At 41.8% G+C, this 57,671-nt stretch carries 53 protein-coding genes (1 of these 53 running past the window's edge); 23 read left to right on the top strand and 30 right to left on the bottom strand.

Going from position 1 to position 57,671, the window contains the following annotated elements; all coding sequences use genetic code 11:
* From sucD to sdhC, 8 genes are all read right to left on the bottom strand, one after another.
* Positions 1–823 carry the 5' portion of a succinate--CoA ligase subunit alpha gene (gene sucD, locus L4C39_RS08020; RefSeq protein ID WP_017051342.1) on the bottom strand. Its footprint begins 50 nt before the window's first position, so 823 of the gene's 873 nt are visible here — the first part of the coding sequence; the start codon lies at positions 821–823; its stop codon lies off the left edge, out of view.
* The gene (gene sucC, locus L4C39_RS08015) at positions 823–1,989 is read right to left on the bottom strand and encodes an ADP-forming succinate--CoA ligase subunit beta (protein ID WP_113795843.1); all 1,167 of its coding nucleotides are present in this window, start codon (positions 1,987–1,989) and stop codon (positions 823–825) included. Before sucC ends, sucD begins: the two co-directional genes overlap by 1 nt.
* 229 nt (positions 1,990–2,218) lie before the next feature.
* Positions 2,219–3,424, bottom strand: a complete 1,206-nt coding sequence (gene odhB, locus L4C39_RS08010) for a 2-oxoglutarate dehydrogenase complex dihydrolipoyllysine-residue succinyltransferase (RefSeq protein ID WP_017051344.1) — start codon at positions 3,422–3,424, stop codon at positions 2,219–2,221.
* Between the two features lie 28 nt (positions 3,425–3,452).
* Positions 3,453–6,266, bottom strand: a complete 2,814-nt coding sequence (sucA, locus tag L4C39_RS08005) for a 2-oxoglutarate dehydrogenase E1 component (RefSeq protein ID WP_113795842.1) — start codon at positions 6,264–6,266, stop codon at positions 3,453–3,455.
* A 90-nt stretch (positions 6,267–6,356) separates the two neighbouring features.
* A complete protein-coding gene (locus L4C39_RS08000) occupies positions 6,357–7,070 on the bottom strand; it encodes a succinate dehydrogenase iron-sulfur subunit (protein WP_017051346.1) in 714 nt (237 codons plus the stop codon).
* A gap of 15 nt (positions 7,071–7,085) precedes the next feature.
* Positions 7,086–8,852 carry a succinate dehydrogenase flavoprotein subunit gene (sdhA, locus tag L4C39_RS07995; RefSeq protein ID WP_017051347.1) on the bottom strand — a complete coding sequence of 589 codons (1,767 nt, stop codon included), beginning with the start codon at positions 8,850–8,852 and terminating at the stop codon, positions 7,086–7,088.
* A complete protein-coding gene (sdhD, locus tag L4C39_RS07990; protein ID WP_017051348.1) occupies positions 8,853–9,200 on the bottom strand; it encodes a succinate dehydrogenase, hydrophobic membrane anchor protein in 348 nt (115 codons plus the stop codon).
* Positions 9,194–9,586 carry a succinate dehydrogenase cytochrome b556 subunit gene (gene sdhC, locus L4C39_RS07985; protein WP_017051349.1) on the bottom strand — a complete coding sequence of 131 codons (393 nt, stop codon included), beginning with the start codon at positions 9,584–9,586 and terminating at the stop codon, positions 9,194–9,196. The genes sdhD and sdhC overlap by 7 nt, the downstream gene beginning before the upstream one ends.
* A 394-nt stretch (positions 9,587–9,980) precedes the next feature.
* Here sdhC and L4C39_RS07980 point away from each other — a divergent pair, with 394 nt between their 5' ends.
* Entirely contained in the window at positions 9,981–11,270 is a 1,290-nt protein-coding gene (locus L4C39_RS07980; RefSeq protein WP_017051350.1) for a citrate synthase, read from the top strand.
* A gap of 102 nt (positions 11,271–11,372) precedes the next feature.
* Here L4C39_RS07980 and L4C39_RS07975 read toward each other — a convergent pair whose 3' ends face one another.
* A complete protein-coding gene (locus tag L4C39_RS07975; RefSeq protein ID WP_429745295.1) occupies positions 11,373–12,131 on the bottom strand; it encodes a Nif3-like dinuclear metal center hexameric protein in 759 nt (252 codons plus the stop codon).
* 99 nt (positions 12,132–12,230) lie between these two features.
* Here L4C39_RS07975 and L4C39_RS07970 point away from each other — a divergent pair, with 99 nt between their 5' ends.
* A complete protein-coding gene (locus L4C39_RS07970; protein ID WP_017053252.1) occupies positions 12,231–12,986 on the top strand; it encodes a DUF1853 family protein in 756 nt (251 codons plus the stop codon).
* Positions 12,987–13,158: 172 nt separating this feature from the next.
* On the opposite strand, the gene pgm is transcribed toward L4C39_RS07970, so the two are convergent.
* Entirely contained in the window at positions 13,159–14,805 is a 1,647-nt protein-coding gene (gene pgm / locus L4C39_RS07965) for a phosphoglucomutase (alpha-D-glucose-1,6-bisphosphate-dependent) (protein ID WP_261889047.1), read from the bottom strand.
* Between the two features lie 93 nt (positions 14,806–14,898).
* Positions 14,899–15,435: a replication initiation negative regulator SeqA gene (gene seqA / locus L4C39_RS07960; RefSeq protein ID WP_017053254.1), complete on the bottom strand. Its 537-nt coding sequence runs from the start codon at positions 15,433–15,435 to the stop codon at positions 14,899–14,901.
* Positions 15,436–15,527: 92 nt separating this feature from the next.
* On the opposite strand from seqA, the gene L4C39_RS07955 reads away from it, so the two are divergent.
* The 3 genes from L4C39_RS07955 (at position 15,528) to fldA (ending at position 17,213) form a co-directional block, all read left to right on the top strand.
* Positions 15,528–16,289 carry an alpha/beta fold hydrolase gene (locus tag L4C39_RS07955; protein WP_171756154.1) on the top strand — a complete coding sequence of 254 codons (762 nt, stop codon included), beginning with the start codon at positions 15,528–15,530 and terminating at the stop codon, positions 16,287–16,289.
* A 116-nt stretch (positions 16,290–16,405) separates the two neighbouring features.
* A complete protein-coding gene (locus L4C39_RS07950) occupies positions 16,406–16,627 on the top strand; it encodes a DUF2788 domain-containing protein (RefSeq protein WP_017053256.1) in 222 nt (73 codons plus the stop codon).
* Positions 16,628–16,679: 52 nt separating this feature from the next.
* The gene (gene fldA, locus L4C39_RS07945; RefSeq protein ID WP_029203441.1) at positions 16,680–17,213 is read left to right on the top strand and encodes a flavodoxin FldA; all 534 of its coding nucleotides are present in this window, start codon (positions 16,680–16,682) and stop codon (positions 17,211–17,213) included.
* A 49-nt stretch (positions 17,214–17,262) separates the two neighbouring features.
* On the opposite strand, the gene L4C39_RS07940 is transcribed toward fldA, so the two are convergent.
* Entirely contained in the window at positions 17,263–17,760 is a 498-nt protein-coding gene (locus L4C39_RS07940; RefSeq protein WP_429745291.1) for a DUF4442 domain-containing protein, read from the bottom strand.
* Positions 17,761–17,954: 194 nt separating this feature from the next.
* Here L4C39_RS07940 and fcrX point away from each other — a divergent pair, with 194 nt between their 5' ends.
* Positions 17,955–18,401 (top strand): ferric iron uptake transcriptional regulator FcrX, encoded by a 447-nt coding sequence (fcrX, locus tag L4C39_RS07935; RefSeq protein WP_017053259.1) that lies wholly within the window; start codon positions 17,955–17,957, stop codon positions 18,399–18,401.
* Positions 18,402–18,563: 162 nt separating this feature from the next.
* On the opposite strand, the gene glnS is transcribed toward fcrX, so the two are convergent.
* A complete protein-coding gene (glnS, locus tag L4C39_RS07930) occupies positions 18,564–20,231 on the bottom strand; it encodes a glutamine--tRNA ligase (RefSeq protein WP_429745289.1) in 1,668 nt (555 codons plus the stop codon).
* A gap of 199 nt (positions 20,232–20,430) precedes the next feature.
* Complete coding sequence (gene nagE, locus L4C39_RS07925) at positions 20,431–21,987, bottom strand: N-acetylglucosamine-specific PTS transporter subunit IIBC (RefSeq protein WP_017053261.1); 1,557 nt, start codon at positions 21,985–21,987, stop codon at positions 20,431–20,433.
* 486 nt (positions 21,988–22,473) lie between these two features.
* Here nagE and nagA point away from each other — a divergent pair, with 486 nt between their 5' ends.
* From nagA to asnB, 4 genes are all read left to right on the top strand, one after another.
* Positions 22,474–23,610, top strand: a complete 1,137-nt coding sequence (gene nagA, locus L4C39_RS07920) for an N-acetylglucosamine-6-phosphate deacetylase (RefSeq protein ID WP_113795837.1) — start codon at positions 22,474–22,476, stop codon at positions 23,608–23,610.
* Between the two features lie 2 nt (positions 23,611–23,612).
* Entirely contained in the window at positions 23,613–24,827 is a 1,215-nt protein-coding gene (gene nagC / locus L4C39_RS07915) for a DNA-binding transcriptional regulator NagC (protein WP_017053263.1), read from the top strand.
* Between the two features lie 82 nt (positions 24,828–24,909).
* Positions 24,910–26,496: a cation:proton antiporter family protein gene (locus tag L4C39_RS07910; RefSeq protein ID WP_113795836.1), complete on the top strand. Its 1,587-nt coding sequence runs from the start codon at positions 24,910–24,912 to the stop codon at positions 26,494–26,496.
* Positions 26,497–26,710: 214 nt separating this feature from the next.
* Complete coding sequence (gene asnB / locus L4C39_RS07905) at positions 26,711–28,381, top strand: asparagine synthase B (protein WP_429745286.1); 1,671 nt, start codon at positions 26,711–26,713, stop codon at positions 28,379–28,381.
* A 127-nt stretch (positions 28,382–28,508) separates the two neighbouring features.
* Here the strand turns inward: asnB and rfaH are convergent, their stop codons facing one another.
* On the bottom strand, positions 28,509–29,009 hold the full coding sequence (gene rfaH / locus L4C39_RS07900) for a transcription/translation regulatory transformer protein RfaH (RefSeq protein ID WP_429745520.1): 501 nt from the start codon (positions 29,007–29,009) through the stop codon (positions 28,509–28,511).
* Between the two features lie 321 nt (positions 29,010–29,330).
* Here rfaH and L4C39_RS07895 point away from each other — a divergent pair, with 321 nt between their 5' ends.
* Positions 29,331–30,719, top strand: coding sequence for a peptide MFS transporter (locus L4C39_RS07895; protein ID WP_113795834.1), 1,389 nt, complete (start codon positions 29,331–29,333; stop codon positions 30,717–30,719).
* A gap of 140 nt (positions 30,720–30,859) precedes the next feature.
* Here L4C39_RS07895 and hemH read toward each other — a convergent pair whose 3' ends face one another.
* The 3 genes from hemH to htpG all read right to left on the bottom strand — a co-directional run bounded on the left by hemH (position 30,860) and on the right by htpG (position 34,904).
* On the bottom strand, positions 30,860–31,813 hold the full coding sequence (gene hemH / locus L4C39_RS07890; protein WP_017053268.1) for a ferrochelatase: 954 nt from the start codon (positions 31,811–31,813) through the stop codon (positions 30,860–30,862).
* Positions 31,814–31,980: 167 nt separating this feature from the next.
* Entirely contained in the window at positions 31,981–32,625 is a 645-nt protein-coding gene (adk, locus tag L4C39_RS07885) for an adenylate kinase (protein WP_017053269.1), read from the bottom strand.
* Between the two features lie 374 nt (positions 32,626–32,999).
* Positions 33,000–34,904, bottom strand: a complete 1,905-nt coding sequence (htpG, locus tag L4C39_RS07880; RefSeq protein ID WP_429745283.1) for a molecular chaperone HtpG — start codon at positions 34,902–34,904, stop codon at positions 33,000–33,002.
* 256 nt (positions 34,905–35,160) lie between these two features.
* Here htpG and L4C39_RS07875 point away from each other — a divergent pair, with 256 nt between their 5' ends.
* Together L4C39_RS07875 and L4C39_RS07870 are read left to right on the top strand one after the other, a co-directional pair.
* Positions 35,161–36,030: a winged helix-turn-helix domain-containing protein gene (locus L4C39_RS07875; protein ID WP_261889034.1), complete on the top strand. Its 870-nt coding sequence runs from the start codon at positions 35,161–35,163 to the stop codon at positions 36,028–36,030.
* A gap of 9 nt (positions 36,031–36,039) precedes the next feature.
* Entirely contained in the window at positions 36,040–36,555 is a 516-nt protein-coding gene (locus L4C39_RS07870; RefSeq protein ID WP_113795830.1) for a regulatory protein ToxS, read from the top strand.
* Positions 36,556–36,590: 35 nt separating this feature from the next.
* Here the strand turns inward: L4C39_RS07870 and yfcE are convergent, their stop codons facing one another.
* From yfcE to L4C39_RS07845, 5 genes are read right to left on the bottom strand one after another with little or no spacing between them, the layout of a single operon-like run.
* Positions 36,591–37,136, bottom strand: a complete 546-nt coding sequence (yfcE, locus tag L4C39_RS07865; RefSeq protein WP_136993979.1) for a phosphodiesterase — start codon at positions 37,134–37,136, stop codon at positions 36,591–36,593.
* Between the two features lie 49 nt (positions 37,137–37,185).
* On the bottom strand, positions 37,186–37,593 hold the full coding sequence (locus L4C39_RS07860; RefSeq protein WP_429745280.1) for a CBS domain-containing protein: 408 nt from the start codon (positions 37,591–37,593) through the stop codon (positions 37,186–37,188).
* Positions 37,590–37,940 carry a P-II family nitrogen regulator gene (locus tag L4C39_RS07855; RefSeq protein ID WP_017053275.1) on the bottom strand — a complete coding sequence of 117 codons (351 nt, stop codon included), beginning with the start codon at positions 37,938–37,940 and terminating at the stop codon, positions 37,590–37,592. Before L4C39_RS07855 ends, L4C39_RS07860 begins: the two co-directional genes overlap by 4 nt.
* Positions 37,930–38,724 carry a DUF1538 domain-containing protein gene (locus tag L4C39_RS07850; RefSeq protein ID WP_017053276.1) on the bottom strand — a complete coding sequence of 265 codons (795 nt, stop codon included), beginning with the start codon at positions 38,722–38,724 and terminating at the stop codon, positions 37,930–37,932. Before L4C39_RS07850 ends, L4C39_RS07855 begins: the two co-directional genes overlap by 11 nt.
* The gene (locus L4C39_RS07845) at positions 38,721–39,455 is read right to left on the bottom strand and encodes a DUF1538 domain-containing protein (protein WP_017053277.1); all 735 of its coding nucleotides are present in this window, start codon (positions 39,453–39,455) and stop codon (positions 38,721–38,723) included. The genes L4C39_RS07850 and L4C39_RS07845 overlap by 4 nt, the downstream gene beginning before the upstream one ends.
* Positions 39,456–39,772: 317 nt before the next feature.
* Here L4C39_RS07845 and L4C39_RS07840 point away from each other — a divergent pair, with 317 nt between their 5' ends.
* The 5 genes from L4C39_RS07840 (at position 39,773) to L4C39_RS07820 (ending at position 44,404) form a co-directional block, all read left to right on the top strand.
* Positions 39,773–40,687, top strand: coding sequence for a TIGR01777 family oxidoreductase (locus L4C39_RS07840; RefSeq protein WP_429745277.1), 915 nt, complete (start codon positions 39,773–39,775; stop codon positions 40,685–40,687).
* A gap of 30 nt (positions 40,688–40,717) precedes the next feature.
* Entirely contained in the window at positions 40,718–41,545 is an 828-nt protein-coding gene (locus L4C39_RS07835) for an SDR family oxidoreductase (RefSeq protein ID WP_429745275.1), read from the top strand.
* A 413-nt stretch (positions 41,546–41,958) separates the two neighbouring features.
* A complete protein-coding gene (locus L4C39_RS07830; RefSeq protein WP_429745273.1) occupies positions 41,959–42,813 on the top strand; it encodes a co-chaperone YbbN in 855 nt (284 codons plus the stop codon).
* A gap of 209 nt (positions 42,814–43,022) precedes the next feature.
* A complete protein-coding gene (locus L4C39_RS07825; protein ID WP_113795826.1) occupies positions 43,023–43,943 on the top strand; it encodes an SPFH domain-containing protein in 921 nt (306 codons plus the stop codon).
* Positions 43,944–43,954: 11 nt separating this feature from the next.
* Entirely contained in the window at positions 43,955–44,404 is a 450-nt protein-coding gene (locus L4C39_RS07820; protein WP_371729543.1) for an NfeD family protein, read from the top strand.
* Between the two features lie 545 nt (positions 44,405–44,949).
* Here the strand turns inward: L4C39_RS07820 and cueR are convergent.
* The 5 genes from cueR to zipA all read right to left on the bottom strand — a co-directional run bounded on the left by cueR (position 44,950) and on the right by zipA (position 50,733).
* On the bottom strand, positions 44,950–45,345 hold the full coding sequence (gene cueR / locus L4C39_RS07815; RefSeq protein WP_171756163.1) for a Cu(I)-responsive transcriptional regulator: 396 nt from the start codon (positions 45,343–45,345) through the stop codon (positions 44,950–44,952).
* A gap of 14 nt (positions 45,346–45,359) precedes the next feature.
* The gene (locus tag L4C39_RS07810) at positions 45,360–45,722 is read right to left on the bottom strand and encodes a DUF2799 domain-containing protein (protein WP_113795823.1); all 363 of its coding nucleotides are present in this window, start codon (positions 45,720–45,722) and stop codon (positions 45,360–45,362) included.
* 64 nt (positions 45,723–45,786) lie between these two features.
* Positions 45,787–47,136 (bottom strand): multidrug transporter, encoded by a 1,350-nt coding sequence (locus tag L4C39_RS07805; RefSeq protein ID WP_113795822.1) that lies wholly within the window; start codon positions 47,134–47,136, stop codon positions 45,787–45,789.
* Positions 47,137–47,660: 524 nt separating this feature from the next.
* Positions 47,661–49,670, bottom strand: coding sequence for an NAD-dependent DNA ligase LigA (ligA, locus tag L4C39_RS07800; RefSeq protein ID WP_429745517.1), 2,010 nt, complete (start codon positions 49,668–49,670; stop codon positions 47,661–47,663).
* A 127-nt stretch (positions 49,671–49,797) separates the two neighbouring features.
* A complete protein-coding gene (gene zipA / locus L4C39_RS07795) occupies positions 49,798–50,733 on the bottom strand; it encodes a cell division protein ZipA (RefSeq protein ID WP_429745270.1) in 936 nt (311 codons plus the stop codon).
* Positions 50,734–50,983: 250 nt separating this feature from the next.
* On the opposite strand from zipA, the gene cysZ reads away from it, so the two are divergent.
* From cysZ to crr, 5 genes are all read left to right on the top strand, one after another.
* Complete coding sequence (cysZ, locus tag L4C39_RS07790; protein WP_429745268.1) at positions 50,984–51,730, top strand: sulfate transporter CysZ; 747 nt, start codon at positions 50,984–50,986, stop codon at positions 51,728–51,730.
* A gap of 202 nt (positions 51,731–51,932) precedes the next feature.
* Positions 51,933–52,901, top strand: a complete 969-nt coding sequence (cysK, locus tag L4C39_RS07785) for a cysteine synthase A (RefSeq protein WP_017053289.1) — start codon at positions 51,933–51,935, stop codon at positions 52,899–52,901.
* Between the two features lie 298 nt (positions 52,902–53,199).
* Positions 53,200–53,457 carry an HPr family phosphocarrier protein gene (locus L4C39_RS07780; RefSeq protein ID WP_113795818.1) on the top strand — a complete coding sequence of 86 codons (258 nt, stop codon included), beginning with the start codon at positions 53,200–53,202 and terminating at the stop codon, positions 53,455–53,457.
* Positions 53,458–53,594: 137 nt separating this feature from the next.
* Positions 53,595–55,322 (top strand): phosphoenolpyruvate-protein phosphotransferase PtsI, encoded by a 1,728-nt coding sequence (gene ptsI, locus L4C39_RS07775; RefSeq protein WP_113795817.1) that lies wholly within the window; start codon positions 53,595–53,597, stop codon positions 55,320–55,322.
* 40 nt (positions 55,323–55,362) lie between these two features.
* Entirely contained in the window at positions 55,363–55,872 is a 510-nt protein-coding gene (gene crr / locus L4C39_RS07770) for a PTS glucose transporter subunit IIA (RefSeq protein ID WP_017053292.1), read from the top strand.
* A gap of 87 nt (positions 55,873–55,959) precedes the next feature.
* On the opposite strand, the gene L4C39_RS07765 is transcribed toward crr, so the two are convergent.
* Together L4C39_RS07765 and L4C39_RS07760 are read right to left on the bottom strand one after the other, a co-directional pair.
* Positions 55,960–57,087, bottom strand: coding sequence for a flagellin (locus tag L4C39_RS07765; protein WP_429745265.1), 1,128 nt, complete (start codon positions 57,085–57,087; stop codon positions 55,960–55,962).
* A 184-nt stretch (positions 57,088–57,271) separates the two neighbouring features.
* The coding region (locus L4C39_RS07760) for a flagellin (protein WP_429745263.1) at positions 57,272–57,671 on the bottom strand (400 nt) is incomplete at its 5' end.

The raw sequence follows: 57,671 nt of genomic DNA, 5'->3' as shown, positions 1-57,671 counted from the left end.
TCACTGTTTTCACGCCCGCTTCTTCTAGTGCTGCAAATTTATCTTCAGCCGTACCTTTACCACCAGAGATAATCGCACCAGCATGACCCATACGCTTACCAGGAGGCGCGGTAACACCTGCAATGTATGAGACAACAGGTTTAGTGACGTTCGCTTTGATATAAGCAGCGGCTTCTTCTTCCGCTGTACCACCGATTTCGCCGATCATCACAATCGCTTCAGTTTCAGGGTCTTCTTGGAAAAGCTTAAGAATATCGATGAAGTTAGAGCCAGGGATAGGATCACCACCAATACCAACACATGTTGATTGGCCAAAGCCTTCATCAGTCGTTTGCTTAACCGCTTCGTAAGTTAATGTACCTGAACGAGATACGATGCCGACTTTACCTTTCTTATGAATGTGACCAGGCATAATGCCAATCTTACACTCATCAGGAGTTATGACGCCTGGGCAGTTAGGGCCGATCATCACCACACCAGCTTCATCTAAACGTACTTTAACGTCCAGCAAGTCAAGCGTAGGAATGCCTTCAGTGATCGTTACAATCAGCTTAATGCCTGCGTCGATCGCTTCAAGAATCGCATCTTTACAGAAAGGAGCCGGTACGTAGATAACTGAAGCCGTAGCGCCCGTTTCTTCAACCGCTTGGCGAACCGTATTAAACACAGGCAAACCTAAGTGAGTTTGACCACCTTTACCAGGCGACACACCACCAACCATTTGCGTACCGTATGCGATAGCTTGCTCAGAGTGGAATGTACCTTGACCGCCAGTAAAGCCTTGGCAGATAACTTTTGTATCTTTATTAATTAATACAGACATTATTTGCCCTCCGCTGCAGCAACGACTTTTTCAGCTGCTTCTGTTAGAGACGTTGCAGCGATGATATTTAGACCACTTTCCGCAAGTTTTTGAGAACCTAAAGGTGCATTGTTACCTTCAAGACGAACAACAACTGGCACTTTCACACCAACCTCTTCTACTGCACCGATGATGCCATCAGCGATGAGATCACAACGAACAATACCACCGAAGATATTAACAAGAACGGCTTTAACATTGGTGTCAGATAGGATTATCTTGAATGCTTCTGTTACACGTTCTTTGGTTGCGCCGCCACCTACATCTAGGAAGTTAGCAGGTTGGCCACCATGTAGGTTTACAATATCCATCGTACCCATAGCAAGGCCTGCGCCGTTAACCATACAACCAATGCTACCGTCTAGTGCAACATAGTTAAGTTCCCATTGTGCTGCATGTGCTTCGCGCTCATCTTCTTGAGATGGATCGTGCATTTCACGCAGTTTAGGTTGACGGTACATCGCATTTGAATCGATATTGATTTTACCATCAAGACATAGAAGATTACCTTCTGCCGTCACAACCAATGGGTTAATTTCAAGTAGAGCTAAGTCATACTGAGCAAACATATTGCCAAGACCCATAAAGATCTTAACGAATTGTTTGATTTGATCGCCAACTAGGCCAAGTTTAAATGCCAGTTCACGACCTTGATAAGCTTGAGGGCCGACAAGAGGATCAATTGCTGCTTGGTGAATCAACTCTGGAGTCTCTTCAGCAATCTTCTCAATGTCCACACCACCTTCAGTTGATGCCATGAATACGATACGACGAGTCGCACGATCTACCACTGCGCCAAGGTAAAGTTCATTGGCAATATTTGATGCTTCTTCAACCAGAATTTTAGTCACCGGTTGTCCATTTGCATCAGTTTGGAAAGTCACTAGGTTTTTACCAAGCCACTTTTGTGCAAACTCTTTCACGCCATCTTTAGTGTCATGCAGTTCTACGCCGCCCGCTTTACCACGACCACCTGCGTGAACTTGACATTTTACGACTTTCTTTTCAGTGCTAATTCGGCCAGCCGCTTCGAAAGCTTCTTGAGGTGTATCACACGCAAAACCTTCTGGTACTGGTAAACCGAATTCTGCAAACAGCTGTTTGGCTTGATATTCATGCAAATTCATTGTGTTATTCCATTTGTTTATCCCTTAAGGGATTTATTATTTCCATTAGACAATCAGCATAATACTGAGTCAGGCGTCTGTAGGGTTACTCTTGAGCGAGTGCCAAGTAATGTCGACTCATTACCCGACTTTTAAAAGGCTAGGTGTTGAGCTGCCTAGCCTGAATTCATTGGGAGCTTAATCATTAAGCCCCCTCTTTTACGTTTGGTTATACTAAACGCTTGTTGTACTAAACGTTGAGTAGTAAGCGAGCAGGATCTTCTAGCAACTCTTTAATTGTTACTAGGAAGCCAACCGACTCACGACCATCAATTAAACGGTGATCGTATGACAATGCCAAATACATCATTGGTAAGATTTCAACTTTACCATCTACCGCCATTGGGCGTTCTTGGATTTTATGCATACCAAGAATGGCTGCTTGTGGTGGGTTGATGATTGGCGTTGACATTAATGAACCGAACACACCACCATTGGTGATAGTGAAGTTTCCGCCCATAATTTCGTCAACGGTCAGTTTGCCGTCTCGACCTTTAATCGCAAGCTCTTTAATGCCTTTTTCAATATCAGCAAAATCGAGTGTATCGCAGTCTTTTAGAACTGGAGTCACAAGACCGCGCGGCGTTGATACCGCCATACTGATGTCGAAGTAGTTGTGATAAACAATGTCATCACCATCAATAGACGCATTCACTTCAGGGTAACGCTTCAATGCTTCAGTTACTGCTTTCACGTAGAAAGACATGAAACCTAGGCGAGTACCATGACGCTCTTCGAATTGGTCTTTGTACTGTTTACGAAGATCCATAATCGGCTTCATGTTCACTTCGTTAAACGTCGTCAACATTGCCGTGCTGTTTTTCGCTTCAAGCAGACGGTTAGCGACGGTTTTACGTAAGCGAGTCATCGGTACACGTTTTTGAGTACGTGCCGCCGCTGGCGCTTCAACTTCAGGTGCAGCAACAACTGGTGCCGATTTTGCTGCGGCTAAGTGCGCATCAATATCTTCGCGAGTGATACGGCCACCAACACCAGTGCCTTTCACTTGACTTGCTTCCAAGCCATGTTCACCAAGTAAACGGCGAACGGCTGGGCTTAGAGCGTCATTAGATTCTTCCGTTAATGTCGCTTTATGGCGCTTATCCGGAGAGGATTCAGTATCTTCAGCAGTGTCCGTTGTCGGTTCACCCGCAACAGCTCCTGGCTTGATTCGAGCGATAAGCTGCTTCGAAAGAACCGTTGCACCTTCTTCTTCGATAATTGCTTCCAGAACACCCGCTTCAGGAGCTGGTACTTCTAGTACAACTTTATCAGTTTCAATATCAACAATAACTTCGTCACGAGCAACCGCTTCACCTGGTTTCTTGTGCCAAGTTGCTACTGTCGCATCTGCAACTGATTCAGGTAAATCTGGAACCAGAATTTCAATTGTCATATCTGTTTCGTCCTTATTCTTCTAGTTCTTAAGCTAGGGTCAAAGCGTCGTCAACTAACGCTTTCTGCTGTTTCAAGTGTACTGACATATAACCAACCGCTGGAGATGCAGAAGCTGCACGTCCCGCGTATTTAAGATCAGCGCCTGCAGGAATTGCGGCTCTGAAGTTATGCTGGCTAGAGTACCAAGCGCCTTGGTTTTGCGGCTCTTCTTGGCACCATACGAAATCCACTACATTGGTATATTGTGCAATTGCCGCTTCCACTTCCTCTTTAGGGAATGGGTAAATCTGCTCGATTCGGACAATCGCTACGTCTTCTTGCTCGTTTTTACGGCGCTGCTCTAACAAGTCGTAATAAACTTTACCAGAACAGAACACAACACGTTTCACACCTGACGCATCTAAATCATCCACTTCTGCAATGGCAGGTTGGAATGTGCCTTCAGCTAGGTCTTCTAAAGAAGAAGTACATAACGGATGGCGCAACAATGATTTAGGAGACATCACGATAAGTGGACGACGCATAGGACGCACAACTTGACGGCGCAACATGTGATAAACCTGAGCAGGTGTTGACGGAACAACCACTTGCATATTCTGTTCAGCACACAGCTGTAAGTAACGCTCTAAACGTGCTGACGAGTGCTCGGGACCTTGACCTTCATAACCATGAGGAAGCAACATCGTTAAGCCACATAGTCGTGCCCACTTCTGCTCACCTGATGAAATAAATTGGTCAATAACCACTTGAGCACCATTGGCGAAATCACCAAATTGAGCTTCCCAAAGGGTTAGTCCACCCGGTTCAGCGGTCGCGTAACCGTATTCAAATGCTAATACCGCTTCTTCAGAAAGAACCGAATCAAACACTTGGAAAGGACCTTGGCTATCGTGGATATTCGCAAGAGGAACGTAAGTACTCGCATCATCTTGGTTATGCAAAACAGAGTGTCGATGGAAGAAAGTACCACGACCAGAATCTTGGCCTGAGATACGAATACGCTTACCATCATCAACTAATGTTGCATATGCTAATGTTTCTGCCATACCCCAATCGAGTTGTTTTTCACCCAACATCATTGCGGTACGATCGTTATAAAGCTTATTAACACGGCTTTGCAGTTTATGGCTTTCTGGGTATTGGCATAATCGATTACCAAGCTCTTTTAAGCGCTCAATATCAATTTTGTGATCCCATTCCATATTCCACTCATGGCCTAAATATGGAGACCAATCCACAGAGTGTAATGTCATAGGACGCCACTCTTTAACCACCACTTCACCATGATCAAGCGCATCACGGTATTCGTTAACTAACTGCGTTGCCGTTTCAATATCAAATTCACCGCGATCAATCAGCACATCAGCATAAAGCTTACGTGGTGTTGGGTGTTTTTTGATTTTTTGATACATCAGTGGCTGAGTTGCATTCGGCTCATCGGCTTCGTTATGGCCATGACGGCGATAACAAACCAAATCAATCACGACATCACGCTTAAATGTATTACGGTAATCAAGCGCTAATCGTGCAATAAATGCTACCGCTTCTGGGTCATCGGCATTCACGTGGAAAATTGGGGCCTGAACCATCTTCGCGATATCAGTACAATACATAGTAGAGCGTGTGTCACGAGGGTTAGATGTAGTGAAACCAACTTGGTTATTCACCACGATGCGAACCGTACCACCCACACAGAAACCACGCGCTTGAGACATATTAAACGTCTCTTGTACTACACCTTGACCAGCAATCGCAGAGTCACCATGAATTGTAATTGGTAGAACACGGCTACCATCACAATCGCCTAAACGATCTTGACGAGCACGAACGGAACCAATAACTACAGGGTTTACGATTTCTAAGTGAGAAGGGTTAAACGCAAGAACTAGATGGACATCACCGCCAGGAGCAGCAAAGTCAGCAGAGAAACCTTGGTGATATTTAACATCGCCGGTTCCCCATGTGTCATCGTGCTTTTTACCCGCGAATTCATCAAACAGATCTTGTGGCTTTTTACCCAGTACGTTAACCAGCATGTTTAAACGACCACGGTGGGCCATTCCAACAACCACTTCACGCATACCTTGACCACCAGCATGACGAATGATCTCTTTCGTCATTGGAATCAACGCGTCACCACCTTCTAAAGAGAATCGTTTTGCACCGGGGAATTTAGCGCCAAGATAGCGTTCTAGACCTTCAGCTGCTGTCAGCTCATCTAGAAATGCTCTCTTCTCTTCTTTATTAAATGATGGTTGACCAGAAACAGACTCTAAACGTTGTTGGATCCAACGTTTCTGTTCTGTATTAGTCATATGCATGTATTCTGCACCGATTGAACCACAATACGTTTGCTTCAACGCTTTATGCAGATCTTTCAATACCATGGTCTCTTGACCAATAGCGAAAGAACCTACGTTGAATGTTTCATTGAGGTCTTCATCAGTGAGTGTATGAAATGATGGATCCAGTTCAGCGACTGCATCTCTTTTCCATAACCCAAGCGGGTCTAGGTTTGCAGCTTGATGCCCACGGAAACGGTAAGCATTGATAAGTTGCAGTACTTTTACTTGTTTTGCATCGACATCGGGATCACTAACTTGGACATTGTAATGCTTTGTTTCTTGCGCGAGTCGACGGAAGTAATCACGGACACGTGAATGCGGTTGTTCAACCACTTCTGATGCTTGCGTAGGCAACTCATCAAATACACGTTTCCACTCCTCACTTACCAGATCAGGATCGCTAAGATACAGTTCGTAGAGTTCTTCTACATAAGTTGCATTGGCGCCAGCCAAGTGTGAAGACTCGAGCCATGCCTTCATCACGCCGTTCTGCATATTTTCCCTTAACCAGTAGTTTCACATTCGCTGCGGTCTATGCCGAGCTATAAACGCTGGCTCAACATGAGCCAGCAATTTTATTGTTTATTAAACCGAACGATTTACCAACATTGACTTGATATGGCCAATTGCTTTCGTCGGATTAAGTCCCTTAGGACAAACACTTACACAGTTCATGATGCCATGGCAACGAAAAACACTAAATGCGTCGTCAAGATTAGATAAACGTTCATCTGTAGCGGTATCACGGCTATCAATTAGCCAACGATACGCCGCAAGAAGACCCGCTGGTCCGATGAATTTATCAGGGTTCCACCAAAACGACGGGCATGAAGTGGTACAACATGCACACATGATACATTCATACAGACCATCTAAATGAGCACGTTCATCTGGACTTTGTAGGTTTTCGCGCGCTGGTGGTACGTTACCATCAGACACCAAGAATGGTTTCACTTTTTCATAGTTGTCATAGAATTGAGTCATATCGACAATCAAGTCACGAACCACTGGAAGACCCGGTAAAGGTCTAATCACGATAGTATCTTGTGTCATCAATGCAGACAACGATGTGATACACGCTAAGCCATTCTTACCGTTCATATTCAAACCATCTGAACCACACACACCTTCACGGCATGAACGACGGAATGAAATACTCGCATCTTGCTCTTTCAGTAAAATAAGCGCATCCAACAACATCATGTCAGAGCCTTCTTCTACTTCTAAAGTATAATCCTTCATGTACGGCTTTTGATCGACGTCCGGATTATATCGGTACAAAGAGAATTTCAATTTCATAATAGTGTCCTCTCCTTAGTACGTACGAGCTTTCGGTGGGAATGCTTCACGGTGAACCGGTTCCATATTCACATTACGCTTAGACATAGACTCTGTCTCAGGGTTGTAAACGGAGTGGCATAGCCAATTTGCATCGTCACGCTCAGGGAAGTCAAAGCGAGCATGAGCGCCACGACTTTCAGTTCGGTAGTTCGCAGCAACGGCAGTTGCAAATGCGGTTTCCATTAAGTTTTCTAACTCTAAACATTCGATACGTTGAGTGTTGAATTCTGTCGACTTATCAGAAAGGTGGGCATTTTTCAGACGTTCACGGATAACTTTAAGCTCTTCCAAGCCTTTCGCCATTGCATCGCCTTCACGGAATACCGAAAAATTATTCTGCATACACTGTTGTAGGTCTTTACGAATTTGAGCTGGGTCTTCGCCATCGGTACTATTTTCCCAACGGTTATAACGCTCAAGAGATTTCTCAATATCCGCTTCAGTCGCAGGTTTAGCTTCCGCTTGTTTATCGAGTGTTTCACCCAAATGAAGACCAGTCGCACGTCCAAATACAACCAAATCAAGCAGTGAGTTGCCACCTAAGCGGTTCGCGCCATGCACCGATACTGATGCAATTTCACCACATGCGAATAAGCCTTGGATTTCGACATCCGCACCCGATTCGTCTTGCTTAATTGCCTGACCAGAAACTTGAGTCGGAACGCCGCCCATCATGTAGTGACACGTTGGGATAACTGGAATCGGCTCTTTCACTGGATCAACGTGAGCAAACGTACGAGAGAGCTCACAAACACCAGGAAGACGCGACTCAAGCGTATCTTTGCCTAAGTGATCCAGTTTCAGCTTAATGTGTGGACCCCAAGGACCATCACAACCGCGTCCTTCACGGATCTCGATCATCATTGAACGAGCAACCACATCACGACCCGCTAAGTCTTTCGCATTCGGAGCATAACGCTCCATGAAACGTTCGCCATCTTTATTCAGAAGGTAACCACCTTCACCACGACAGCCTTCCGTAACAAGAACGCCTGCGCCAGCAATACCCGTTGGGTGGAACTGCCACATTTCGATGTCTTGCATTGGTACGCCTGCACGAATCGCCATACCAACACCATCGCCCGTATTGATATGGGCGTTAGTTGTTGAAGCGTAAATACGGCCAGCACCACCAGTCGCTAGGATCGTTGCTTTAGATTTAAAGTAACAAACTTCGCCAGTTTCCATGCATAACGCCGTTGTTCCAAGAATGGCACCATCTTCATTTTTAACAAGATCAAGTGCATACCACTCAGAAAACACTGTCGTTTTATGCTTAATGTTTTGCTGGTAAAGCGTATGCAGCAATGCGTGACCCGTACGGTCTGCCGCTGCTGCAGTACGAGCGGCTTGCTCGCCACCAAAATTCTTAGATTGGCCACCAAACGGACGTTGGTAAATAGTGCCATTATCAAAGCGAGAGAATGGAAGCCCCATTTTCTCTAGTTCAATAACGGACTCAGGACCATTTTTACACATGTACTCAATCGCATCTTGGTCTCCAATATAATCAGAGCCCTTTACCGTATCGTACATATGTTGTTCCCAGTGATCTTCATGCGCATTACCAAGAGCAACGGTAATACCGCCTTGTGCAGATACAGTATGAGAACGAGTAGGAAAAACTTTTGAAAGCAATGCACAAGATAGGCCTTGCTCTGAAATTTGTAGCGCGGCACGCATGCCAGCACCACCAGCGCCAATTACTACGGCATCAAACTCACGAACAGGAATAGTCACTTACGCACCCCACAAAATAAATAGGCCAGAGAAAAAGTATCCAAGCAATACGGCAACAATACCAAGCTGTAAACCGCCACGCAGTTTTGTGCACTTGATATAATCCGTAAGAACCTGCCATAGACCGATCCATGCATGAATCAGTACAGACAGAAGCGCAAGCATGGTGAAGACTTTAGTAAAAGTACCACCAAAGAATTGCGTCCAAGATACGTAAGAGATATCACCTGAGAAAGCACAGAAGCTCACTAGGTAAATAGTGTAAAGCGTCATAATAATTGCAGATGCACGAATTAATAGGAAATCATGCACGCCATTACGGCCAAACGATGAAACGTTGCTTACCATACTAAAACCCCCGCAAGTAATGACAATACAGCTGTCGCACCAAAGGCTACCTTCGCACTCATTGCGCCAGATTCGAGCTCTTCAAAATGTCCAAGATCCATAAGAAGATGACGAATACCACCAGCAATATGATAAGCCAAAGCAGTTAGGATGCCCCAAAGAATAAATTTCACGAAAAAGCCATCGACAATGTCGCTTGCTTCCATGAAACCAACAGGGGAAGAGAGGGAAATAGATAGCAACCAAAGCAGGATACCAATCGCCACAAACATAATCACACCAGAAACACGGTGCAAGATTGATGCAATTGCAGTAATTGGGAATTGGATGGTCTGTAAATCTAAATTAACAGGTCTTGATTTTCTTTCTTTCACAGGCTTGCTCACTCAGCTCCATTGAGCATTTATAGTTATATACAAATTTTGGTGGCAAACCCACAAAAGTTAACATTTACTTAACATCAATCCGCCTTTAACGCCGAGTTAAATGTAACAAAAATGTTAACAACAAGACTAAAAATCCAACCTCACAATTCATTTCAGCCTTGAATTTATAAGGATTTCACCAAAATTTTCAGCATCACTATACGACTGGCAACATCTTAATACAATTGATGTAACAAATTATGCTACGTAGAACAGATTTTTAACGATTTTAATATGAAAAATCATAACAAGTGCACACAAAAAAATAGAAAAATTGACTTTAGGACCTAAGAGCAGTAAAAAATTGTCACATAAACATCCTGGACGGATTAAATAATAAACAAAGGAGATTGTTATGGCGGATAAGAAAGCTACCCTTCACGTTGAAGGTAAAGCGCCAATTGAATTGCCAATCATGGAGGGTGCATTAGGTACTCCCGTTATTGACGTTCGTACTCTAGGTTCAAATGGTTTCTTTACTTTTGACCCTGGTTTTCTTGCCACTGCGTCTTGTGAATCATCAATCACATTCATCGATGGTGATAAAGGCATTCTTTTACACCGCGGCTACCCGATTGATCAATTAGCCAATAATTCAGACTATCTAGAAGTTTGTTATATTCTACTTTATGGCGAAGCCCCTACTCGTGAACAATATGATGAATTTAAACGTATTGTTACACGTCACACCATGGTTCATGAGCAAATTGCTAGTTTCTTCCACGGCTTCCGTCGTGATGCTCACCCAATGGCAGTAATGTGTGGTGTGGTTGGAGCACTTGCGGCTTTCTATCACGATTCACTTGATATCAACAATGATACACACCGAGAAATAGCGGCATACCGTCTTATTTCTAAAATGCCGACACTGGCAGCAATGTGTTACAAATATTCAATAGGTCAACCGTTTATCTACCCACGCAATGACCTAGGCTATGCGGAAAACTTCTTACACATGATGTTTGCTAATCCATGTGAAGACTATGATGTGAATCCAATTGTCGCTCGTGCGATGGACAAAATTTTCACTCTGCATGCCGACCACGAACAAAATGCCTCAACGTCTACCGTTCGTTTAGCAGGTTCATCTGGTGCTAACCCATTTGCTTGTATCGCGGCAGGTATTGCTTCTCTATGGGGACCAGCTCACGGTGGTGCTAACGAAGCATGTCTACGTATGCTAGAAGAGATTGGTTCAGTTGATAACATCGAAGAGTATGTTGCACGAGCAAAAGACAAAGATGACCCATTCCGCTTAATGGGCTTTGGTCACCGTGTCTACAAAAACTATGATCCACGCGCAACAGTAATGCGCGAAGCTTGTCATGAAGTATTGAAAGAGTTGGATATTAAAGATCCACTACTTGATGTGGCAATGGAACTTGAACGTATTGCTCTATCTGATGAGTACTTTGTTTCGAAGAAACTTTACCCGAATGTCGATTTCTACTCAGGTATCATTCTGAAAGCGATTGGTATCCCAGTATCAATGTTCACTGTAATCTTTGCTCTGTCTCGTACAGTGGGTTGGATAGCACACTGGAATGAAATGCATGCCGACCCAACTAACCGTATTGGTCGTCCTCGCCAGCTTTATACTGGTGAAGAGCAACGTGATTTCAAACCATTGCATGAACGTGAATAGCTTTTCTAAGTTCTAAGTTCTAAGTTCTAACAACGCATAAAGGCTTGATCAATTGATCAAGCCTTTTCATTTTTGTTTGTATGTGTAGCTGCTGAAATGACTTTAAACTGGATTATTGATATCAATAAATGTCACATCAAGATCGTGTTCTGCCGCTAACCACTCACCCAATGCTTTAATACCATAACGCTCCGTTGCATGATGACCAGCAGAGAAGTAATGAATATCTTGTTCACGGGCAGTGTAAGTCGTGCGTTCAGACACTTCACCGGACATAAAAGCATCTAACCCATGCTGTGCAGCCAACTCGATATAATCTTGCCCGCCACCACTACACCAACCAATAGTCTCAATCAGCTTATCTTGATTTTCTGGTGCAATATGAAGAGGGGTACGATCAAGAACTTGGTCCATTTTTTCCGCTAATTCACTGCCTGTCATGGCTTGCTTAAAACGGCCAAACATCGCTACAGACTGCGGGTGACCTTCTAGTCCACCTTCCACATCAATATCAAGTAAACGAGCCAACTCCGCATTGTTACCGAGCTCTGGGTGGATATCTAGCGGCAGGTGATAAGCATAAAGATTAATATCGCTTTTGATGAGGGTGCGAATTCGCTTGCCTTTCATCCCACGAATAGGTTCCGCTTCACCTTTCCAAAAATAGCCGTGATGGACGATCAGCGCATCGGCATTTAACTCGACCGCTTTGTCGATGAGAGCTTGCGAAGCCGTCACGCCCGTAACCACTCGTTTGATCTCTGTTGCACCTTCAACCTGCATTCCATTAGGGCTGTAATCTTTAATAAGCTGAGGTGACAATTTTTCGTTTAAAATCTTTTCCAGCTGAATATTGTTCATTGCTTTGTCCATGTTTCTATTTATCGTAAGATTTTATACTCAAGTTACTCTACTATCCACGCTACAATGTTGAAAGGTCGCTATCTTCTAAGGAAAGAGATGAATTCGTTACAGCGTTTTTACCAATGGATAATCAACACCCCTGCTCTTTTTCAGTTACAAGCACCGTTTGAAGATTTTTCCAAACTATCGATTCCGCCTTTGGCTGACGATAAGCATTATTGCGGAAATCCTCGGCTCGGTTTTCTCTATCAATATCTCTGCACTCACGCTCTACAGCAATCACAACATTACGACCTTTCTTTAGAAGAGGTACAGATCAACGCACCTAGCGGACAAACACTTGGGGCGATCGATTTGATATTGGAAACTCCACACCAAGAGTATGAGCATTGGGAGATCGCGATTAAATTCTACCTTTTGCACCAAGGCACTTGGTTTGGCCCTAATGCCCATGATCAACTGGATAAAAAGCTATCCCGAATGTTGAATCACCAGCTGAAAATGAGCCAATCTGATCCTTTTATCCAGCAATACCCCCAATATGAGAACCGATCTGAACATCTTCTAATGCAAGGTCGGCTTTATGTAAATCCATTTGATCACGAACCGATTCCAGGACATTGCCTTGGTTACACACTCAACACGAGCCAAATATCAGGATTTTGGTGCTACCAGCATCAATGGGATCGTATTGGTCAGCCGCTTTATCACCTACCAAAAGAGTGTTGGGCTGCTGGAATTGATGTGTTTGGTCTGCCGGTTGAACGGCCAGAAGATCGCTTTATTCATGGACAGACTAAAGAGGGAGAATTTTGGTTTGTTGTACCAGACGACTGGCCAAACAATGTGTAAATGGCACGACTATCTTACAAAAAGCCACAATGAATTACTCAATGATGCTCGAGAAGTTAACCGCTTCTGAATAGAAGAACCCAGTGAGTACTGGGTTCCTAGATAGACTAAAGAGTTCGATATTTACTATTAATAGCTCTTAGTTCATACCGCACAGCTTCATCATTTCGCTTTAAAGACCTGCGGCTGCAAAGACCTGATTTACAATCTCTTGAGCTTCGGCTTCAATGGCTTTTAGATGCTCTTCACCTTTAAAGCTTTCGCAGTAAATTTTGTAGATGTCTTCCGTTCCTGATGGTCGCGCCGCGAACCAACCATTTTCAGTCGTCACTTTAAGACCACCAATGGCTGCACCGTTACCCGGAGCGTGAGTCAATCGAGCAGTAATCGCGTCACCCGCCAGTGTTTCTGCAGATACCATCTCAGGAGAGAGTTTCTTAAGTACGTCTTTTTGCGCACCATTAGCCACAGCTTGGATACGGTTGTACTTAGACTCACCATGTTTTGCTGCAAGCTCTTCGTAGTACTGTTGTGGGTTCTTACCCGTTACCGCGGTAATTTCAGCCGCAAGCAGACAAAGAATGATGCCATCTTTATCAGTAGACCAAGGCGTACCATCTTTACGTAAGAAAGAGGCTCCAGCACTCTCTTCACCACCGAAGCCAAACTTACCTTCGTATAAGCCATCAACAAACCATTTGAAGCCAACTGGAACTTCGCAAAGTTCACGGCCTAAATCCGCAACCACGCGGTCAATCAATGCACTTGATACTAGAGTTTTACCAACAGCAACTTCTTTACCCCACCCTTCGCGGTGACGGTATAGGTAATCAATACAAACCGCTAGGAAATGGTTAGGATTCATCAAACCTTTAGAAGTCACAATGCCATGACGGTCGTAATCTGGGTCATTACCAAAAGCAAGATCGTAGTCATCTTTAAGCGCTAACAAACCTGCCATTGCATATGGCGATGAGCAGTCCATACGAACAACGCCATCTTTATCAAGTGACATAAATTGGAATGAAGGATCAATCGCTTCACTTACCAATGTAAGATCTAGGTTGTACGCTTGGCCGATTTGACGCCAGTAATCAATACCAGAACCGCCAAGTGGGTCAACGCCTAGTTTCAAACCTGATTTTTGAATCGCATCCATATCAACAACATTCACTAAATCGTCGATATATGGTTTTACCAAATCTAGCTCAACAAATAGCTCTGATGCTTTTGCATCCGCTAGAGGCATACGTTTAACGCCTTGTAAGCCTTCAGTAATCAAAGCATTTGCGCGATCTTCAATCGCCTGTGTGAGTTCGCCTTCAGCAGGGCCACCGTGAACAGGGTTATATTTGATCCCGCCATCTTGAGGTGGATTATGCGATGGCGTAATAACGATACCGTCCGCTTTATCATCGTGCGTTAAGTTATAAGTTAAAATCGCATGTGATACGCCAGGCGTTGGCGTATAGCCATTATCCGCTTGAGTGATAACTTTCACACCATTGGCAATCAGTACTTCTACAACCGTTGAAAACGCAGGTTCAGACAATGCATGCGTATCTTTACCAACAAATAGAGGGCCCGTTGTGCCTTTCTCTGCACGTACTTCAGCTACGGCTTGGGCAATCGCTAAAATGTGGTTCTCATTGAATGTTGATTTGTCTGCTGTGCCACGGTGGCCAGAGGTACCGAATAACACTTTATGATCAGAGTGACCAGGGATAGGTTGAAGTAAGAAGTAATTTGCAACTAAAGCCGGAATATTATGTAAATCTTCTTGCTGAGCTTTCTGCCCAGCACGAGGGTGCATAGCCATTTATTGACATCCTTTTAATATAAAAACCAAAAAATAAAAAAACCTCATAATATCGACTCTTAGCGTGACATTATGAGGTTTAAATCAGACTTTTTAAATTGAAGCTGATACTTTTTCGATTAAGTCAGCCTGATAATTCATCCTGCTCATCAGCTGTTCTACCATCTGCCTTTTACGGCTAGTGTTATTATTGGTAATAACCCAGAAAGGCGAATTAGGGATTGCCTTTGGCTTGGTCGTATTACCATTTGCCAGTAATGTTGCTTCGTTGTCTGCAAAATAGACTCGTTTACGCCCTTTCACCTGAGTCGCTTCTGAAAAGCTCTCTGGGTTAATCGTGTGCAGAGTCGACAGTACTAACATAAATCGATCAATTGCCTTTTTCAGTGAGGCAAATTCATCTGAAATAAGTAAAGAGCGCATCTCTTTAACGCTGTCGATGTGGTTTACTTTACCCGCATCCTTACTTACAACAATACCCTGTGGCTTATCAGCTACGGGCTGTGGTTTCACAGCTTGCCCATCAACATTCAATAAACGGCGTAAAATATCCGACGCACTTTCACCGATATGTTGGGTTTGGCCAGCAATAAAACGGTATAGATCCTCATCAACCTCAATTGTTTTCATTCGCTTTTCACAATCTCAATGTTTAAACTCTGATGGATTATAGCGAGATCTTTACCGATACTCTACGTTAAACCCATCATGAATAAGATAAAATGTCAGCACTTCTTAACTACAAACTCGAAGGCCAAGGTCAAACGGTCGTTTTGATCCACGGATTATTTGGAAATTTGGACAACTTAGGCCTGCTTTCACGAGACCTTAAGGAAGATCATCAAGTACTTAGCATTGATCTTCGTAATCACGGCCTCTCTTTTCACTCCGATGTTCACAATTACCAGGTAATGGCTGAAGATATTATCTCGCTGCTTGATCACTTAGATCTCGCGTCGGTAATCTTAATCGGACACTCGATGGGGGGGAAAGTCGCAATGAAAGTCACTGATCTCGCGCCACACCTTGTGATGAAACAGATCATTTTGGACATGGCTCCTGTCGCCTATCATCAACGTAAGCACGACAATGTCTTCGCTGGTCTGACTGCCGTATCAGCCGCGAATCTCTCGTCACGATCTGAGGTGATGACAACATTGGCTGAACATATTGAAATCGATGGTGTCAGGCAGTTTTTGTCTAAGTCCATAATAAAAGTCGAAAACACAATGCGTTGGCGCTTTAATGTAGATTCGATCATGAACAACTACTTATCGATTTTAGATTGGGAACCAATAACTAAATCAATGACACCTACCCTATTCGTTAAAGGGGGAGACTCTGACTATTTGACCGCCGATCACCAGGCCGATGTTCAATCACAGTTTTCGAATGCGAAGGCTCATGTCATTGCGAATACAGGGCATTGGTTACATGCTGAAAAACCAGTTGAAGTACTAAGAGCAATCCGCAAATTCTTATAGTTCTGCTGCGATTAATAAATACAAATTAATGAGAAGCAGACGGTGACACCATGATTAACTTTGTGTCACAACAGTGGTATAGTGCGCGCAAGTAAAATTGGCATAAAAGGACACTCATGCTTTACGACTACATGAATCAATTGGAATCTTTTGGATTGGATCTATTGTTTGCTGGTATCTTTTTCTTAATAGGTATGGCGATCAAAGATGTCTTGAAACAAGGTAATGTTCCAGTTTTCGGGCGTCGAATTGTATGGATGGTTCTATTTCTTGGTTGTGCTGGATTTGTTGCTAAAGGGCTCATTCAGCTTAGCTGGGAAGGAACTGGATTAGGCTAATCCTTCACGTAACTTTGTGTTAAAACAGACAAATATTAAAGGTAACGATTCTATGGCAAGTGTAGGTCTCTTCTTTGGTAGCGATACAGGTAATACCGAAGCTATTGCAAAGACGATCCAAAAGCAACTGAGCAAAAAGCTCGTTCACGTTCAAGACATTGCAAAAAGCAGCAAAGAAGATATTGATAACTTTGATCTGCTATTGCTTGGCATTCCAACGTGGTACTACGGTGAAGCACAATGTGATTGGGACGATTTCTTCCCAGAACTAGAAGCGATTGATTTCTCAACTAAGCTTGTTGCTATTTTCGGCTGTGGTGATCAAGAAGATTACGCTGAGTACTTCTGTGACGCGATGGGCACTATCCGCGATATCGTTGAAGCTAAAGGCGGTACTATCATTGGTTACACACCAACTGAAGGCTACGAATTTGAAGCATCAAAAGCACTAGTTGATGGCGATGAAAATAGCTTCGTTGGTCTATGTATTGATGAAGATCGTCAACCAGAACTCACGGATGAGCGTGTTTCTAAATGGGTTCAACAGATCCATGAAGAGATGTGCCTAGCTGAATTAGAAGACTAATCTAACCCAGCAATCCAAAATTTAAGAGCCTCCGCCACTGGAGGCTTTTTTATTGTTCTAATAACTCTTCTTCTCTAAATTGCGGCTTCTTACGCACATAGAGTTTTCTTTGTACTTCCGCGACAACATTCCCTTTCTTATCCTTAATATGGATAATAAATTCAGGAAAACACTTATCCCCATCAACCGTTGAGTGGTAAATATCATCTAATTGATTTTGTGAGATCTCAAAGTCGGCATAAAGGTCTGATTGCCCAGGCTTCATAAAGTTAATGCTTGCCTCTTTATCCCATACATAATATCGCTCGCCTAAAATACCCATTAACATCAAAGAGTAAACAGGATCTGTTAATGAGAAAATGCTGCCTCCATATTGGGTTCTATTGGCATTTTTGTTCCACCAGCGTAACTTTAACTTCATGTTCACGGTTCTAAAATCGCCACTGATTCGCTCAATGTGAATACCCGCTCCCCAAAATGGAGGCCATATATTCAGTGCAAATTTAACCACCCCTGGTTTATATATCTTTGCTAAATTCTTATTCATAACTTCCTGTCCGAACGTTCCCTATGTTATCAAATTGTAACTGGTCAGATGTCCACTATAAGTGACAATTCACAACTTTACAAAAGTAAACTAGTAACCCTTTGAAGTTCGTGGTTTATTGTTATCTCTGAGTAACCTATAATACTTGTAATAATGACTTCTGTTAATTGCTGCAAATCACCACAGGAAAGTATATGTCGGACAATAACCAAGCGCTAAAGGATGCTGGGCTTAAAGTTACCCTTCCAAGGCTCAAAATTTTAGAAGTATTACAGCAACCAGAATGCCAACATATCAGTGCTGAAGAACTCTATAAAAAGCTGATAGACCTAGGTGAAGAAATTGGTCTTGCTACTGTTTATCGCGTTCTTAACCAGTTTGATGATGCAGGAATTGTGACTCGTCATCACTTTGAAGGTGGTAAATCGGTTTTTGAACTTTCAACACAGCACCATCATGACCATCTTGTGTGTCTTGACTGTGGTGAAGTTATCGAATTTTCGGACGATATCATTGAACAACGCCAAAGTGAGATTGCTGAGAAATACAACGTTCGCCTAACAAACCATAGCTTATATCTATACGGCAAATGTGGTGATGGGACATGTAAAGATAACCCAGATGCGCATAAAGCGAAGTAGATTCATATAAACATCTAAATACCAGTAACTTAGCTGGTATTTTTTTACTTACAGCACAAGCGTAATCAATCTTTTAGATTCAATAGGTTGAACAGAAACTAAAAAGCCAGTGACTCACATCACTGGCTTTTTTATTTAACCCGTTATCTCACTATACAGAGATTAACCGTCAATTTTCGCCCACGTATCACGCAAACCAACAGTTCGGTTAAAGACTAGAGCATCTGCAGTTGAATCTTTTGAATCAACACAGAAGTAGCCTGTACGCTCAAACTGAATACCCGATTCAGCTTTAGCCGTTTCAAGACTTGGCTCGACAAAACCTTGCAGTACGACTAATGACTCAGGGTTTAACGTATCTGAGAAGTTTTCCGCTGCTGCTGGGTTAGGTACCGTAAACAAACGATCGTACAAGCGAATTTCAGCAGGTAGGCCTTTGTCAGCCGATACCCAGTGAATAACACCTTTTACTTTACGGCCGTCTGCTGGGTTCTTACCTAGAGTTTCATTATCGTATGAACAGAAAATCGTAGTGATATTACCTGCATCATCTTTCTCGATACGTTCAGCTTTAATCACATAAGCGCCACGTAGACGAACTTCTTTACCAAGCACTAAACGCTTGTATTTCTTGTTCGCTTCTTCGCGGAAGTCATCACGCTCAATCCAAATCTCACGCGTGAATGGTACCTCACGAGAGCCCATTTCAGGCTTGTTTGGATGATTTGAAACGTTCAGAACTTCGACACTATCCGCATTAAAGTCTTCGATAACCACTTTAATAGGATCAAGAACAGCCATGGCGCGAGGTGCGTTTTCATTCAGATCATCACGAATGCAAGATTCTAATGAACCAAATTCAATCATGTTCTCTTGCTTCGTTACACCGATACGTTTACAGAATTCACGAATAGACGCCGATGTAAAGCCACGACGGCGCAAGCCCGAAATCGTAGGCATGCGTGGGTCATCCCAGCCATTGACTAGATTCTCTGTAACCAGTTGGCTCAGTTTACGTTTAGACATCACCGTGTATTCTAAATTTAGGCGACTAAATTCATACTGACGTGGTTGGCAATCAATCGTAATGTTCTCTAATACCCAATCGTACAAACGACGGTTATCTTGGAATTCAAGAGTACAGATAGAGTGAGTGATCCCTTCTAACGCATCAGAAATGCAGTGAGTAAAATCGTACATTGGGTAAATGCACCATTTATCACCGGTTTGATGGTGATGCGCAAAACGTACACGATAAATAACTGGATCACGCATAACCATAAATGGCGATGCCATATCAATTTTTGCGCGTAAGCACACCTTACCTTCTTCAAAGCCACCATCGCGCATTTTTTCAAATAACGCTAAGTTTTCTTCAGGTGAGCGTTCACGGTACGGGCTGTGTTTACCTGGCTCAGTTAGCGTGCCACGATATTCACGGATCTGCTCTGGACTTAGCTCGTCAACATACGCTAAGCCTTTATTAATCAATTCAACTGCATAAGCGTATAACTGATCGAAATAGTTTGATGAATAACAGATATCACCAGCCCACTCGAAGCCTAACCAACTTACGTCATTTTTAATAGACTCAACGTATTCAACGTCTTCTTTTTCAGGGTTAGTATCATCAAAACGCAGATTACACTGCCCCTGGTAGTCCTGAGCAATACCAAAATTTAAACAGATAGATTTCGCGTGACCAATATGCAAGTAGCCGTTTGGTTCTGGCGGAAAACGARTATGAACACTCGAGTGTTTACCATCAGCTAAATCTTTATCAATGATTTGGCGAATAAAATTCGATGGACGAGCCTCAGCTTCACTCATCTATAGCACCTCTATGGTTTAGTATTGTCAGAATATATAGCCGTCAATCATCCACAATTATAAGCTTAGACACAACTACTACCGTGCGTTTAATCTTAAATAAAACTGACATCGAACAATAAGTAAGTGATTCATTCTTTGAAAAACAAAAAATGCCTCCCAAAGGAGGCATTAAAGTCAATTTTTAGCTCTGTGATAACTAAGGCAGTTTCACATCAGATAGGTCTTCACCAGCACCAATCGCTTTCATTTCGCCAGCGACGATTTCAGCTAGTGGGCCAAGAATCACTTGAAGGTTGTTTTCACCTAGTTTAACCACACCTTTCGCACCAAGCTTTTTAAGTACTGCTTCATCAGCGATAGAACGATCTTTTAGTGTAAGACGTAGGCGAGTAATACAAGCATCAATTGATGTTAGGTTTTCGTGACCACCTAAAGCTTTCAAGTATTGACGTGCAATGTCACCTTTAGGAGCATCACCAGAAGGCGCGGCTGCTTCATCATCATCTTCACGACCTGGCGACTTCAAATTGAATGCGCGGATTGCGAAGCTGAAAGTAAAGAAGTATAGAGCACCAAATGCTAGACCAATAAATAGTAGTGTTACTGGTTTAGTTGCAAGACCCCAGTTCAAGACAAAGTCAATCAGACCTGCAGAGAAACCGAAGCCATGTAGTGTTCCGAACATGTTCGCAACCACTAGAGACAGACCAGTAAATACAGCGTGCATTGCGTATAGAGCAGGAGCTAGGAATACGAACATAAACTCTAGAGGTTCTGTAATACCCGTTAGGAATGAACAGAATGCAACAGAGAACAGAGCACCACCAACTTGGCTGCGTTTTTCAGCTGGAGCCGCTAGGTACATTGCAAGAGCAGCACCTGGTAGACCAAACATCATTACAGGGAAGAAACCGTTCATGAATACGCCAGCGCCTTTATCACCACCGAAGTAACGGTGTAGGTCGCCAGATTTCAGAGTTTCAGTCACTTCTTTTACTACTGTAGTAATTTCAGGAGTAACAGAGTTAGCGAATGTGAATGTATGTTCCTGACCAACAACAAGTGTTTTAGCAATCGCAGGGTCAACACAAAGTTGTGTAATACCAGCAAATGCGCCTTGACCTGCAACTACGATCTCTTGACATGTGCCCATACCGAACCAGAAGTAAGAGTTCAATACATGGTGTAAGCCAACAGGAATCAATGCACGGTTAAGAGTACCGTAAACAAATTGACCAACAGCGCCAGACGTTGATACCGCGTGAGCTAAAGCATCAAGACCAGATTGAACGCCAGGCCATACCACACCAGAAACCGCACCCGCAACTAGAGCAAACAAACCTGCCATGATTGGAACAAGACGTTTACCAGAGAAGAATGCTAACCATTCAGGTAGGCGAGTCGCGTGGAAAGCGTTATAAGAGTGACCAGCAATGATACCTGCGAAGATACCACCAAAGAATGACATGTTAACACTGGCATCAATTGTTGTAGCAGTAGCGGTCAACACAAAGTAAGCCACAGCACCAGCAAGACCTGCAGCACCGTTACCATCTTTAGAAAGACCAATAGCAATACCTAAACCGAAAAGTAGAGGTAGCTGGCTAAAGATTGCATTACCAGCAGAAGCCATAAATGCAATATCAAGTAAATCTGGTTGACCTAGTCTTAAAAGAAGCGCCGCAATTGGAAGCGTTGCGATTGGCAGCATTAATGCTTTACCTAGCTTCTGTGCATATCCAAGAATATTCACTGTTAGTTCCCCCTATAGGAATTTAGAATTTGTCAGAGAAACTTTTTTCAGCCCCTCAATTTAGTCCTTTTCAGTTTAGGCTATTAATTTTGCTCCGCAAATTAAAAGCTCTTCATTTGTGATCATAATCACCAGATCTGGTCAAAAATCGAGGTTTTTGCTAGCGAGATCATAAAACTTATTTTACAATTAAAAAAATGAGCAATTAGCGATATTGTTTAAGGATTAGAGATTCATATTCATAAGAAAAATATGACGTAATATTCAAATTATTGAATGCAATCTTTATGACAACGTCCAGATAAAAATAAATTAAATAATTATTTTTCATAAACTTAGCAACAATGCACTTTCAAAATATCATTTTATGAAAGATAATCCGTTATCTAATTGATGTTCGCAAACTAAGTATCAGATAAAGAGGTATACTTAGTTTTAGCTGCTAGATAACTCACCACACTCCCAAGAAATAAGGATTAGCTAACCATGTATGCGCTAAGTAATTGTAAAATATATACGGGTCGTGACATTTTAATCGATAAAGCTTTAATCATTGAAAACGCAATGATTAAAGCAATCTGCCCGATATCAGAGTTACCTACAACCATTAAAAATGTAGACCTCAACGGCGCAAACCTTAGCCCTGGTTTCATTGATCTTCAGCTTAATGGCTGTGGTGGTGTCATGTTGAATGACGAAATTAGTGCAGACACGATGCAGATTATGCATAAAGCAAATCTAAAATCAGGCTGTACCAGCTTTTTACCCACGCTAATTACCTCGTCAGACGAAGACATGAAAGCGGTTATTAACGCCGCTCGCGAATACCATAATACCTATCAAAATCAATCTCTTGGGTTGCACCTAGAGGGTCCTTATCTAAATGTAATGAAAAAAGGCATCCATAGTGTAGAACACATTCGTCAATCTGATAGTGAAATGATTGATCTGATCTGTGCAAACAACGATTTGATTGCCAAAGTTACGCTTGCGCCTGAGTTGAATGATCCTGAACATATTGAGCGTTTGCACAATGCAGGAATTGTCGTGTCGATCGGCCATACCAATGCAACTTATACTGAAGCAAGAAAAGGCTTTGAAGCAGGTATCACATTCGCCACTCATTTATTTAATGCCATGACTCCAATGGTTGGACGCGAACCTGGCGTTGTTGGCGCAATCTATGATACTCCGGATGTGTACGCGGGCGTTATCGCTGATGGCTTCCACGTTGACTATGCCAATATTCGTATCGCGCATAAAATTAAGGGTGAAAAGCTTGTATTAGTGACCGATGCCACAGCTCCAGCAGGCGCTAACATGGATTACTTTATTTTTGTCGGTAAGAAAGTATATTACCGTGATGGTAAGTGTGTTGATGAAAACGGCACACTAGGCGGCTCAGCATTGACTATGATCGAAGCTGTACAAAATACAGTTGAGCACGCTGGTATCGCATTGGACGAAGCTCTAAGAATGGCGACGCTTTACCCTGCCCAAGCAATTGGTGTAGATAATAAGCTAGGCCGAATCAAAAAAGGTATGGTTGCTAACCTTGCTATTTTTGATAATGACTTCAAAGTTCAAGCGACTGTAGTTAACGGACAATACGAGCAAAATTAAACATGAATGGCGGACAAATAGGTAACGTAGATTTAGTTAAACAACTAAACAGTGCAGCGGTATATCGTTTGATTGACCAACAAGGGCCAATCTCTCGAATCCAAGTCGCAGATGTAAGTCAACTTGCACCTGCTAGTGTTACAAAAATTACCCGCCAACTTCTTGAGCGTGGCTTAATTAAAGAAGTCGCGCAGCAAGCTTCTACTGGTGGCCGAAGAGCGATATCTCTGACAACAGAAGTAGAACCTTTTCATTCAATTGCTGTGCGTTTGGGTCGTGACTACATTCAATTCAGTTTGTACAACCTTGGTGGTGTCGAACTTGCTTTCGATCAACAAGAGTTAGTATATCGAGATCAGTCTGAATTAATGAAAGGTCTTTTGGTTCACCTTGATGCTTTCATCAAACAACATCAATCAAGTATTGATCAACTTATTGCAATAGGCGTAACACTTCCTGGCCTTGTAAACCCGACAACGGGCGTTGTGGAATACATGCCAAATACGGATATCGATAATTTAGCACTTGGAAAAATGCTCACCGAAGCGTTTAAAGTTGAGTGTTTTGTTGGTAATGACGTTCGTGGTATGGCATTAGCAGAACACTACTTTGGCGCAAGCCAAGATAGCCAAGACTCCATTCTTGTCAGTGTCCACCGCGGAACCGGTGCTGGTATCATCGTTAACGGCCAAGTCTTTTTAGGATTTAATCGTAACGTTGGTGAAATTGGTCATATACAGATCGATCCCCTTGGTGAGCAGTGTCAGTGCGGTAACTTTGGCTGCTTAGAGACCGTAGCGGCTAACCCTGCCATTATTGATCGAGTCAAAAAATTAATTGCTCAAGGGTATGAATCATCATTAGCTTCTCTTTCTGTTATCACTATTGATGATGTATGCAGCCATGCTATTGCGGGTGATGAACTTGCAAAACAGAGCTTGGTTCGAGTTGGAAATCAACTTGGCAAAGCAATTGCGATGACAATCAACTTGTTCAATCCACAAAAAGTGATTATTGCGGGTGATATTACTAAAGCTCAAGACATCTTATTCCCTGCGATACGACGAAATGTAGAGAACCAATCTCTAACAACATTCCACAGTGGATTACCTATCGTCGCTTCTGAAATCGATAAACAACCCACTAAAGGAGCATTTGCTATGATCAAACGAGCAATGCTAAATGGGGTTCTGTTACAAAAATTACTCGAAGATTAAGTGAATATCCTTTAGTAATGCCTCGGGCCGTGTTTGAATAAACACGGCCCGTTTTTTAGCTAGGAATAAAAATTATAAAACTATGGAACTAATTTTAATCACAACGGCATTTATCGCCGGATTTTTTGCTCTCAAATGCAACCTCCCCCCTTTAGTTGGTTTTCTGCTTGCAGGGTTTGGTCTGCATGCTTTTGGAATTCAAACCAGTGATACCATAATCACTCTTGCTGATTTAGGTGTGACATTACTGCTTTTCACCATTGGCCTTAAACTTGACGTAAAAACACTCTTATCCAAAGAAATATGGGCAGGAGCCAGTGTACATAACCTTCTCTCTACCGCCATTTTCAGTGCGTTATTATTCGGTTTCAAAATACTTGGCATTTCATCTTTAGCCGCTATGTCGCTTGAGCAAATCGTACTGCTTGGTTTCGCACTCTCTTTTTCTAGTACTGTTTTTGCAGTTAAGTCTCTGCAAGAAAAAGGGGAAATGAATGCCACCTACGGCACGATTGCCATTGGTATTTTGGTTATGCAAGATATCTTCGCTGTGGTCTTCCTAACCGCATCAACAGGAAAGCTACCTGAATGGTACGCTATCGCGCTTTTCCTCTTACCTTTTCTTCGCCCTATTTTCTTTAAAATTATTGACTGGGTCGGACACGGTGAAATGCTCGTTTTATGCGGTGTCTTTTTTGCATTAGTGGTTGGTGCGGGGTTATTTCAAGTTGTAGGTATGAAGCCCGATCTTGGTGCTCTGATTTTAGGCATGCTGTTAGCTGGGCATAAAAAAGCATCAGAGCTGTCTAAGTCACTATTTAATCTCAAAGAATTATTTCTTGTCTGCTTTTTCTTAAATATTGGCCTCTCAGTAAAACCCACCATTGAAGGTGGGATGATGGCTCTACTCTTTATACTTCTACTGCCAATTAAAGGGGTCTTATATTTTTGGGTGCTCAACCATTTTAAATTTCGAGTTCGTACGTCACTTCTCGCGTCTTTGTCTCTATTCAACTACAGTGAATTTGGCCTTATCGTCAGTGGATTAGCATTTAAAATGGGCTGGATGTCTGGAGAAATACTGGTTGCTATCGCGATTGCCGTCTCTATCTCTTTCATACTAGCAGCACCACTCAACCGTAAGGGCCATCGACTGTATCAGCGTTCAGGTAAGTGGCTAAAAGAACATGCGGCAGAGAAACTCAACAACCGAGATCAATTGATCAACCCTGGCCATGCTCAAATCTTGATTTTGGGAATGGGTCGAATTGGTACTGGTGCTTACGATGAGTTACGTACTCGATATGGAAAAATAAGTCTTGGGGTCGAAGTACGAGAAGATGCAGCACACCAACATCGAACTCAGGGACGAAATGTCATTTCAGGAGATGCAACCGATCCCGATTTTTGGGAACGCATACTCGACACCGCAAATGTCAAACTCGTACTACTTGCAATGCCTCATCACCAAGGGAACCAAATTGCCCTAGAGCAGCTACAGTTACGCAACTATCAAGGTCAAATTGCCGCCATTGCTGAATACACTGACCAACTTGACAGTTTAGTCGAGAATGGTGTTGATGCCGCATTTAACATATACAGTGAAGCTGGTTCAGGTTTTGCTCGTCATGTATGTAAGCAGTTAAAACCAAATTTTAACAAGCCTTAACCCTTACCCAATAGGCTCTAAAGTTCTACCTTTAGAGCCTTATCGCTCAAAAAATACACCACAACTAGATAAAATCAACCAAAATACGCTTTTGGTTAAATCATTTCTAATCATTGAAGCTATTTGATATTTAATTAAAGCAATACGGTTGCTTTTTTTAATCAAAATGGCAAATTAAAGTCAATCGCACCGAATTATATTAAAAGGAAGTTGTATGTGTTCAGTATTTGGCATTCTAGACATTAAAAGTGATGTTGCATCACTTCGCCCTATTGCTTTAGAGATGTCGAAAAAGCTTCGTCATCGCGGACCTGATTGGTCTGGTATCTATGCATCAGACAATGCAATTCTAGCTCACGAACGTTTGGCTATTGTTGGCTTAAACAGTGGCGCTCAACCGCTTTATAGTCAGGATAAAAAACACATCCTGGCGGTCAATGGCGAAATATACAACCATCAAGAAATTCGAGCTCGCTATGAAGGACAATATGAATTTCAGACCGACTCTGACTGTGAAGTGATCTTAGCGCTATACGAAGATATGGGTGCCGATCTTCTTGAAGAGCTAAACGGTATTTTCGCTTTTGTTTTATACGATGAAGAGAAAGATCAGTATCTTATCGGTCGTGACCATATCGGTATTATCCCGCTTTATCAGGGTTATGATGAGCACGGCAACTACTACGTTGCTTCAGAAATGAAAGCTCTCGTACCCGTATGTAAAACAGTAAGTGAATTCCCTCCGGGTTGCTTCTACGGCTCTAACGATGCTGAACCTCAACGTTACTACACTCGTGACTGGAATGAATATGCTGCGGTACAAGGCAACTCAACCAGTATGGAAGAGTTAACTCAAGCTCTTGAAGATGCCGTTAAACGCCAACTAATGACTGACGTTCCTTATGGTGTTCTTCTTTCTGGCGGATTAGACTCATCAATTACCTCTGCGGTAGCAAAACGCTATGCTGCTTTACGTATTGAAGATGACGAACAGTCAGAAGCATGGTGGCCTCAGCTACACTCTTTTGCTGTCGGCTTAGAAGGCGCTCCAGATCTTAAAGCAGCACGAGAAGTGGCAGACCAAATTGGTACTGTCCACCACGAAATGACATACACAATCCAAGAAGGGTTAGATGCCATTCGTGATGTGATCTATCACATTGAGACCTACGATGTGACAACAATTCGTGCATCAACACCTATGTACCTCCTAGCTCGTAAGATTAAAGCTATGGGTATAAAGATGGTGCTGTCTGGCGAAGGGGCCGATGAAATCTTTGGTGGTTACTTGTACTTCCATAAAGCACCGAACGCTCAAGAATTCCATGAAGAAACCGTACGTAAATTGCTTGCTCTTAATATGTTTGACTGTGCTCGTGCAAATAAATCATTAGCAGCATGGGGTGTAGAGGGACGTGTACCTTTCTTAGACAAAGAGTTTATTGATGTTGCTATGCGTTTAAACCCTGAAGATAAGATGTGCGGCAACGGAAAAATGGAAAAGCACATTTTACGTAAGTGTTTTGAAGATTACTTGCCACACAACATCGCATGGCGCCAAAAAGAGCAGTTCTCTGATGGTGTGGGCTATGAGTGGATTGATACGTTGAAAGCAACCGCCGATGCTAAAGTAACAGATAAGCAGATGGAAACGGCTGCATTCCGCTTCCCATACAACACTCCAACAACTAAAGAGGGTTATGCTTATCGTGAAATTTTTGAAGAGCTATTCCCACTAGAATCTGCAGCGGAATGTGTCCCTGGCGGCCCTTCAGTTGCTTGTTCTTCTGCAAAAGCAATTGAATGGGATGAGTCATTCAAAAACTGTGTTGACCCTTCAGGTCGAGCTGTACAAGCCGTTCACAACGATGCTTATGAAGCGTAGTACAGCTTGAGGTGAATTAATTCATCAATCACTGGATCGAAAAAAGGCACTTTTTAGTGCCTTTTTTAATGGGAGAACCCCTGTGATATTGCATAAAATTCTAACCACTAGCGGTAGCGTTCAATCATTAAAGATCAAAATCCAGATCTTTATTATCAATGCTCACAGGTATGACTTTACTGATCATTTTGACCAGCATAATAGAACGAGCTTCGCCGTCTGATTCTTGGAAAATCGCTTTAATTCCAGAGAATTGTCCGCTTTTCACTGCTATTTCTTGGCCCTTCTCTGGAAGGCTTTCATCAGAAATATCACTGGTATTTTTTTCTATTTGTTTCAATTCAAATATTAAGTCGCCTTGAATCTCTTTTGGAACGGCTCCGAACCGAATAAAATCAATCACACCGCGGGTTGACCTGACAGTGGTAAATGTTGGTCCTACTTCAAAGTCAAAACGTATAAAGACATACGATGGAAAAAGAGGTTCTTTTACAGTTTGTCGCTTACCTCTCAACATTTTTTCTACTGTGACTTCAGGGTAAAAACACTCCACCCCCTGATTCTCTAAATGTTGCTTTGCTCGGCTTTGATCACCGCGCTTACAATAGAGTAAATACCAACGTTTCATAATTTTTCTAGCCATATTTTTTTCCACATCCTAGCATAAGTTTACGTCATACCAATATGCTCGGAGTTAGGACAACCAAATTATCGTCATAAATTGCTATTTTTTCGAGCGCCTTTGCTGTTATTTTTCTCAAGACAAAAATGAGAAATAAGTTTTCACCTCATTAATCAACCACCGCTTCCTCTACTTAGTTTATTATTTTCAAACAGTTAGCACTAACTATTCATATCACCTATACATTTCAACTATTGCAGTTATTAATTCCAATATGTATACCTAACCACACATTAAATTCTTTAATAACTAAAATAAGTAAAACTTATGCCAAACCAACACAACATTTTCGGTCACCCTAGAGGTTTGTTCCTTCTTTTTGGTACAGAACTATGGGAACGATTCTCTTACTACGCAATGCGTGCCATCTTAGTTCTTTTTCTTACTGATACCACGATTAATGGTGGTATGGGATGGTCAACTAAAGACGCTTTAGATTTATATGGCATCTATACTGGTCTGGTTTACATCACACCACTCATCGGTGGCTACATTGCAGATAACTACTTAGGTCAGCGTAAATCTGTACTGCTAGGTGGTTTATTGATGGCCATTGGTCAGTTCACTCTAGCTTTACCAACTCACGCTATCGGTTTAGGTATTGAACAAGCATTCTATTTAGGTCTCGCACTTCTGATTGCTGGTAACGGTATGTTCAAACCTAACATTTCAACGATGGTGGGTGACCTATACAACGAAGGTGATCACCGCCGTGATGGTGCATTCACCATTTTCTATATGGGTATCAATATCGGTGCATTACTTGCGGGTATTGTTTCTGGTTCTGTAACGGGCTCATATGGTTGGAAAGCGGGTTTCCTTGTTGCTGGTATTGGTATGGTCATTAGTTTAATCATGCAAATGACACTGGCTAAATCATGGCTAGGCGATATTGGTACCGTTCCAGCAGCAGTACGTGACCGAGATATGAAGAACTCTCAAAACAAAGCGCCATTAACACCACAAGAGATCGACCGCTTGAAAGTTGTTTTGGTTATGGGTCTATTTGTTATTGTATTCTGGGCAGGCTTCGAACAAGCCGGTGGCCTGATGAATATCTACACTCAACAATATACTGATCGTATGATTGGTGGTTTTGAAGTCCCTACCGCTTGGTTCCAATCTCTTAACCCATTCTTCATTATCGGTCTAGCGCCTGTTCTTGCCGCTTTTTGGGTAAAACTTGGTAAGCGTGAACCAAACTCACCAGTTAAATTTGCCTTAGCTCTGTTCTTCCTTGCTTTAGGTTTCTTATGCATGGTTGGTGCGGTAATGGAACAAGGCGGTGACACAACCGTTAAGACATCAATGCTTTGGCTTGTGGGTGCGTTCTTCTTCCATACGTTAGGTGAATTATGCTTATCACCAATTGGACTGTCGCTTGTGACTAAACTTGCTCCGCTACGTCTAGCATCACTGATGATGGGTGCATGGTTTGGCTTCAACGCAATCGCAAACTATGTTGCGGGTCTAATCGGTTCACACGTAGGCGAATTTGGCCCTATGGCTATCTTTGGCGGCATTGCGGTTACTGCAACTATTTGTGGTGTCGTATTATTGATGTGTGCAAATACGTTAGTTCGTTGGATGCATGGCGCGGAAGTATCAGCGTCAAGTGCTGAAATTATTGAAGAGCAACAAGCTCAATTAGTTTAGTTCATTCAGTAACACATATACAAAGGGCTGCATTAATTGCAGCCCTTTTTCTTTAAAATCAATACGTAAATCCATCAACCAAGCAAATTCATTAAAGCGACTGCCGATAAAACGCTGTTCATTTAAGTATAATAGATATGCTAATTGGCAACCAGATCTGCCATCATTTCGATATGGTCATCTGCATCATTCAAACATTCAATGTAGTTGAACTCTGAACCACCAGCCTCAACAAATATCTCTTTGCACTGTTCTGATATCTCTTCCAATGTTTCAAGACAATCAACAGAAAACGCTGGGGCCATGATATCTAGCTTCTTAATCCCTTTAGCAGGCAACATCTCTAATGTTTTATCCGTATAGGGTGTCAACCACTCCTCTCGACCGAATCGAGATTGATAAGTCATACCAATCTTGTCTTCTGATAATTCGAGCTCTTGTGCTAGCAATCGAGTTGTCTCTTCACAATGCTGAGGATATATATCCCCCTGATCCGCTAATCGTTTTGGGATCCCGTGATATGAGCACAGAAGGTAGTCTCCTCGCCCACTTTTCTCCCACTGCTGCCTAACTTGCTGGGCCAGCGCTTTAATGTATAACGGGTGCTGATAGTAATCTCGAATCAAGCGATAACTTGGTATGACAGGCATCTGCTTAAACGCTTTCGTCAGCCCATCCGAAACCGCTGCGGTCGTTGTGCCTGAATACTGTGGGTATAAAGGAAGAACAATAATATCCTCTACACCTTGAGCCATTAATGCTTCAATGCCATTTTTCAAGCTTGGCGATCCATAAGTCATTCCAAGCTCAACCGGTAAATTCGTTTGAACTCGTAACTTTTCGACTTGCCTTTTGGAGTACACCATCAACGGCGAGCCTTCATCCATCCATACGCTTTCGTACAACTTCGCAACTTTAGGCGCTCGAATAGGTAAAATGACACCATGCAATATTGGGCACCATAACCAACGCGACAAACTGACAACACGGTGATCATGTAAGAATTCACTTAAGAAACGTTTTATTGCCGGTGCTGTTGGCTCATCAGGCGTACCTAAGTTAACCAGAAGAACACCTTGTTTTTTATTATCCATAAATATCTTAATTAACTTATACCCTTCTACAGCGTTTATGATGCAGATAAGTATGATGATTCATTCAGAGTGTTTTCGCGTAAATCGCATGAAACGGCTCAACAAAAAAAGGCGACCAATAATGGTCGCCTTTAATATAACAAAATCTAAAACTGACGTTTAGCCAATTATGCTAGTGCTTTCTCAATATCTGCACTAACTTCAGCAACTTGCTTAGTACCGTCAAATTTAAGGTACTTAGTATTGCCTGCTTCAGCTTCTTTGCTGTAGTAAGAGATTAATGGTGCTGTTTGCTCATGGTAGATACCTAGACGAGCAAGAACGGTTTCAGCTTTATCGTCATCACGAACAACAAGGTCTTCACCCGTTTCATCATCTTTACCTTCCACTTTTGGCGGGTTGTAAACAACATGGTAAGTACGACCTGAAGCTAGGTGAGCACGACGACCCGCCATGCGCTCAACAATCACGCTGTCAGCAACATCGAATTCAACAACGTAATCAACGGCGATGCCCATCTCTTTTAGACCATCAGCTTGAGGGATAGTACGAGGGAAACCATCAAGTAGGAAACCTTTCTCACAATCAGCCTGAGCAATACGCTCTTTGATAAGACCAAGAATAAGATCATCAGAAACCAATTGACCAGCATCAATCACTGATTTTGCTTTCTTACCTAGCTCTGTACCCGCTTTGATCGCAGCTCGTAGCATGTCACCAGTAGAAATTTGTGGGATACCATATTTTTCCATGATGAATTGAGCTTGTGTACCTTTACCAGCTCCTGGAGCACCTAGAAGGATGATGCGCATGTTTAATCCTCTTTAAAAATTATGATTTATACCGAAGCTCACAATAAGTCGGGTGATGAAACAATACGACTCTCCACGACACTGCATAAAGCAGCCACAATCGTTGAGCCATACATTCACCAATACTTAAATAACCAACGATAAGTTTCGGTATAACGTTTATTAAAAGTGAGCGCGCAAAATACACGCCTTGAACCAGAGATTCAAGCTCAGCATTCTAACACAAAAATTATCCATAAGTTGTGCCTAAGACTAAAGAATACGAGCTGGCGTTAATTCGCAACTGATAAAGTCACGTTAGCGTCATTTTGCCGATTTTAGTGACTTTTAATTTAAAAAAGCCCGCCGAAGCGAGCTTTTTAATTTTTTACTACTTAAACTTTAGTCAAAAGCTGGTTGATAGCACCTAAGAACTGAGAAGAGTCCTCAATAGAGCCACGTTCAGCAAGCATAGCCTGACCAAGCAGAACTTCTACCCAACGACCGAACTCTTGTTCATCCGCTTCATCAGCCATACGTTTCACAAGCTCATGCTCTGGGTTAATCTCAAAAATGTACTTAACTTCTGGAGCAGCTTGACCTGCTGCTTCCAGTAGTTTCGCCATTTGAGTCCCCATATCATAGTCATCAGTAACGACTACGGCTGGTGTTGTTGCTAGCTTAAAGGTAGTGCGAACTTCCTTAACACGAGAGCCTAGGTAGCTTTGTGTGCGCTCAACAACAGACTTAAATTCTTCCTGTGTCTCTTTTTGCTTCTCTTTTTCAGCTTCATCTTCAAACTGACCAAGATCCAGACCCGCTTTAGTGATCGATTGGAACTGTTTACCATCAAACTCGGTTAGGTAATTCATTAGCCATTCGTCGATTCGATCGAACATCAATACAACTTCGATGCCTTTCGCTTTGAACTGCTCTAAGTGTGGGCTGTTTTTAGCCGCTGCGTAGCTATCTGCTGTCAGGAAATAGATCTTATCTTGTCCCTCTTTCATACGCTCTACATACGATTGCAGGCCAACCGTCTGTTCTGAAGAATCGACATGAGTTGAAGCGAAGCGCAACAGAGCGGCAACCTTTTCTTTATTTACCATATCTTCAGCAGGGCCTTCTTTTAGCACCATGCCAAACTCTTTCCAGAAAGAAAGGTACTTTTCATCGTCTTTCTTTGCCATACGCTCAAGCAGAGTAAGCACTCGCTTAGTACATGCACTGCGTAGTGACTGAGTTACTTTATTGTCTTGTAGAATTTCACGCGAAACATTAAGCGGTAGATCGTTTGAATCAATTAAGCCACGGACGAAACGTAGGTAAGAAGGCATGAACTGCGCCGCATCATCCATAATGAATACGCGTTGAACATAAAGTTTTAGGCCACTCTTATGTTCACGGTTCATCATATCAAACGGAGCTTTTGCAGGAATATAGAGCAAGCTCGTATAATCGTTTTTACCTTCAACTCGGTTATGGCTCCAAGTTAATGGGTCAGCAAAGTCATGCGATACGTGCTTATAAAACTCTTGATACTCTTCTTCTGAAATGTCTGACTTATTACGAGTCCACAGAGCTTGTGCTTTGTTGATCTGTTCCCACTCGGTCTCATCCGTCTCTTTTCCTTCTTCATCTTTTACTTTCGTTAAGATAGAAACCGGAATACCAATATGATCCGAATATTTACCAATCACTTCACGTAAGCGCCATTCAGATAAGAACTCCTTACCTTCGTCACGCATATGTAAAATGATATCCGTACCACGAGACTCTTTTGTGGTGGTTTCAATGGTGTAATCACCTTCACCTTCTGAGTGCCACTGTACCGCTTCATCGGCTGCTAAACCGGCAGCTCGAGTACGAACCGTTACCGCATCAGCTACGATGAATGCCGAATAGAAACCAACACCAAACTGACCGATTAATTGTGAGTCTTTACTTTGATCATCCGATAATTTTGAAAAGAAGTCCGCAGTACCTGATTTAGCGATCGTGCCCAGATGCTCAATAACATCATCACGGCTCATACCGATGCCGTTATCAGAAATGGTTAAGGTATTGGTTTCACTACTAAATGACAGTTTAACACCAAGATCAGCTTCGCCTTGATACAAGCTCGAATCAGAGAGCGCTTGAAAACGTAATTTATCTGAGGCATCTGAAGCATTTGAAATCAATTCACGTAGGAATATTTCTTTATTTGAATACAGTGAATGAATCATTAGGTGAAGTAACTGCTTTACTTCTGACTGAAAACCACGGGTTTCTTTATTGTTCGTTACTGTTTCGCTCATCTTCGCTCCATAGCATCTATACTGTGAGATCGCGGCTTACTGTAAATGCGATTTCGTCTATCTTGTTATTTAACATGAGGATGACAAATGTAAATTCAAGGTCAAAAATCATAAAAACAGTGTTYTTTTATTTTATTTTAACTATGATTATTTCGAAAAAATATCAAAGAACATAAATTCAGCCTGCAAGATTGACAATTAATCGATGATTGGCCGAATAAAATCCCCTGAAAGTCATCTAATAAAGAAGAATTCAATGAGTAATATCGGTACTAAGTTCATACTTGCGAAGCGCTTTGTTTTTGATCCAAATAGTAATTCTCTTATGGATCAAGCAGAGGAATGCGAAACGGTTAGACTAGGTAGCAATGAGAGTCGTATCCTATTATTGCTATGCGAGAAACCCAATGAAGTCATCACTCGTAATCAACTCCATGAGTTTGTTTGGCGAGATCAAGGATTTGAAGTTGATGATTCAAGCCTAACTCAGGCGATATCAACACTACGCAAGATGCTTAAAGATTCTACAAAATCCCCTGCCTTCGTTAAGACTGTGCCTAAGCGAGGCTATCAACTCATTGCCAACGTAGAACGTTCCGCTCCATTAGCGTCAAGTGATACCGTTTTACCTATACCAAATGAAACGACAGTTGAAGAAAGCAGCACAAATGTAGAATCAGAACCACCAGCACCTATCGTTGAAGTGGAAGTACAACAATCAAACCTTGGCGCAGTAACACAAGAAACCGCCTCATTTGATTCAAAGTTACTCAGTTGGCTACCAAAGATTCTCGTGAGTATTGCCATTCTACTTCCTTTATTGGTTTTACTATTCACAAATCCAGCAGAGTCGCAATTCCGCCAACTTGCGGTGGTGGATAATATCCCGATTAAAACACCATTGAACCATCCTGATATTTCTAAATGGGTGCCTTCAATAAAAACATGTATTGAAAGCTACAATGAACGTCACCGTGATGAACTAATGCCTAGCGAAGTCATTGCTACGGGTGGAGAAAACAATCGGTTAGTGTTGAATTACATTCATCCTGTGGAGTTTTCTGGTGAGAATGTCACCTTACGAATTTTCACTGAACTCTCAAATCTAAATAAAGTCTGTAAGTAAGGTAAGATGATGAAATTAAAATTGGCTTATCTCGCGTTAGCCCTCTCCTCTGTATTAAGTGCATGGATGTATTGGGGAAGCGACATCAAAGTTGAACAGGTGCTTACGTCTAAAGAGTGGCAATCTAGAATGGTCTCACTGATCACCAATAATGATAAAGAGAGTGCTATTGGGCCGCTAAGTAAAGTTGAGGTGATATCAAACGTAAAGTATTTGCCAAATGGTTCATACATCCGCGTCTCTCGAATGGAGCTGTTCGGTAATGAGAAAGAGAGCCAAAACACCATCAACATTTCAGAAACTGGCGAATGGGATATTAGTGATAACTATTTATTAATCTCTCCAACTGAGTTTAAAGATGTATCTTCTGCTCAAAGTAAAGAGTTCACTCCCGAGCAATTAACACTAATTACTCAGGTATTTAAGTTAGACTCTCAGCAAAGCCGCCGGATTGATATCGTAAACCAAAAGACACTGCTCTTAACCAGCTTAAACCATGGTTCCACGGTGTTATTTACAAACTAATACAAAAAAGGGAAGCATTATCGCTTCCCTTTTTATTAGATGGTCACTTCTTTGATTACCGATTGGTCAAAGCCAATAACTTGCAATCTATTATTACGGAGTAGTCCAAAGCTTGCAGAGTAACCATTACGTGGAATAGTCACAGAGCCTGGGTTGAAGATCACTACACCATTTTGCTCTTCTGCTACCGGAATATGGGTATGACCATGAGCCAAAATATCACCGTCACGTAAAGCTGGTCGCTTATCAGAATTATAAGTGTGACCGTGTGTCAAAAATAGACGTTGACCACTTTCTAGCAATACCCACGAGTAATCCATCATCATTGGAAATGACAACAACATCTGATCCACTTCACTATCACAGTTGCCTCTAACAGCAATGATCTGATCCGCATACTGATTAAGAAGCTGTGCAACCTCAGGGGGATTATACCCTTCAGGAATCGCGTTTCTCGGGCCGTGATTTAAAATGTCACCTAACAAAATTAGATGCTTAGCTCCTGATTTCACATATTGCGAAATCATCTGTTCAGTTGCAGGCAGTGAGCCGTGTAAATCTGAAGCGAAAAAAAGATTCAAGACAAGCGTCTCCTTATTTTAAGTTGACGCTATTGTACGCATTCCTCTTTTAGTCGTCATCTTTCGCCATGCCATTTATCACGATATTGTTGTAGCTCACCATTCCAATAATCTTTCCATCTTCGATGACTGGCGCACGGCTGATACCAAAACGTTCAAATAACCGAGCGCAATATTTAACGTTCATACTAGGATCAACGGCTAACGCTGGTTTTGTCATGATTTCATAAATATTAGTACGTTTAGATGAACGATTTTGCGCGAGCACTTTCTTCGCAATATCATTCATTAAAACAATACCGTACTCATCGTCATCATGACGCTTATTCACGATAAGCGCTTTAACCTTATGCTGCTTAGCCAGTTTGATACCTTCATATACCGTCGTTAGCCCATCAACAATGACATAGGTATTGGCCATTACGTCTCTAATGCGTATTTTTTCATGGCTGATCATATTTCTTCCTCAACAACTTTTGTTAATGTCTCAACTTGATGGGCAACCCCGACCGCATCTTCGATATCAATCTGTATCGCTATTCCCTGCCCTGACTCTTGGTCGAACTCCCCGACCTCACTGATTCTTTCCAAGATATGACGCGAAAGGTGTTCCTCAACAACAAATAACAACACGTCTTTTTGCACTTCAAGAGTTAAACCAAAGAATGTGCGTTTTTTATTCACACCTTGGCCCCTAGCGTTGTTGATCACCGTCGCTCCCGTTGCACCGGCATCTCGAGCAGCATCAAGAACCACATCGGTCTTGCTATCCTCTACAAAAGCCAAAATGAGTTTAAAGCGCATTTTCTTTCTCCTCTGACGAGCCTTTTTGGTTTAACCATTGAGTAATTTGGGCATACGCCATAACTGAAATAATAGGAAATAAACTGGCAAAGGCGATCAGACCAAAGCCATCAATCATCGGGTTTCGTCCCGGAACGGTAGAAGCTAGCCCGAGCCCTAAAGCCGTAACTAAGGGTACGGTTACCGTTGACGTTGTCACTCCTCCAGAATCATATGCCAAAGGCACTATTAATTTAGGAGCATAAAAGGTTTGAATCACCACCACGATATAACCTGCGATGATGTAATAGTGAATCGGGTCTCCGACTACAATTCGATAACTGCCCAAAGATATTCCAATCGCAACCCCTAGAGCTACCGCAATTCTTAACCCATTAACGCTGATACTTCCCCCTGACACTTGATTGGCTTTTATCGCAACGGCAATAAGCGATGGTTCTGCGATTGTGGTGCTAAAACCAATAAAGAAGGCAAAAAGGTAAACCCAATAGTAATCAATCCAAGCGAGTGACTGACCTACACTCACTTTAAAATCATATAAAAACTCTGGAGCGGTTAACTGCTGAGCCATGGTTTCGCCAAGTGGAAACAGCGCAAGTTCTAGCCCCATTAAAAAAAGAGAAAGACCTAAAATGACATAGAAAAAACCCAATATTACTTTAGGTAAATTACTTATGGGTTTACGTAATACCGCGACTTGGAAACCAAATATAATGGTCACAATCGGGACAACATCTAAAACAGTCCCAGTGAAAGTGTCAATAAAATCGGAAAATGAAATCATGCCACCACCATTCCATAGACCATAACGAACATCATAGGCAACAAGGAGGCAAAGGCGATCAAACCAAAGCCGTCAATCATTGGGTTGCGTCCTTTGATCGAAGACGCTAACCCTACCCCTAAAGCCGTCACCAATGGCACAGTTATAGTAGACGTGGTCACCCCTCCTGAATCGTAAGCGATCCCGATAATATTTTCAGGCGCAAATCCAGTAAGGATCACCACACCGATATAGCCAGCAATGATCATATAATGAATTGGCCACCCTTTTAAAATTCTCAATACCCCAAGAACAATGGCTATCCCAACAGAAAATGCGACCGTCAAACGCAGTCCATCCGCATAATCACTCATGGCCGCTTCAGTATGAATGATCATACCGCCTTCAGCTGCCACCTCTGCCGCTTCATCTGCGACTGCCGTTAACGCAGGTTCTGCTATCGTGGTGCCAAACCCTAAGCAAAAGGCAAAACAAATGAGCCAGAATACGCTCCCTTTGCGGGCAAAGGCTTGCGCCATCGATTCCCCGATTGGAAATAACCCCATCTCCAATCCAAAAATAAAAAAGGTTAAACCAAGGACCACCAACAACAATCCAACAAGGATAGAAATTAAATTAGGGAGTGGCTCTTGTAAAACAACCAACTGAAAAAAAGCGATAACAAGCACGATAGGGAGTAAATCTCTAAAGCTCCCCAGCATGGCTTTAAATAGCGAAAGTATTGCTGCCATAGATCTCCTAATTCATCGTTGTGAATCGGCTATTTCAGAAAATAACCACGGTTTATCGATACGATATTGCCTCAAGTCACTCATTAACCTATGAAACTGTCATACCTATGAAACCATCATGGCAAATAGTCGTCTATATAGGTGTGACAAAGGTTAGGCACTTAATACATTTAGCTACTCAATTGTTAAAAATGTGAACCGCTCGCACAAGCAGCTGAATATAATTGAGTTTTTCCACTGTTTATTTCACACCAGCTCACTTCAACCTGAGCTTATTACGGCTTAACTGTCTATAATTGGTACACAGCGGAGGGAATATGAAGATACTATTGACAGGTGGAACGGGTTTTATTGGAAAGGAACTCATTAAATGCTTTAGAACGGAGCAAATTGTATTACTGACGAGAAACCCGCAAAACGCACAGCAAAATTTACAACACGCGAATACTGGAAATATCACTTACATCAACACATTAGATAAATTTAGCGATCTTAATGATGTTGATGTTGTCATTAATCTGGCAGGTGAAGCGATTGCAGAAAAACGATGGAACGCCAAGCAAAAAGAAACCATCTGCAATAGCCGTTGGAAACTCACTGAAAAAATCGTCGAACTCATTCATGCGAGCACTGAACCTCCTAGCGTATTTATTAGCGGTTCTGCCGTAGGATATTATGGTGATCAACAAGATCACCCTTTCGACGAAAGTCTTCATGTCCATCAAGTTGGTTTTCCGCATCAAGTCTGCTCCCACTGGGAACAAATCGCGAAGCGTTCTCAATCTGAGCTCACACGAGTATGCCTCCTTCGAACTGGGATTGTGCTAGGTAAAGATGGGGGAGCCTTGGACAAAATGTTACTGCCTTACAAGCTAGGGCTCGGTGGGCCAATAGGCAAAGGCAAGCAATATATGCCTTGGATTCATATGTTAGACATGGTTAGAGCCATTGTTTATTTAGTAGAAACGCCACATGCTAGTGGTGAATTCAATGTTTGTGCGCCTCATCCCGTCACCAATAAAACTTTCAGCCGCTCTTTAGCTAAAGCACTAAAAAGACCTCATTTACTTTTCACTCCTAAATGGATATTGAAATTAATGATGGGAGAATCCTCATGCTTGCTTTTTGATAGTATTCGAGCCAAGCCTAAAAAATTAACCGAGCTGGGGTTCATTTTTGCTTACTCTAGAATAGAGCCTGCTCTTAAAAATTTACTGCAAAACCAAAATTAAATTCATACAAGACCATTAATGAGAGTCACAATGTCAAAGGCTATATTGATTACAGGATGTTCAACGGGGATTGGTTACACTTGTGCTCATGCGCTACATCAACAAGGTTATCAAGTCATCGCATCATGCCGAAACCAGGATGATGTTGTAAAACTTCAGCAGGAAGGTCTCACTTGCATCCAGTTAGACTTAAGTTGCACTGATAGCATCCGTTCTGGCGCGACAGAGGCCCTACGCTTGTGTGATGGAGATCTTTATGCACTGTTTAATAATGGTGCTTATGGACAGCCAGGAGCGTTAGAAGATCTACCAACCGATGGATTAAGAACGCAGTTTGAAACCAATTTTTTTGGCTGGCATGAACTCGTACTTCAACTTCTCCCGTCAATGAGAAAGCAAGGAACAGGGCGTATTATTCAAAATAGCTCCGTTCTCGGTTTTGCCGCCATGAAATATCGAGGGGCATACAACGCATCCAAATTTGCAATTGAAGGTTGGACTGACACTCTACGCCTTGAGCTATATCAATCAGGAGTTCATATCTCTCTTATCGAACCCGGACCAATCGAAACTCAGTTTCGTGCAAATGCGCTTATTGCATTTAAAAAGTGGATAAACATTGAAGACAGTGTCCATAGCACCTACTACCAACAACAAGTTTCACGTCTAGCCAACGATGAATCGAATAATGCGTTTGTACTCCCAGCGGAAGCTTGCATCGCACCAGTACTGCATGCATTAGAGTCCAAGTCACCCAAATTACGCTATAGGATCACGACCCCAACGAAAGTGTTTGCCTTTCTAAAACGCATTCTACCCGCGAAATGGTTAGATCCTATCTTACGCAAAGCCGCTTAGAACTTATGATTATTAGAACTTATGACTAAAGGCTTTGGCTTAGGGCTGGGCGGAAGACCTAGCTATTAGTATTCATCACTGAATCAAAATAAAGTGGCGATCGATTAAACATTGTCACTTACTCGTAACAATCACCTGTCATTATAAAAATGAGCATATCCCGATTGCAATTAGCGTGTTACGACAGGTAAATACATGACCCTAAACCAACTCAATTTGATAGGTGTTGGTGTTGCATTAACACTATTTTTATTGTTTTGAGCACCACCCCTTATCATTCGTATCAAGCATCGAAAACGCCCACTAATTTTTATTAAGTTTGGGCGTTTTTCGATTCAGCTCTTGAAGTTAAAGAGAAGAACCCATATTTAATAACTAATCTGAACTCGAGATAATTACCAAGGATTTCCGGAATGCAGTCACCTCATGTTGTAGAATTCAATGAAAGTAACTTTCGTCAAATACTAGAAGGTTCGTCACAAGCTCCTGTACTCATCCATTTTTGGGCTCCGTCTCATCCAGAAAGCACTCAAATTATCCCTGAGCTACAAAGCCTTACTCAACAATATAATGGAGCCTTCACTCTGGCACTGCTCAATTGCGAGCAAGAACAAACTATTGCTGGCCAATTTGGTGTACAAGCCCTACCCACTATTGCCTTATTCGTTAACGGCCAACCTGTTGATGGCCTTGGTGGACCTCAAACCATCGAATCTATCGTCGCAATGCTAGACAAACATTTGCCGAATCAAGATGAGATGAAATTACGTCACGCATTAGAAAAAATGCAATCTGGCGAGCATGCGGAAGCATTAGTGGCTTTACGTGAGCTACCGGAATCCATAACCACTAAGGGTGAAGTAAAACTCGCCATTGCAGACTGTTTGCTCGAAATGGGTCAGTTCTCTGATGCTGAAATTCAATTGAAAACTATCCCTCTTGAATATCAAGACAACTATTATAAGAGCATGATTGCGAAGCTAGAACTGCACCAACAAGCCGCAGATAGTCCTGAAATCCAATCTCTAGAATTACAATTTCAACAAGATACAAGTAATACACAATTAGCTCATGACTTGGCATTGCAATATCACCAAGTAAGCCGTGATGAAGAAGCATTAGAGCTATTATGGTCATTCATACGTTCGGATTTAAATGTTCAAGATGGTGATCTCAAAAAAGCATTCATGGATATTCTTAGCGCACTAGGACAAGGTAACGCGATTTCTGGAAAATACAGAAGACAGCTTTATTCTCTACTATATTAATCATTAGTTTCGCCAATAATCGTCATATGAGTAGCGACGAATAAAGCAAAACACCTCATGTAAACAAAGAGCTCAGCTAGAGCTCTTTTTTATGCGATGAATACAAGTTCCAACTGAGTTCTCATTTATAAATTTGCCCCCAAAGCAAAAGTGATCAACAATAAATTAATTGCATATCAAACACTTTCTCATTTTAAAAAGGAATTACCATGGCTATTGATGCTTTAATCACTATAGGTGGTTTTATTATTGTTGCAGTTGTTTTTATTTTCGCAGGAATTAAAGCGGTACCCCAAGGAAGCAACTGGACTGTTGAACGCTTCGGACGCTATACCCAAACGTTAAAACCAGGGTTGAACCTTATCATCCCTTTCGTTGATAAAGTCGGCAACCGTATCAGCATGATGGAGCGCGTATTAGACATACCAGCTCAAGAAGTCATTTCGAAAGATAATGCAAATGTTGTCATTGATGCCGTTTGTTTTGTTCAAGTTATCGATGCACCAAAAGCTGCATACGAAGTTAACGATTTGGAGCATGCAATTCGTAACCTAACCTTGACCAACATTCGTACAGTTTTAGGCTCTATGGAGCTTGATGAAATGCTCAGCCAACGTGACATGATCAACACAAAACTACTGACCATTGTCGATGCTGCGACTAACCCTTGGGGCGTTAAAGTTACCCGTATCGAAATCAAAGATGTACAGCCACCAGCCGATCTTACCGCTGCAATGAACGCTCAGATGAAAGCGGAACGAAACAAACGTGCAGATGTCTTAGAAGCAGAAGGTATTCGTCAGGCTGAGATTCTCAAAGCAGAAGGCCACAAGCAATCCGAAATTCTGCGTGCTGAAGGGGAAAAACAAGCTGCAATTTTACAAGCAGAAGCTCGTGAACGTGCAGCCGAAGCCGAAGCAAAAGCAACAGAAATGGTTTCTCAAGCGATAGCACAAGGTGATATGCAAGCGGTTAATTACTTTATCGCGCAAGGTTATACCGATGCGCTTAAGAGTATCGGCCAAGCTGAAAATGGTAAAATTATTATGCTACCACTTGAAGCGACAGGTCTGATGGGCTCAGTTGCTGGAATAGCTGAAATGTTTAAAGCGCAACCTGAAGATAAATAAGGCAATTTTTAATGGTTGAATTATTGGAACAGATGAATCATTGGCACTGGCTTGCTTTTGGTTTGCTACTTTTAGCGGCTGAGCTGCTGGGTACTGCTGGCTATTTTTTATGGCTTGGTATTTCAGCCATTCTCGTGGGGCTTATTTTCTCGATCCTGCCGGTGAGCTGGCAATTGCAGTGGGTTAGCTTTGGTGTCTTTTCACTGATCACAACATGGTTATGGTGGAGAAGACAATTTAAACAAGATAAAAAATCTGATCAACAGCGCGAACTCAATCAACGAGAAAAGCAATTAATCGGAATGACGACCCGTCTGGAGGAAGATGTGCAAGCGGGAGATTGCCGCATTAAGCTTGGTGATACCACCTGGTCAGCGAGATGCGATCAAGATATCTCTAAAGGCACTCAAATAAGAGTCATCGATGTGGATGGAATCATATTATTTATTGAACCAATATAATTAATACCTAACAGTAATGGTGGTATTTATATCACCATTACTGTAATTTCGAGTACTGATTTAATATCCAATTGATTACCAAAGGAAATAGTTACTAATTATCTAACACAAAGTAAGCTTTTATTTCATAAACTTAGCTCTGCCACTCAATCTTCCCTCACTAACCTCATAGATTTAACTTGTTTAATCCATATTTATTTATACTTTTTTTAATAAATAAATTTTGATTATATTAATTTTTTTTGACCTTTTACGAATAATGCATCTATTATTTTCACGTACATACATTTAAATAATTATAATCAATAAGTGAGGATCTAATGAAACATGCTTTTTTAATTACGTTATTATCACTATTTATTATCCCATCAACGAGTAATGCGAGTCAAAATGGAGGAAAATCCTTTGGTAGCGCTATGAAATGTACATTTAATTCAGGGGCCGTTGAAATGCTCCCAAGAGAACTCTGTAAAGTTTATGGCGGAAAAACAAATTAACATCACACAAGAGGCTAGAGATCAGTAGATAAAAATACGATCTCTAGCTCATTCATTTTGTCTGACTAAATCTTCAAGAATAGGGCATGCATGATCATTGTTGCCTGGACATTTGTTGATCCAGAGCTCTAATTGCGACTTGATAATCATCAATTCATTTAGTTTGCTGTTTACTTCATCAAGTTTAGTTAGTGCTTTTTCTTTAACTTCAGCACTTGTCGCTTCAGGGTTATTCGCTAGCTGAACTAAACCTTTACACTCTTCTAAAGTGAAGCCTACTCTTCTTGAGCGAGCAACAACCATAAGTTGTTCTGCGTGCTTTTTAGTATAAACACGGTATCCATTGTCTGATCTCAATGGAGGAGAAATCAATCCTTTGTCTTCGTATAAACGCACTGATTTAGATGACAACCCTGTAATTTTTGCAACTTCACTTATATTCATCTTTTATACCTAAATTAGCGTTTATAAAAATCAGCTCCGATAAATGCATCCCAACCACGCTGCCACTCAACCTTTATCATGACGGCTTGCTCATGATCCTCACACTGTCCATTATAGCGTATACCACTGATACCCTTTGCAAAAGCATTATACGGATTGCAATATTCTAAGAGCCCCTTTTGATAACCTAATGAATATGGTGTGATTTGAAAAGGTACTTTCGCTTTTATTCTATCCAGTATATCAGATTCAACACCATAGCCACTCCGCCCTAGCCTTTCACCTTGACTAAACCAAAACTCATCATCCGTCTGTACATTTTTTGCACATGCAGTCATGGTCATTATAAAACAAGTACAAAGTATAAGTTTCTTCATAAAAAGCCTCTTATATAAAAAAGCTGAGCATACAATGCTCAGCTTTTTCTCATTACTATTTAAGTTATTTTACATTAAATGGGATTGCTAAAATCAACTTAAAGTCTGTTTCATCTTGGAACAAGTTAGCATAGCCATTCCAGCTTGGAGCGTCAGTATCGTTAAAGTACTGAGTGTAATGGAAGGCAACAGTTGCATCTTTAAGAGCGCCAGCTTGAATTGCATAGTTTGCAAATGCACTGTAAGAGTACTCAGTAAGGTCATCATAGCCATCTACTGAAGAACCACCGCCATATGCTCCACTAACACCAGCGCTGAAACCAGTGCCACCTATATCAGCGAAATCACGACTAACTGAACCAAATACAGCTAACTCTTCATGGTGGTTGAAATCAGAACGGTTGTTCCACCAGATATCGTACGCACCATTTGAACCGCCATAGCCAGCTGTTGGGCGATACGCAAACCAGTTACCATCTTCTTCAGCCATTGTGTATGTCGCTTCTGCTCGGTACGAATATGGACCAGAAGAGTAGCTAGATAGGAAGGCTAATTGATACCCAGTATCACCATCATCATATTGATTATCATCGTTGACATAATACAGTTGAGGTGACCAGTAGATTCCACCTTCAGTTGTCCCTTTCACTTTAAAGTGTGCCGTTGTACGTTCATCTAACTTAGAAAAAGCACCGTCTAAAGCAATACCATTATCTAATTTATAGCGAGCACCAACAGAAAATAAGATTTCGTCATCACCATCAACACCAATGAATGCATCAGTTTCTTTATACCATGGAGCTTTATATTCATCAGCAATAACGAAGCCAAGATCTAGAGCACCAAATGTACCGCCAATTTCACCACCACGGTATGTACCTGGAGCAAATGACCAGTTAACACCCAAGCCACTTGCTACTGACGGTTGGAAGTAACCAAGTTTAGCTTTAATATTTTCACCAAACTTAAACTTAGCCGCTGCAGTTGCGAATGAAACGCCACCTTTTTCTAGTTGACCCCAACAGCCCGAAGAATTTGGTCCATCACAATCTAGGAAGTTCATTTCATGACCAGCACCCACAGAATCATTCCACATATCCCATGTACTGTAGATAACAAAATCAGCACCTACTACATCATTCACATAACCAGAATTAAAACCAAGGTTCACAAAAATACTACCGTGGTTTAGGTTCGTTTCTTTCTTAGTATCATTACCATCTGCATCAGTACCTGCACGGTCACGAGCGCGCATCCAGAAATTTAGATTACCGCTAATTGTTGACTCAGAGAAAAACTCCGACACTTCACCCGTATACTCAGGACCTACTGGGTCATTTGCAAACGCTGGAGCTGCTGCAAGAGCCCCTACCATTGCCGCCGTAATAGCAGATACTTTAAAAAATTTGTCCATGGAAAAACTCCTAAAAAATGGATATAGCTGTATTTTTATTTTTCTCACCTTAAGTTGGCCGCCGAAGGGAGAAGTGATTTCCTATTAAAAACCTAATTATTCCTAATCACGGTTTTTGTGTTTCCTGCATACACCGTGTGTACCCATGGCTATAAGACTAACTTCGCAGCAAAAAACATCAATCAGAACTTAATTTTTATCTAAAAAAATATGACCGATAACTAACTTTCATCAACTTAGTGATCTTGATCTTGTTTTTTCATACACAGAACCAAAAAGAAACCAAACCAAATAAAAACAACAACTTAACAACAGAGAAGAGTGCAAAAAATTGAAGTGCCTCGCATAAAGATAAGGAAAGAACTGCTTTTTATACATAAGAGATCACTCTCACAAACAAAAAAGTGTGGTTCGTATATGAACTTTTTTAAAAATGTAAAATAAATATATTTCCTAGCAGTAACAGACAAAAAAAGGCGTTGGTAAAAACCAACGCCTTTTAGAAATTTTTAGCTATTTATGAACTAGGACATTAAAGAAATGAGGTCTTGCTCGGATTTGATTTCCACGCCTAAATCTTGTGCCTTGGCTAATTTTGAACCTGCATTTTCGCCAGCAAATAGAATATCGGTTTTCTTAGAGACACTACCTGTCACCTTAGCCCCTAAAGCCTGCAATGCAGATTTCGCTTCACTCCGACCTAATTGAGAGAGACTTCCTGTGAGCACCACGGTTTTTCCAGCTAATGGCTGAGGAGTATCTTCACTTGCAGCCACTACATCATCCCAAACCACACCATTCTCAATAAGTTTATTAACAACGTTCATATTAGTTTCTTGAGAGAAAAAAGTAACAATATGTCGCGCAACAATATCGCCAATATCGGAAACTTTAACTAATGCTTCATGATCTGCGGCGATAACGGCTTCTAAAGAACAAAAATGCTGTGCCAAATTTGCAGCGGTCGCTTCACCCACTTCTCTAATACCTAACGAATAAAGAAATCTAGGCAGGGTTGTTTGTTTTGATTTTTCCAGTGCCGCTACAACATTTTGTGCCGACTTAGGCCCCATACGATCTAAAACGGTCAATACACCTGCACTTAACTTAAACAAGTCCGCAGGCGTATCCACCATCTCACGCTCAACGAGCTGCTCGATAACTTTTACACCTAGCCCATCAACATCCAGAGCCTTACGAGAAACAAAATGCTTTATGGCCTCTGAACGCTGCGCCTGACACACAAGTCCTCCCGTACAGCGCGCGACTGCCTCTCCCTCAATGCGTTCGATCTGAGAGTCACAGACGGGGCAAGTTTGTGGGAAAACGATGTCTGTTGCGTTTTCAGGGCGACGTTCCAACACAGCTGATACAATTTGCGGTATGACATCACCAGCGCGGCGAATAATGACACTATCGCCAATTTTCACGCCTAATCTTTCAATTTCATCAGCATTATGCAACGTCGCGTTACTGACAGTTACGCCACCGACGAATATTGGTTCCAGTTTGGCTACTGGCGTTATTGCCCCCGTTCGCCCAACTTGAAATTCAACATCATTTAACAAGGTGATCTCTTCTTGCGCTGGAAATTTATAAGCAATGGCCCAGCGGGGTGCTCGTGCAACGAAACCTAATTGGATTTGAGCATCAATATCATCGACTTTAATGACCACGCCATCGATCTCGTAAGAAAGCGCATCACGGCGTTGCATTATCTCTTGGTAATACGCCTTCACGTCATCAAGAGATGTTAATTGACGCGTTTCAGGGCACATAGGCAGCCCCCACGCTTTCAGTTGCACAAATCTATCGTAATGGCTGTTCTTTAGCTCAATGCCTTCCACTACACCCACACTGTACGCATAAAAACTTAAAGGCCGTTTTGCGGTAATTCTAGAATCTAGTTGACGTAAGCTCCCTGCCGCGGCATTTCTTGGGTTAACAAAAACTTTATCGCCTTTTTTCAGCGCTAGTTCATTAAGTTTCTCAAAACCCGCTTTGGGCATAAAAACTTCACCACGCACTTCAATACGCTGTGGCCACCCTTCACCTTGGAGTTTTAGAGGAATAGCGCTGATGGTACGTACATTTTCAGTGATATTCTCACCCGTACTACCATCACCACGCGTTGCAGCTTGAACTAAGATGCCATTCTCATAAAGAAGACTCACCGCTAAACCATCCAGCTTTGGTTCACAACAGAAAAGATCGAGGTTCGCTAATAGAGCACGATCTTTCATTCGCTTATAAAAACTGTCTAACTCTTGATCATCAAATGCATTATCTAGCGACAACATTGGAATTTCATGGCTAACCTGAGTAAACCCGTCTAACGGTTTACCTCCAACGCGCTGACTAGGAGAGTCAATAGTGATCAAATCGGGGTGTAACTCCTCCAACTCTAGTAACTCACGCATTAAACGATCATATTCAGCATCGGGAATTACCGGGTTATCTTCTACATAGTACAAAATGGCGTGGTGATGTAAGGTTTCACGAAGTTGATCTAATTTAATTTGAATATCATTCATTTGTTCTGAGCTTAATAGGGGCATGAGTTTCTCTACTTACTTTCCTAAAACATATTGCAATAAAAAAGGCCCCTCAAAGGAGCCTTCATTTCTCACTGCATTAATGTTTAATCAGTATTAATACGGTTTATTTGGCACTTTGCGCGGCTTTAAATTCTTGTATTTGACGGCGACAAGCTGCAATTCTATCTGGCGTGATCAGATTACGAGCTTCGTCTAATACGTTACCTGACATGTCATCAGCAATCTGCTGAGCCGTTTTCAACATTAACTTGAAATTCTGTTCTGCATCGCCATAGCAAGGCAGCGTCATGAAGAACGAAATCCCTTTTGTAGAAAAATCAGCAGGATCGCTATGTTCTAAAGTCCCAGGTTGCATCATATTCGCAACGCTAAATAGCACTTTTCCAGTTCCAGACAAATCTGAATGTCGATGGAAAATCGCCATTTCACCATAAATCAATCCATTTTGCTGCATGCTATCAAATAGTTTAGTGCCTACAAATGGTTCTTCACCTGAGCAATGCACATTCAGCACAATCACTTGCATTTCAGGTTCAGGTTGCTCTTTAATAGCCTCTGAATTTTGATTATCCGAAAGTGAGCTTTGCGAAAGTGCAGAGTTATCATCATCTTCAATCGCAGAAAAAGAGTCGACTCTATCAAATCCACTAAGCTCTTCTTCATTTACGATAACGTCATCGTTCCCTTGTTCATCTGCCGTAAAAGGAACGAATTCTTCTGCTTTCGATTCTTTAGAAACGCTCAATTCAAGTTCATCTTGAGTATGATCAATCAAGGGATCGACAAATTCAGGTTCATCATTATGACCAAAATCAGGTTCTTTTCTCACTTTACGAATGATTTCAAAATCATCCTCAGGAGCAAATGAGCGAACAGGCGCCTCTTCTTTCTCATCAGAATCGTCTAAATCTAGTTTACCGAGTGGCTTATTCCCAAACTTAGATTTCCCTTCTTTCTTACTAGTCCAAAGACCATGAAACAATAATGCGGCGATCGCTAGCGCGCCAACAATTATGAGTACGAATCGCAATTCCTGCATTGTTTACTCTCTGCTTCTTAGTGATAGCATTTAAATGGTGTTATTTTAATCATCTTAATAAAAACACTCTAAATCAACGTCACTAAGGTGGGTTAAATCGGCTTATACCGCTACTCTATCAAATCTCTATGCTATTTTAGAACAACTTAATGTGAGAAGTTCCCCACATGCTGAGATTTTCATCATGCTTTTCTTCTAAATTTGGTTAAGTACAATACAAAAAGTCATTTACGGTAAAATATAAAACATTATGAACTCAGAGAACAAACAAAGATCAGGTTTTGGCTATTTCTTTTATGGATTAGAGTTAGCCCTAACACCGGGCATTCGCCAATATGTATTACTTCCACTTCTCGCAAATATCGTACTAGTCGGCGGGGCGTTGTTTTTCCTATTTTCAAACCTTGATGCTTGGATAACCAACTGGATGGGGCAACTTCCTGAATTTCTTTCATGGTTAAGTTATCTTTTGTGGCCGCTTCTTGTATTGACTATTCTGGCTACTTTCTCTTACTTCTTCAGTACGCTAGCCAATTTTATAGCGGCTCCATTTAATGGTCTATTAGCTGAAAAAGTAGAGATGAAGCTATCTGGTCAGAAAGTCAATGATGATGGCCTGATGGACGTGCTAAAAGATACGCCGCGCATCCTTGCTCGCGAATGGCGCAAATTACGTTATGTCTTACCAAAAGCTATTGGACTCTTTTTAATATTGCTCATTCCCGCTCTTGGCCAAACAGTAGGTCCTATATTGTGGTTTTTATTCACGGCTTGGATGTTAGCGATTCAATACTGTGATTATCCTTTCGATAACCATAAAATCGATTTCTCGACCATGAGAAACAATTTGAAACAAAAACAGGCGAAAGCTTATAGCTTTGGTGCTTTAGTGTCAGTGTTCACCACCATACCTGTGCTGAATCTATTTGTTATGCCAATTGCCGTTTGTGGTGCGACAGCTCTTTGGGTTGCCGAATATAAAGATTTCCACAAATAAACCACTGAATTCCTGAAAAATGAGGAGAACTCTCTCGTGGTTCTCCCATTAATCTACCAACCTCCCATAAGATATAACTTTTTAATCCTTCTCCATTTTTTTGTTCTAACATAAGCTCTCAGTACGACTCCAAACGCTACCCAACAATTGGCGACCATCTTAGATACCCAGTTGTTTAGAACATACATGAAGGAACATCATAATGAGCAAAATTTACGAAGATAACAGCCTAACTATTGGTAACACTCCCCTTGTGCGTTTAAACAAAGTAAGTAAAGGCAAAGTACTCGCTAAAATCGAAGCACGTAATCCAAGCTTCAGTGTGAAATGCCGTATCGGTGCCAATATGATTTGGGAAGCTGAAAAAGCGGGTACTTTAAAGCAGGGAATTGAACTCGTAGAACCAACAAGTGGAAATACTGGTATTGCTTTAGCTTTTGTTGCGGCAGCTCGTGGCTATAAGTTAACTCTGACAATGCCTGAATCAATGAGTTTAGAGCGTCGTAAACTTCTCAAGGCTCTTGGGGCTAACTTAGTTCTTACTGAAGCACCAAAAGGCATGAAAGGCGCTATCGCAAAAGCAGAAGAGATTGTGGCAAGCGACCCAAGTAAGTTCTTACTGTTACAACAATTCAACAACCCAGCTAACCCGCAGATTCACGAAAAAACGACAGGCCCTGAAATTTGGGACGCGACTGATGGCGAGATTGATGTATTCGTTTCTGGTGTGGGTACAGGTGGTACATTAACGGGAACAAGTCGTTACATTAAAGGTGAAAAAGGCAAAGCCATTGTCTCTGTCGCTGTAGAACCAGCGGAATCTCCAGTGATCGCCCAAGCTCTCGCAGGGCAAGAAATCACACCTGCGCCACATAAGATTCAAGGTATTGGTGCCGGATTTATTCCTGGAAACCTCGATTTAGAGTTAATTGACCGTGTAGAAGCCGTCACTTCAGATGAAGCGATTGAGATGGCTCAACGCCTAATGGAAGAGGAAGGAATTCTTGCGGGAATCTCTTCTGGAGCAGCGGTTGTTGCGGCCAACAGATTAGCTGAACTACCTGAATTTGAAGGGAAAACTATTGTAACCATCTTACCAAGCTCTGGTGAGCGTTACCTCAGTACAGCTCTGTTTTCAGGTGTTTTTACCGAGAAAGAGAACCAACAATAATATGTGGTCAAATCAATTTTTAATTTAAAAAAGCCCCTTTATGGGGCTTTTTTGTTGATCCTGACTCCACCTTTGGTAATATCAGCCCTGTATTATTTTAAGCTTCAAAATAAAAGAAGCAAAATACACATTTTCATTGATCGCAGGTTTGGTTTAATCAAATTGGCGATTGAAAAAAATTAAACTAGTATCAGTTCTAATACGATTGAGAAACTTCTTCCCTAGCCGGAACAGGTTAAAACGGTTAAGCTGAAATGGTTAATAATCATACAAAAATAAATTAATTGGGGTATATCACATGTACGAGAAGCAAGTAGAAATTACAGCAGAAAATGGTCTTCACACACGTCCTGCTGCACAGTTTGTTAAAGAAGCTAAAGCATTTGACGCAGACATCACTGTAACTTCTAACGGCAAAAGCGCTAGCGCGAAAAGCCTTTTCAAACTGCAAACTCTTGGCCTAGTAAAAGGCACTGTAGTGACTATTTCAGCAGAAGGCCCACAAGCTCAACCTGCAGTTGATCACCTAGTTGCTCTTATGGACCAACTACACTAATAATTGATTTATATTTAAAAGCCATTTTGCTATTGCGAAGTGGCTTTATTAAATATAACCGATCATTGGCGCTATAATTAACGTTAGCAAATAGCACTCATTCTCCCGTTTACAGTTGACCAACTTAAGGTAAAGCTATGATTTCAGGCATCCTAGCATCTCCAGGTATTGCTTTTGGTAAAGCACTACTACTTCAAGAAGATGAAATTGTCCTAAATACTCACTCTATCTCTGACGATCAAGTAGAAGCAGAAGTTCAACGCTTTTTTGATGCTCGTAACAAATCTTCTCAACAATTAGAAATCGTTAGACAAAAAGCACTTGAAACATTTGGCGAAGAAAAAGAAGCAATCTTTGAAGGCCACATCATGTTGCTGGAAGATGAAGAGCTAGAAGAAGAAATTTTAGCCCTTATCAAAAAAGACAAGATGCATGCAGACAACGCGATCCATACCGTGATCGAAGAACAAGCTGTCGCTCTTGAATCTCTTGATGACGAATACCTAAAAGAACGTGCAACAGATATCCGTGATATCGGTACACGCTTTGTTAAAAATGCACTAGGAATCAACATTGTATCTATCAGTGATATCAATGAAGAAGTGATCCTAGTCGCTTACGATCTAACACCGTCAGAAACTGCACAAATCAACCTAGATTACGTTCTTGGTTTCGCTTGTGACATCGGTGGTCGTACTTCTCATACTTCAATCATGGCTCGTTCACTTGAACTTCCAGCTATCGTTGGTACTAACGATATTACGAAGCAAATCAAGAATGGCGACATGCTTGTGCTAGATGCGATGAACAATAAAATCATCGTAAACCCATCAGACGCTGAATTAGCAGAAGCTCAAAAAATCAAAGCCGATTTTGAAGCAGAAGCAGCTGAACTAGCTAAACTTAAAGATTTACCAGCAATCACTCTTGATGATCATCAAGTAGAAGTTTGCGGTAACATCGGTACAGTAAAAGATTGCGATGGCATCATCCGTAACGGTGGTGAAGGCGTTGGTCTGTACCGTACAGAATTCTTATTCATGGATCGCGATGCCCTTCCTACTGAGGAAGAGCAGTACGTTGCTTATAAAGAAGTAGCGGAAGCAATGCATGGTGAATCAGTGATTATCCGTACTATGGATATCGGTGGTGATAAAGATCTACCTTATATGGATCTTCCACAAGAAATGAACCCGTTCCTAGGCTGGCGCGCTGTTCGTATCAGTCTAGATCGTCGTGAAATTTTACGTGACCAACTACGTGGCATCCTGCGTGCTTCTGCACACGGAAAACTACGTATCATGTTCCCAATGATTATCTCTGTTGAAGAAATCCGTGAACTGAAAAAAGCGATTGAAGAATATAAAGTTGAACTTCGAGCTGAAGGTTTGGCCTTCGATGAAGAGATCGAAATTGGCGTTATGGTTGAAACTCCAGCAGCAGCTGCGATTGCTCATCACCTAGCGAAAGAAGTTAGTTTCTTCTCTATTGGCACAAATGACTTAACTCAATATACTCTTGCAGTAGACCGTGGTAACGAGATGATTTCTCATCTTTACAACCCACTTTCTCCAGCTGTTTTAACGGTTATTAAACAAGTTATTGATGCATCTCATAAAGAAGGTAAATGGACTGGTATGTGTGGCGAGCTTGCTGGCGACGAACGTGCTACTCTACTTCTACTTGGTATGGGTCTAGATGAGTTCAGTATGAGCGGAATATCTATCCCTAAAGTGAAGAAAGTTATCCGTAACTCAAACTTCTCTGAAGTAAAAGCGATGGCTGAAGAAGCACTTTCTCTGCCTACAGCGGCAGAAATTCAAGCTTGCGTTGAAAAATTTATCGCAGAAAAGACAAACAACTAATATAATTGGTTGATTCAAAAATATTCTTTAGGAGCAAGACATGGGTCTGTTTGACAAACTTAAGAAACTAGTATCTGACGATAGCGCTGACGCGGGTGCAATCGAAATTATCGCACCTCTATCTGGTGAGATCGTAAACATTGAAGATGTGCCAGACGTAGTTTTCGCTGAAAAAATCGTTGGTGACGGTATCGCGATCAAACCTACTGGCGACAAAATGGTAGCTCCAGTAAACGGTACTATCGGTAAAATCTTCGAAACTAACCACGCATTCTCTATTGAGTCTGATGATGGCGTTGAGCTTTTTGTTCACTTCGGTATCGATACTGTTGAACTAAAAGGCGAAGGCTTCAAGCGTATCGCTGAAGAAGGCCAATCAGTTAAAGCTGGTGACACGGTTATCGAATTTGATCTTGCGCTTCTTGAAGAGAAAGCAAAATCAACATTGACTCCAGTTGTTATCTCTAACATGGACGAAATCAAAGAGTTGAACAAACTTGCTGGTTCTGTTGTTGTTGGTGAAACACCAGTACTGCGCGTAACTAAGTAATTAGCTACCCTAAAACGTAAAAATGCTGCCTAATGGCAGCATTTTTTTTATTCCAGTAAAACCAATCTAGTCAACTAAGGAAATAAACTAAGATAATAAGCCTAATGCTGCACTAGGGATCTGTTTAGCTTGAACCAATAACGTCGATGTCGCTTGCTGTAAGGCTTGAGATTTAAACTGATTAACAGATTCTCTGGCAAAGTCGGCATCTTTAATTCGGCTTTTAGACGCGGTCATGTTCTGATTTATGCTATGCAGGTTATCAATGGTGACTTCAACTCGATTTTGAAAACTACCAATTTCACTGCGGTGTGAATCGACATATTTCATCGCCGTATCGACAAGTGATACGCCCAACTGTGACTGCCCTAGCGAACTTAAGTCTAAATCATCAAGCGTGAGTAAATCACCGCCTTCAAAATCAAGCTGTTCATTCAAACTACCCGAAATATCAAAACCCTTGGGAGCACTCAACGTCCCCATAAACAATTGAAGCTTCCTATCTTCGGTAACAGATGCGTCCACAATATCTTGTTGAGAATTAATGTAAGTCGCGACCTCATTAATACTATCACCGGCCTTCAGTCTAATCTGTTGATTTTGTTTCTCCCCACTCACATCGTCATACTTCACATTCAATGAGAGATTGCTTTTAGGAACTTGCCAAGTTTCATCAACACTTTCATTTGCAATGTAATAATGCCCTCCCGTCTCTGGAAGGTTGGTACTCATATTTTTTAAATGAAGTGATATAGAGTCAGCATTTGGGCTAATGTTGAAGCTCTGGGAACCAAATGAGCCATTAAACAGATTTTTACCTGCAAAAGTGGTCGTTTGAGCAATTCTGTTTAGTTCATCTTTTAATGCACTGGCCTCATGCTGGATCCCATCACGATCATCTTGAGAGTTTGAACCGTTGGATGATTGTAGCGATAATGATCGTAACCGCTGCAGCATGTCACTGCTTTCTTGAAGCGCACTCTCTGCCGTTTGAGCAACCGAGTAGGCATTAGCGGCATTGCTCAACGAAACATCAATACCCCGAGTTTGTGTGCTTAAGGTATTTGATATTTGCATTCCTGCGGCATCGTCACTTGCAGAGTTTATCCGATAGCCTGAATTCAATTTTCGCTGCGTGTCAGATGTTTCAGAAGCAGCGTCGCTAAAATACCGCTGAGTGATCATCGCAGATGTATTAGTATTGAGTGAAATCATCTAACCGATACCTTTCTCCTGTACACCTGTAGTTAACCCACTAGAAATACCAACGTTATTACCTATGTCGTGTCAATCCAGACACCCCATAGGTAATAAGAGTTGCTATGAATAAATCCAGATAAGCAAAAAGCCAAGTAACATTACTTGGCTTCTATTTTATCGTTAAGCTTTAACCTAACATTTAGCCTAGCAAGCTTAATGCTGAGTTAGGCGCTTGCTTCGCTTGTGCAAGAATTGAGCTCGATGCTTGACCAAGAATTTGTGTCTTCGTCATTTGCGTCGTTTCTTTCGCGAAATCAGTATCTTTGATGCGGCTCTTAGAAGCATTAACATTTTCGTTGATGTTGTCTAAGTTGTTGATTGCATGTTCGAAACGGTTTTGGAAAGCACCCAGTTCTGCACGGTGGCTATCGACATATTTAAGTGCTGCATCAATAACCGCTACTGATTCTTGTGAACCGCCAACCGTTCTTACATCAATAGTATCAACCGTTTCTTTACGACCCGCTTGCATGTCTAGCTCACCAGCAAGACCGCCAGAGAATTCAACGTCGCCCGATACTTTGTTGCTACCCGCAAAC

This window comes from Vibrio clamense, assembly GCF_050337905.1.
GTDB lineage: Bacteria > Pseudomonadota > Gammaproteobacteria > Enterobacterales > Vibrionaceae > Vibrio > Vibrio cortegadensis.
The sequence above is the reverse complement of the archived record's forward strand: the minus strand, read 5'-3'. Positions and strand labels throughout refer to the sequence as shown.

What these genes read in the sequence shown, in the direction of transcription:
- adk (WP_017053269.1), bottom strand. Translation starts at nt 32,625, where the DNA reads ATGCGCATCATCCTTCTAGGTGCTCCAGGAGCTGGTAAAGGTACACAA.
- L4C39_RS07825 (WP_113795826.1), top strand. Translation starts at nt 43,023, where the DNA reads ATGGCTATTGATGCTTTAATCACTATAGGTGGTTTTATTATTGTTGCA.
- L4C39_RS07950 (WP_017053256.1), top strand. Translation starts at nt 16,406, where the DNA reads ATGCTTTACGACTACATGAATCAATTGGAATCTTTTGGATTGGATCTA.
- hemH (WP_017053268.1), bottom strand. Translation starts at nt 31,813, where the DNA reads ATGGATAATAAAAAACAAGGTGTTCTTCTGGTTAACTTAGGTACGCCT.
- fcrX (WP_017053259.1), top strand. Translation starts at nt 17,955, where the DNA reads ATGTCGGACAATAACCAAGCGCTAAAGGATGCTGGGCTTAAAGTTACC.
- L4C39_RS07850 (WP_017053276.1), bottom strand. Translation starts at nt 38,724, where the DNA reads ATGATTTCATTTTCCGATTTTATTGACACTTTCACTGGGACTGTTTTA.
- sucC (WP_113795843.1), bottom strand. Translation starts at nt 1,989, where the DNA reads ATGAATTTGCATGAATATCAAGCCAAACAGCTGTTTGCAGAATTCGGT.
- cysK (WP_017053289.1), top strand. Translation starts at nt 51,933, where the DNA reads ATGAGCAAAATTTACGAAGATAACAGCCTAACTATTGGTAACACTCCC.
- L4C39_RS07895 (WP_113795834.1), top strand. Translation starts at nt 29,331, where the DNA reads ATGCCAAACCAACACAACATTTTCGGTCACCCTAGAGGTTTGTTCCTT.
- nagA (WP_113795837.1), top strand. Translation starts at nt 22,474, where the DNA reads ATGTATGCGCTAAGTAATTGTAAAATATATACGGGTCGTGACATTTTA.
- L4C39_RS07970 (WP_017053252.1), top strand. Translation starts at nt 12,231, where the DNA reads ATGAATTCGTTACAGCGTTTTTACCAATGGATAATCAACACCCCTGCT.
- L4C39_RS07870 (WP_113795830.1), top strand. Translation starts at nt 36,040, where the DNA reads ATGAAATTAAAATTGGCTTATCTCGCGTTAGCCCTCTCCTCTGTATTA.
- L4C39_RS07830 (WP_429745273.1), top strand. Translation starts at nt 41,959, where the DNA reads ATGCAGTCACCTCATGTTGTAGAATTCAATGAAAGTAACTTTCGTCAA.
- pgm (WP_261889047.1), bottom strand. Translation starts at nt 14,805, where the DNA reads ATGGCTATGCACCCTCGTGCTGGGCAGAAAGCTCAGCAAGAAGATTTA.
- L4C39_RS08000 (WP_017051346.1), bottom strand. Translation starts at nt 7,070, where the DNA reads ATGAAATTGAAATTCTCTTTGTACCGATATAATCCGGACGTCGATCAA.
- cysZ (WP_429745268.1), top strand. Translation starts at nt 50,984, where the DNA reads ATGAACTCAGAGAACAAACAAAGATCAGGTTTTGGCTATTTCTTTTAT.
- cueR (WP_171756163.1), bottom strand. Translation starts at nt 45,345, where the DNA reads ATGAATATAAGTGAAGTTGCAAAAATTACAGGGTTGTCATCTAAATCA.
- L4C39_RS07765 (WP_429745265.1), bottom strand. Translation starts at nt 57,087, where the DNA reads ATGATTTCACTCAATACTAATACATCTGCGATGATCACTCAGCGGTAT.
- L4C39_RS07860 (WP_429745280.1), bottom strand. Translation starts at nt 37,593, where the DNA reads ATGATCAGCCATGAAAAAATACGCATTAGAGACGTAATGGCCAATACC.
- L4C39_RS07810 (WP_113795823.1), bottom strand. Translation starts at nt 45,722, where the DNA reads ATGAAGAAACTTATACTTTGTACTTGTTTTATAATGACCATGACTGCA.
- ptsI (WP_113795817.1), top strand. Translation starts at nt 53,595, where the DNA reads ATGATTTCAGGCATCCTAGCATCTCCAGGTATTGCTTTTGGTAAAGCA.
- seqA (WP_017053254.1), bottom strand. Translation starts at nt 15,435, where the DNA reads ATGAAAACAATTGAGGTTGATGAGGATCTATACCGTTTTATTGCTGGC.
- rfaH (WP_429745520.1), bottom strand. Translation starts at nt 29,009, where the DNA reads ATGAAACGTTGGTATTTACTCTATTGTAAGCGCGGTGATCAAAGCCGA.
- asnB (WP_429745286.1), top strand. Translation starts at nt 26,711, where the DNA reads ATGTGTTCAGTATTTGGCATTCTAGACATTAAAAGTGATGTTGCATCA.
- L4C39_RS07780 (WP_113795818.1), top strand. Translation starts at nt 53,200, where the DNA reads ATGTACGAGAAGCAAGTAGAAATTACAGCAGAAAATGGTCTTCACACA.
- L4C39_RS07845 (WP_017053277.1), bottom strand. Translation starts at nt 39,455, where the DNA reads ATGGCAGCAATACTTTCGCTATTTAAAGCCATGCTGGGGAGCTTTAGA.
- fldA (WP_029203441.1), top strand. Translation starts at nt 16,680, where the DNA reads ATGGCAAGTGTAGGTCTCTTCTTTGGTAGCGATACAGGTAATACCGAA.
- L4C39_RS07910 (WP_113795836.1), top strand. Translation starts at nt 24,910, where the DNA reads ATGGAACTAATTTTAATCACAACGGCATTTATCGCCGGATTTTTTGCT.
- L4C39_RS07840 (WP_429745277.1), top strand. Translation starts at nt 39,773, where the DNA reads ATGAAGATACTATTGACAGGTGGAACGGGTTTTATTGGAAAGGAACTC.
- sdhD (WP_017051348.1), bottom strand. Translation starts at nt 9,200, where the DNA reads ATGGTAAGCAACGTTTCATCGTTTGGCCGTAATGGCGTGCATGATTTC.
- L4C39_RS07940 (WP_429745291.1), bottom strand. Translation starts at nt 17,760, where the DNA reads ATGAATAAGAATTTAGCAAAGATATATAAACCAGGGGTGGTTAAATTT.
- zipA (WP_429745270.1), bottom strand. Translation starts at nt 50,733, where the DNA reads ATGCAGGAATTGCGATTCGTACTCATAATTGTTGGCGCGCTAGCGATC.
- L4C39_RS07975 (WP_429745295.1), bottom strand. Translation starts at nt 12,131, where the DNA reads ATGAACAATATTCAGCTGGAAAAGATTTTAAACGAAAAATTGTCACCT.
- L4C39_RS07855 (WP_017053275.1), bottom strand. Translation starts at nt 37,940, where the DNA reads ATGCGCTTTAAACTCATTTTGGCTTTTGTAGAGGATAGCAAGACCGAT.
- nagC (WP_017053263.1), top strand. Translation starts at nt 23,613, where the DNA reads ATGAATGGCGGACAAATAGGTAACGTAGATTTAGTTAAACAACTAAAC.
- L4C39_RS07875 (WP_261889034.1), top strand. Translation starts at nt 35,161, where the DNA reads ATGAGTAATATCGGTACTAAGTTCATACTTGCGAAGCGCTTTGTTTTT.
- odhB (WP_017051344.1), bottom strand. Translation starts at nt 3,424, where the DNA reads ATGACAATTGAAATTCTGGTTCCAGATTTACCTGAATCAGTTGCAGAT.
- L4C39_RS07980 (WP_017051350.1), top strand. Translation starts at nt 9,981, where the DNA reads ATGGCGGATAAGAAAGCTACCCTTCACGTTGAAGGTAAAGCGCCAATT.
- L4C39_RS07955 (WP_171756154.1), top strand. Translation starts at nt 15,528, where the DNA reads ATGTCAGCACTTCTTAACTACAAACTCGAAGGCCAAGGTCAAACGGTC.
- htpG (WP_429745283.1), bottom strand. Translation starts at nt 34,904, where the DNA reads ATGAGCGAAACAGTAACGAACAATAAAGAAACCCGTGGTTTTCAGTCA.
- sucA (WP_113795842.1), bottom strand. Translation starts at nt 6,266, where the DNA reads ATGCAGAACGGCGTGATGAAGGCATGGCTCGAGTCTTCACACTTGGCT.
- ligA (WP_429745517.1), bottom strand. Translation starts at nt 49,670, where the DNA reads ATGAATGATATTCAAATTAAATTAGATCAACTTCGTGAAACCTTACAT.
- L4C39_RS07820 (WP_371729543.1), top strand. Translation starts at nt 43,955, where the DNA reads ATGGTTGAATTATTGGAACAGATGAATCATTGGCACTGGCTTGCTTTT.
- crr (WP_017053292.1), top strand. Translation starts at nt 55,363, where the DNA reads ATGGGTCTGTTTGACAAACTTAAGAAACTAGTATCTGACGATAGCGCT.
- L4C39_RS07835 (WP_429745275.1), top strand. Translation starts at nt 40,718, where the DNA reads ATGTCAAAGGCTATATTGATTACAGGATGTTCAACGGGGATTGGTTAC.
- L4C39_RS07805 (WP_113795822.1), bottom strand. Translation starts at nt 47,136, where the DNA reads ATGGACAAATTTTTTAAAGTATCTGCTATTACGGCGGCAATGGTAGGG.